We start from the raw sequence: 55,950 nt of genomic DNA, 5'->3' as shown, positions 1-55,950 counted from the left end.
CGCGTGTGGGCCGTCGACCGTTCGGCGGGCGCGCTGGCCGTGGCCGCGCGCAATGCCGCAAAGCTGCTCGACGCCGCGCGTCCGGGCGGCGCCCTCACGTTTATCGAAGCGAGCTGGTACGACGCGCTCGACGCCGCGCTGCGCTTTGACGTGATCGTCAGCAACCCGCCCTATATCGCGAACGGCGACCCGCATCTGGATCAGGGCGATCTGCGCTTCGAACCGCGCGGCGCGCTCACCGACGAAGCCGACGGCCTGAGCGCCCTGCGCACGATTATCGAAGGCGCCCCCGCCCGGCTGGTGGCGAACGGCGTGCTCTGGATGGAGCACGGCTACGATCAGGCGGCGGCGGTCCGCACGCTGCTCGACGCGCGCGGTTTCGCCGATGTCGCTTCAAAGCGGGATCTGGCGGAGATCGAGCGCATCAGCGGCGGACGTTTTAGCGGCTAGCACGCGCAGCGCGACCTCGCTCGCCCAGGCCATGCCAGGCCCGCACCGGCGAAATCCGCTATCATTTCGTTCTGCAATCCACGTATTCCGCATCAACCCTATTCAAGCAAGCCAAGGTCAGACATGGACACCCAACAGCGCATCAAGCAGATCGTCGACGAAAACGCCGTCGTCCTCTTCATGAAGGGCACCGCGCAGTTTCCGATGTGCGGTTTCTCCGGCCGTGCCGTGCAGATCCTGAAGGCGTGCGGCGTCGATCAGCTCAAGACCGTCAACGTGCTCGAAGACGACGGCATCCGTCAGGGCATCAAGGAATTCTCGAACTGGCCGACGATTCCCCAGCTCTACGTGAAGGGCGAATTCATCGGCGGTTCGGACATCATGATGGAGATGTACCAGAACGGCGAACTGCAACAGCTGTTCGCAGCAGCGTAAGCACGTCTTCCCGGCACGCCCCGCTTGTCGTTTGACGTGAACGCCACGCCGTCGCCGGTGCAACGCCGCCTGATCATCGCGATCACCGGCGCCACCGGCGCGATCTACGGCGTGCGGATGCTGGAGACGCTGCGCCGCGTGGGCGGCGTCGAAACGCATCTGCTGGTTTCTGCCGCTGGCTGGCTCAATATCCAGCACGAGCTGCAGCTCAGCAAGGAAGACCTCCACGCGCGCGCCGATGTCGTGCATTCGGTGCGCGACGTCGGCGCCACCATCGCCTCGGGCTCGTTCGCGACCGACGGCATGATCGTCGCGCCCTGCTCGATGAAGACGCTCGCGAGCGTCGCTCACGGCCTCTCCGACAACCTGATCGCCCGCGCCGCCGACGTCACGCTCAAGGAGCGCCGCCGGCTCGTGCTGATGGTGCGCGAAACGCCGTTCAACCTCGCGCATCTGCGCAATATGACGGCCGTCACCGAAATGGGCGGCGTAATTTTCCCGCCTTTGCCCGCGTTCTACAGCCAGCCGGCCTCGATCGACGAAATGGTCGATCACACGGTCGCGCGCGTGCTCGATCAATTCGCACTCGGCCCCGCACTGGCGCCTGCCTGGCCCGGTTTGCGCCATACCGCCGACTGACCTTTTCTGGTTTGTATCGCCACGCCGATTATCAACATCGGCGACACAATCAATTCGCTCGACGCACGTTTAATTCGCGAGAGTTGAGTCTTATATTGATCGTAATGCGAAACTTTTCAGCCACTCCACGTGGCTTACGATCATGACCACCCGTACCCCCACGCTTTTCCTGTCGCACGGCGCGCCCACGCTGCCGATCGATCCCGCCATGCCGCGCGAAGGCTTCACGGCGCTGGCCCAGCATCTGCCGCGTCCGAAGTCGATCCTGATGCTCTCCGCGCACTGGTACACGCAGCGCCCGGCCGTGAGCACGGCGACGCAGCCCGAAACCATCCACGACTTCTACGGCTTTCCGCGCGCGCTCTACGAGATCCAGTACCCCGCGCCCGGCGCGCCCGAAACCGCGCAGCGCGCGGCGGCGCTGCTGCGTGCCCAGGGCGTGGAAGTCGATGAGGAAGCGCACGGGCTCGACCACGGCGCCTGGGTGCCGATGCTGCTGATGTTCCCAGACGCCGACATCCCTGTCGCCCAGTTGTCGATCCAGCCGCGCAACGACGCCGCGTATCACTTCGCCGTGGGCCGCGCGCTGCGCGAACTGCGCGACGAAGGCGTGATGGTGATCGGTTCGGGTCAGATCACGCATAACCTGCGTCAGGCGGATTTTTCGGCGCGCCCCGAGGATGCCGATCCGCGCGTGGCCGAGTTCACCGAATGGTTCGAAGCGCGCCTTGCGGAACGCGACATCGACGCCCTGCTCGACTATCGGCGCCAGGCGCCGCACGCGGTCCTGATGCACCCGACCGACGAACATCTGCTGCCGGTGTTCGCCGCACTAGGCGCCGCCGACGACGATTACACGCTGGGCGTGCAATCGCTCGGCACCTACCAGCGCGCGCTGGCGATGACGAATTACGTGTTCGGATCGGCTATCGCCCAGTAAGCGCACAAACCAACGTCCAGACGCAAAAAAGCCCGCCTGAATCGCTTCAGGCGGGCTTTTTGTTGGCTCGATGCGCTAGCGTTGCTTAGTGCGCGCCGATGCCTTCGAGCACTTCGTCGTGTTCCTTGCGCTCTTCCAGATACGGCGTGCGGTAACCCGAATTCACGCCCCAGAAGTAGAAGCCCAGCGAGATGATCGCGACGACCAGCATGTCCCAGCCGTAGGGAATCAGGTCGTGACCGCCGAACTGCTTGCTGCCGATCAGCGAGAGCACGGCCATCGTCGGCAGGTAGGCGCACAGCCACCATGCAGCCTTCAGATCCTGGCCCCAGCCGCCGAAGCCTTGCTTGGCCTGGAAGTAGAAGTACACCGGCAGCGCGACAACCATCAGCAGAATGATTTCGCCCGTCAGCGGCCACTTGGCCCAGTACAGGATCATCGATGCGCAGACGAAGGCGAACGGCGCGATGACCTTCATGAACGGCACCGACAGCGGGCGCTCGATATCCGTCGCAGCGCGCTTGAGCGCCATCAGGCTGATCGGGCCGGTCAGGTACGAGATCACGGTCGCAACCGAAATCACCGCTGCCAGCGAGCTCCAGCCGCGGAAGAAGAACATGAAGATGAACGAGATGACCAGGTTGAACCACATCGCCTGGCGCGGCACGCCGTAGAACGGGTGCACGTTGCCGAACATCGCCGGCATCGTGTTGTTGCGCTCCATCGCGTAGATCATGCGCGAGGTCGTTGCCATGTAGGTCGTGCCGGTGCCGCTCGGGCTCACGAACGCGTCCACATACAGCAGGATCGCCAGCCAGTTCAGGTTCAGCGCGATCGCGAGTTCCGCGAACGGCGACTTGAAGTTGAACAGGTTCCAGCCCTTCGCCACTTCAGCCGGATCGACCGCGCCGATGTACGCCACCTGCAGCAACACGTAGATCACCAGTGCGCAGACGATCGAGCCGATCACCGCGAACGGAATGCTCTTCGACGGATTACGCGCTTCGCCCGCGAGGTTGATCGGGCTCTGGAAGCCGTTGAACGCGAACACGATGCCGCTGGTCGCGACTGCCGTGAACACCGCCGACCAGCCATAAGGCGCGAACGTGGTCGCCTCGCCGAAATTCTCGTGGTGGAAACCCGTCGTCATCAGGCCGATGATCGTCAGACCCGGGATGATGAACTTGAAAATCGTGATGGCGCTATTGGCACGCGCGAACAGCTTCACGCCCCAGTAGTTCAGCATGAAGTACACGATCACGAGCAGCGCCGACAGGAACAACCCGGAGTGGGTCAATGATCCATCGACGAACAGCGCGTGTGCCCACGGATAGGGCCAGGTGCTCATGTATTGGATGGAGGCTTCGGCTTCGATCGGAATCACCGAAACGATGGCGATCCAGTTCGCCCATGCGCTGATGAAACCCACCAGTGCGCCGTGCGAGTAACGGGCGTAGCGGACCATACCGCCCGATTCCGGGAACATCGCGCCGAGTTCGGCATAAGTGAGTGCAATGGCCAGAATGACCACGGCCCCGATCACCCACGCGCAGACCGCGGCGGGACCCGCGATCTTGGCGGCTTTCCATGCGCCGAACAGCCAGCCCGAGCCGATGATCGACCCGAGGCCGGTAAACATCAGCGCGAACGGGCCGATGTTCCGTTGAATAGAACTTTTCACGTCTTCTCCTGTATCAAGAGCAGTTCAACACCGCATGCCCCGTCTGTTGTGCGGGCGGGGTTCCAGCGGCAGTCGCACCTGCGCGCGATGTCGATTGCGCCCGTAGGCGCAACTCATGCGCGGCGCGTAGTTTAACGGTTGCACCGCCAAAAGGCGCCGAAAATCTTCTGCCACTACAAAAAAAACAGCAACTTAGCAAGCTTTGTAAGACTTTGTTTCGACCCCAGGGTAAAAATATATGGAGATTCCCTGGGTCCTAGTTGACCTGTTAATCAATAAGCCGTATAAAGTTCGGGCAGGATTTCAAGCGGCGAGTGTGAATAGGTCTTTCGTAGTTCGCCCATCAACGGTACTCCGGTTGGTCCCATACCCCTTCCTTGATTTTCGGCACCTCTTTGTTCATTCATTTTTAGGAAAGTAATATGGAAACCGGTACCGTCAAGTGGTTCAATGACGCTAAGGGCTTTGGCTTCATCACGCCGGACGGCGGTGGCGAAGATCTGTTCGCGCACTTCTCGGAAATCAAGATCGACGGCTTCAAGACGCTGCAAGAGAACCAAAAGGTTCAATTCGAAGTGCGTACGGGCCCGAAGGGCAAGCAAGCTGCTAACATCAAGCCGGTCTAAATACCGTCTTTGACTGTCAGGATTTACCTCTGGTCCTGACTGGCAAGCTTACAGAAAAACCCCACTCTTCTCTTTGAAAGTGGGGTTTTTTGTCGCCTGCGCATTTTGCGCCCCCCACTTTCTGCCTGACGTTCAGCCGTACAGGCGCTTCGCGTGAATGCCCAGACCCGTCGCCACGCTGGCGAGACGGTCGCCGAACACGGCTTGGGCATGCGGGAATGCTTCGGCGAGCGCCTGGGTCAGGAACAGCAGACCCGTCGAGCCGCCCGTGAAATACAGCGCGTTCACCGACGCAGGCGCCACACCGGCTGCCTGCACCGTGTCGCGCGCGGCCTGAACGATGCGGCGCGTCTCTTCGCGGCCGGCCTCGACCAGTTGCGCATCGTCGAAGGCAAGTCGCAGATCGGTTTCCACCTGCTCCAGATCGATCATCGTTTCGCCGCCCGCCGACACGCCGATCTTCGCCTCTTCCGCCCGCGCCGCCAGCGCGTGACCCAGACGCCAGTCGACCACGCGTAGCAGACGGTCGTGCTGCGCGGTATCCGTATACAGATGGCGCATGAGCTTGAGTTCGGTCGCGCGCTTGGGCGTGTAAACCGTGTTGATCAGATGCCAGGTGGCCAGATCGAAATAGACGCGGTTCGGCAGTTCGCGGCCCTCCGGGTCGAGCGCCTGATAGCCGAGTTCGCGCAAGATCGTCGCCAGTTCCACGCGGCGGTCGAAGTCCGTGCCGGCCACGTGCACGCCGTGGTGCGCGAGCACGTCGTCCTTGCGCTCCAGACGCGTCATGCGCTGCGGCCCGACGCGCACCAGCGAAAAGTCCGACGTACCGCCGCCGATGTCGGCCACCAGCACCAGCCCTTCTTCCGTCAGACGCGATTCATAGTCGAATGCCGCTGCAATCGGCTCGTACTGAAACTGGATTTCCTTGAAACCGACCGTGCGCGCCGCCGCTTCGAGCTGATCCTGAGCGAGCTTGTCGGCGCGCGGATCTTCGTCGACGAAAAACACCGGGCGGCCCAGCACCGCGCGCGTGATCGGCGCGCCGGCGCAACGCTCGGCGCTGCGCTTGAGGTGATCGAGGAAGATCGCGATGATTTCCGTGTAGCGCATCGCGCTACCGTCGCCGAGATCGGTGGTGCTTTCCGCCAGCGGCGAACCGAGAATGCTCTTCATCGAGCGCATCAGGCGCCCGTCGAAACCGTCGATATAAGCGGTGAGCGCAGCGCGGCCGAATTCACGCGTGTGCTCGTCGGTGTTGAAGAACACCGAAGTCGGCAACGTGGTGTGCGCGCCTTCCACGGGCGCGAGCCGCATGGCATCGCCGGAAGCGGCGCCTGGCAGCGCCACGGCCGAATTGGAAGTACCGAAGTCGATCGCGCAAAACGGGGTCATGGCAATGACGCACGGCACAAGGCGCGCGCGATGAGGAAGGCTGGGAGGACCGGCTTTGTATCACGAAAGCGCGGCGCGGGGCAACCGCAGGGCCCTGATGCGGCCCTGTAAGCACAAACGCGCGGATCATCCGCGCGTCCTGTTTTTACCGCTTTGGACCGGTCAGCCCTTGAACGGTTGCTTCCATGCGTTCGCGTAGGCAATCTCGCCGACGGCCGAACGCGTGCGCTCTGCCTTTTCGCGGTCGCGCAGCACCGGCTCGAGCTTTTCGATCTCGCCGTAGTGGCCGATCGAAATGATCGCGAGCGGTTCCACGTCGTTCGGCAGGGCGAACTCCTTGCGGAAGGCGTTCACGTCGAAGCCGCTCATCTGGTGCGCAGCCAGACCGAGCGCATGTGCCTGCAGCACCAGCGACATGGCCGCCGCGCCCGCATCGTACTGCGCCGTGCGGTTGGTCTCGCCCTTCGCGTTGAGCGTTTGCGCCGTCACCGCGATCAGGATGGGCGCGGGCGCGTTCCACTGCTGGTTGAACGGCACGAGCGTACCGAAGGCGCGCTTGAACGCGGCTTCGTCGGCCGTGCGATCGAACACGATGAAGCGCCACGGCTGCAGGTTGTAGCCCGACGGCGCCCAGCGCGCAGCCTCGATCACCGCATGCAGCGCCTCGCGCGAGACCGGCTCGTTCGAGTAGGCGCGCGGGCTCCAGCGGCCGGCGATCAATTCGTGGATGGGCACGGCTGTCGGTGCGGGTTTTTGCTTCGTCATGCCTTGTCTGTCCTTGAGGATAGCGGGCGCTCGCCCGGGGCCATCAGCATACCCGCGCTGCACAAAACGCGCTCAGGCATCGAATCCGATGTGGACGCCGCAACCTCGGCACAAAGCGTCTCATGCCGCCTGCACGCCCACTTCACGCGCGCGGCGATTGATGCGCAGCACCAGGAACGAAGCGATCAGGCACAACCCGCCCGAAATCATCGACGCCACCGTGTAGGTGCCCAGACTCGACCGCAGCAGCCCGGCGCCGAATGCCGCGAACGCCGCGCCCAGCTGGTGACCCGCCACCACCCAGCCGAAGATGATGGGCGCGCGCTCCTTGCCGAACACATCGGTGGCGAGGCGCACCGTCGGCGGCACGGTCGCGATCCAGTCGAGGCCGTAGAACACGGCGAAGATCGGCAGACCGAAAAAGTCGATGCCGAAGGCGTGCGGCAGATAGATCAGCGAAAGCCCGCGCAGCCCGTAGTACCAGAACAGCAGCACGCGGCTGTTGAAGCGGTCCGAGAGCCAGCCCGAAAGCGTCGTGCCGAACAGATCGAAAATGCCCATGGTCGCGAGCAGCGAAGCGCCCTGCACTTCCGTCATGCCGTAATCGCCGCACATGGCGATCAGGTGCGTGCCCACGTAACCGTTGGTGCTCGCACCGCAAATAAAGAAGCTGAAGAACAGCAGCCAGAAGTCGCGCGTGCGGCTGGCCGATGCCAGCGCACCGAACGCGAGCGTGAGCGGATTCTGCTGCGGCGCGGGCGGGACGATGGGCGCGTCGTGCGGCTCGCCGAACGGGCGCAGGTCGACGCTGGCCGGGCGCTCCGGCAACAGCAACGCCACCAGCGGCAGCACCACGGCGGCGGCGATCGCCACCACCAGCACGACCATCTGCCAGCCATGCTTTTCGGCGATGGCGGCGAGGAACGGCAGGAACACCAGCTGGCCCGTGGCCGAGCTTGCGGTGAGGATGCCCATCGCGAGACCACGGTGCGTGGTGAACCAGCGCGTGACGATGGTGGCCGAGAGCGACAGCGCCGCCACGCCCGTCGCACCGCCAACCATGACACCCCAGATCAGGATCATCTGCCACGGATGCGTCATCAGCGAAGACAGCGCCACGCCCGCCGCCATCGTGCCGAGCGCCACGAGCAGCGTGGGCCGCACGCCGAAGCGCTGCATCGCCGCCGCCGCGAACGGGCCCATCAGGCCGTAAAGCGCGATGTTGACCGAAATCGCCAGCGAAATCGTCGCCCGGCTCCAGCCGAACTGATGCTCGAGCGGCACCATCATCACGCTCGGCGTCGCGCGCGTGCCGGCCGCCGCCAGCAGCACGAGGAACACCACCGCCACGACGAGCCATCCATAGTGGAAACGCCCGCCGGCCATTCTCGCTGCCCAGTTCATCCCTGCTCCTGATTGGTGTCGGGCCGATCTCGTCCGCCATTCGCCACAGTACATCAGCCACGGATTGTTACCGATCGGTCACAAGTGTGTTGCGATAGTAGTGACCGCTCGGTAACATGTCAAGCGTAACCCTGATGACGAGATGCCCGCCATGGCCAAGCGCCCCGATTCCGCCACCACTGCTTCGAGCACGACCGCCCGCACACAGACGGCCGGCCCGCGCGCGCAGGAGCAACTGCTGCTTGCCGCGGACGAACTGTTCTATCAGGAGGGCGTGCGCGCCGTCGGCGTGGAAGCCGTGGTCGAGCGCGCGGGCGTGAACAAGATGAGCCTGTACCGGCAGTTTTCGTCGAAAGACGATCTGGTGGTGGCGTATCTGAAGCGCTGCGATGTGCGTTTCTTCGAGCGCTTCGAGGCGAGCGTCGCCAAACATCCCGGCGACGCCGCGAAGCAGTTGTTGCAGTGTTTCGTGGATCTGGCGCAGCGCGCATCGACGCCCGAGTATCGCGGCTGCCCGTTCGTGAACGTCGCCGCCGAGTTTCCCGACGTCGAGCATCCGGCGCGCCGCAGCGTCATCGACAATAAAACCCAGCTGATGGCGCGCCTGAACGAGATGGCGCGCGCAGCCCAGGCGGGCGACCCGGCATCGCTTGCGGACGAACTGGCGCTGTTGGTCGAAGGCGTCTATGCCGCGAGCCAGACCTACGGCCCCGGCTGCGGACCGATCCTCGCCGCGCCGCGCGTAGCGAAGCTGCTGATCGAGGCGGCGTGCGGCAGGACGATTGATCTCGCCGCGTAACCGCGCGAGCACCCGCGAGTAGAATCGCGGCCATGAACGATACCGCCGCTTCCCCCTCGCCCGATCACGGCGACATCATCGACGCCACGCGCCACTGGCTCACGCGCGCCGTCATCGGCCTGAATCTCTGCCCGTTTGCGAAAAGCGTCCACGTGAAGGGCCAGATCCGCTACGCGATCAGCGAGGCGACCGATCTGGAAGGTGTACTAACCGATCTCGAAACCGAACTGCGCACGCTCGCCGATACGGACCCTGCCGAAATCGACACGACGCTGCTGATCGTGCCGCACGCACTGGCCGACTTCCTCGAATACAACGACGCACTGCATTTCGCCGATCTGCTGCTTGGCCAGTTGCGTCTGGACGGCACGCTGCAGATCGCCAGCTTCCATCCGCAATATCAGTTCGAGGGCACGGGTCCCGACGATATCGAAAACTACACGAACCGCGCGCCGTACCCGATCCTGCATCTGCTGCGCGAAGACAGCATCGAGCGCGCCGTGGATGCCTTCCCGGACGCCGCCGACATCTACGAGCGCAATCAGGAAACGCTGCGCCGTCTGGGTCTGGACGGCTGGCGCGAATGGATGGCGAAGCGCGGCGAAGACTGACGCCAGCGCTACACGCGCATCACTATTCGCGTTTAAAGCGGGCTACGTTTAGCCCGCTTCTGCCGCGGCCTCGCCTTCATCGGAGAAGAAGCGTTCGCGCAACTCCGCCAGCCCGAAGGTATCGAGGATTTCGTTGAGCCGCTCGGTCGGCCGGCGACGCGGCAGGTTCTTGTACTGGGCGATGATCAGCTCGTTCTTCATCGAGTGCTCCCAGCCCACCAGCTCGGTCACGCTCACCTGGTAGCCGTGCGCTTCCAGTTGCAGGCAGCGCAGCACATTGGTGATCTGGCTGCCGAACTCGCGCGTATGCAGCGGATGGCGCCAGATTTCCGTGAGCGCCTGGCCGAGCGACTTGCCCTTGTTCCGCCGCAACACGCCCGCCACTTCCGCCTGACAGCACGGCACCACGACGATATGGCGCGCCTTCTTCCTGAGCGCGAAATGCAGCGCGTCGTCGGTGGCGGTATCGCAGGCGTGCAACGCCGTCACGATATCGACCGTCTCGGGCAGCGCCTTCGACGTGATCGAATCGGCGACCGAGAGATTCAAAAACGACATCCCCTCGAAGCCAAGTCGCTGCGCGAGTTCGCGAGACCGCTGAACGAGTTCATCGCGCGTCTCAATGCCGAAGATATGCGACTTGTCGCGCAGTTCCTTGAAAAAGAGATCGTAGAGAATAAAACCAAGGTAGGACTTGCCCGCACCATGATCGACAAGCGTCACGTCGCGGCCATCCTGCTTGACGTCTTTGAGCAGCGGCTCGATGAACTGGAACAGGTGATAGACCTGCTTCAGCTTGCGGCGGCTGTCCTGGTTCATCTTTCCGTCACGCGTGAGGATATGGAGCTCCTTGAGAAGCTCGATCGACTGGTTAGGACGGATTTCGTAAGTCTTACTGGACATCGGGGCGGCTTAAAAAGAAAAGGGTCTTTTGCCGGGAAACGTGCGGCAGGCGACGGAACGACGCAAATATATCTGTCATTTTACGGAAAAAGCAGGAAGAGGCCGCCAGCCCGAGCGAGCCATTCATCTGATAGTTGGAGCGTCCGGCACGCTGACCCACGTCCGGACGGCAGGGAGGGGTTGATTAAAAGAGACACGGCACGCCGTCGCCAGGCGGTACGACTGCGCGCGCCGATGTTCAGAAAGGACCGTTTTTGGGGCGCGACCGACCGGCAAAGTATCGGGAAAGCGCGCATGGGAGATCGCACCGGGTTGGCCGGGCGCGATAAATCAGGTACGACGCAGATTCCGCTTGCGCACGAGCGCACGGTGCTGCGCGACCTTGCATGGGGCATGCAATGAACACAATACCCGACGGTAACGCTGAGCAAAAATTCCAGGAAATGCTGGCCAGGCTCGTAGAGGTACCCGAGTGGACGGAAAAGCAACAACTGGAACTGGAAATGGCACGCGACATCTCGGTCGAGATGCTGCGGCTAGCCGAAGATATGCGCGATGGCGCTTCGGATCTGGAAGCCTGTCTGATCCTGCTGAAGTACGCCAAAGTGCTCGATTTCGTGATGTCCGCATTGGCCGCGCGGCGGGACATCAAGCCACAAACGCTGCGGGTGATTTTCAAGCTCGCCGGTTTGCGTGTGGACGAGGCTTATCCCGGTTGATGCGGGCTGAGCATCGATGAGTGACCGGCGGGCGCCACGCCCGCCGTTTAGAAGGACAAAGCGCACTCCCGATTCCGAGGTCGGTCCGTGCGCTTATACCGCTCACCTTTCTTCGCGCCGCCGTTCCACACGGCGGCGTTTGCGCTTTCCTCCGCCCAAGCGTTCACACATTCAGGCGCTGCGCACCTTCAGTCGCCACAGCGATGTGATTTCGGCCGCGCGTGCGCGATGAAGCGGATCGTTGGGATCGCTCGCCTTGGGATGGCGCGGACGGATATCCTCGCGCCCCGCCACGTCCAGACCCGCTTGCCCGATCATATCCAGCAGTTCGTCGCGCGTGCGCAGGCCCAGATGCTCCGCGAAATCGGACAGGATCAGCCAGCCTTCGCCGCCCGGCTCCAGATGATCCTTAAGCCCGCCGAGGAAACCGCGCAGCATGCGGCTATCGGGATCGAACACCGCATACTCGATGGGCGACGCGGGCCGCGCCGGCACCCACGGCGGATTGCAGACCACGAGCGGCGCACGGCCGGGCGGAAACAGATCGGCTTCCATCACCTCGACCTGCTTGCCCACGCCGAGCATGTCCAGGTTCTCGCGCGCGCATGCCAGCGCGCGCGTGTCCTGATCCGTGGCGACGATGTGCTTCACGCCGCGCTGCGCGAGCACGGCGGAGATCACGCCCGTACCCGTGCCGATGTCGAACGCTTTTTCGACCGCGGCAGCCGGCAACGGCACACGCGCAATCAGATCGAGATATTCGCCGCGCACCGGCGAAAACACGCCGTAGTAAGGATGCACGTGTGCCCCGCCGAGCGCGGGAATCGGCACGCCTTTCCTGCGCCACTCGTGCGCGCCGATCAGGCCGAGCACTTCGCGCAGCGATACAGCGGACGGCGCGCCGTCCGGCGCGCCCCACGCCTCTTCGCAGGCCAGCTTGACGTCGGGTGCGCGGCGCAGCGCGATCGAATAATCGCCTTCGAGCGGCAGCAGCACCATGCCGAGCGTGCGCGCACGTTGCGCCTGCGCCTGGCGATGCAGGTGAAACGCCTCGAGCGGCGTGGCGGGCGCCTTCGGCTCGCCCTTGCGCGGCTTGCGCTCGGCGCGGCGCGCCATCGCCTGCAGCAGTTGCCGCGCGTTCTGGTAGTCGCCGCGCCACAGCAGTGCAGTGCCCTCGCAGGCGAGACGGTAGGCGGCGTCGGCCGTCGTGCGATCGTCGGCGACGACCACGCGCTTCGGCGCGGGCACGCCCGCCTCCGAACGCCAGCGGACGGTGCGCGGGCCGTCCGTGTCGGGCCAGCTCAAGGTGGGAAAGTCGGTCATAAGGTCTGGATGCTTGATACGTAACGCTCGATGCTTAAAAGGCTCGCCGCGACGGCGCGCCTGCGATGCGGCGCCATCTTATAGCAGAGCACGGTCATGGCCGGCTGTTGCGGCCAGGTGCAGGCATGTGCGCATCATCGCGCAGCCTGGCGCGGACGTCGACTCAGCCGAATGGCATAAGCCGAACGGCCAGGCAGATTCGCCGCGCACTCGCCAGTAAAATGACCGCCAATCCGCGCAATGGCGCCATCAACAGAATATGTCAGAGACGAATCCGACGACGCGCCACGCACCCGCGCGCAAGCAAGGCATACGCAATGCATGCACGTCCCGCGCGGGGCTCGACGCGGATTTTTATGCGGCACTGCTGCATATCGTGGGCGTGCAGGAGCGGATTGAGCGCGGCGCGGCGATCGTCGTGCGGCACGCGCCGGGCGAGCGGCAGGCAAACGCGCTGATCGAACACGCGACCACGCACATCGAAGCGCGTGAGCGCACAGTCGATGATCCGGCAATCGACGCCGCGCTGCGGCTTTGCATCGAATGGATCGGCCGCCTCGTGTTGCTCAAGCTGCTCGAAGCGCGCCTGCTGACGCTGCACGCGCACGACCCGTCTTATGCCTTCCTGAACAGCAGCCGGATCGCTACGTTCGGTGAGCTTACGGCGTTGTGCCGCGAACTCTTCGGTGGCGAGCGAGGCGATGACGTTGCGCGTCACTCTCCTCACCTGCCGCGTTTCGCAACCACCCTGTTCGATTCCGCCGATCTCGCCGCATTCGACGCCGCGCTGGCGCCGCATCCCATCGGCGATCTGCTCGATTTTTTCGCTGCCTTCGAATTTCACGGCGAAACCGCCGCGCTCGGGCTGATTTTCGAGCGGCTCAACGGGTATCGAAACGGCGCCTGGTATACGCCCGAAAACGTGGCAAAACTGCTCACCGAAGAAGCACTCACACGTGCCGTATTGGGCCGCTTCAATCGCCATAAAAACTGGCACTGTACGTCGCTCGATCAGCTATCCGAACAAATTTCGGACCGCACCGAAGCGCGCGCGATCCTCAGCGGACTGCGCATTTGCGACCCGGCTGTCGGCACCGGGCATCTGCTGGTTTCCGCACTCGATTCGCTAATCGATATCCAGACGAAGCTCGGCCTGCGCGCGGAAAATGACGCCGCGCTCTATCGCGAAAAACGCGCCATCGTCGAGCAGAATCTGTTCGGTGTGGATATCGACGCGCACGCGCTCCAGCTCGCACGACTGCGCCTGACATTCGAACTGCTCGCCCATGCCACCTACGATGGCGAAGGCCAGTTTCCCGCACTGCCGGACCTCGCCGCCAATCTCAAACACGGCAACGCCGTACTCGCCAGTTTCGCCGACGAAACCCGCACGCCCGGCGACTTCGCCTGGCACCGCGCCTTCCCCTCGGCGTGCGATGCGCAGGGACGCTTCGCGGGCTTCGACGCGGTCATCGCGAACCCGCCGTATATCGACTCCGAACGCATGATCAACGCCGGCCAGAAGCCGCTGCGCGAAACGCTCGCGCAACGCTGGCCGGGCGCGCGCGGCAACTGGGATCTCTACATTCCGTTCATGGAACTGGGCGTCGCACTCATGGCGCCGCACGGCGCGATGGCATATCTCACCCCGGACAAATGGCTCGCGCGGCCCTTCGGCGAGGCGTTTCGCGCGCGCCATCTCGACAAAATCGAGCGCATCGTCGCGCTGGGCCGCGATGTGTTCGAGCGTGCGCTGGTCGATTCGATCGTGACGGTCTATCGCAAAGCCGGTAGCGAAACGATCGCAACGGCTCGCCTGGAAAACGCAACGCTTCAAATGCTCGCGACAGTGAACAAATGCGAAATCGAAGCGCCGTGGACGCTCGACGCCCTGCTCTGCGCGCACTACGCGTTTGTGCAGCGGCTCGCGCGCGCGCATCCGACGCTCGGCACGTTGCTCAGTTGCGAGAACGCCTGCGCGACCGGCGACGCGTATCGGCTTGCGCCTTTGCTGGTGGAATCCAGCGCAGACTTCGACGCCTCACAGCACTATCGCGTGGTGAACACGGGCACGCTAGGCCGCTACGTCTCGCGCTGGGCCAGCAAACCGATGACGTATCTGGGCCGCCGCTACGCGCAGCCGGTTGTCGCGCGCGCGGACTTCGAAGCGGCTTTCGCAAACGGCTATCGCAGCAAAGCCGCGGCGAAAAAGATCATCGTGAAAGGCCTCACGCTGTTGCACGCCACACTCGATCTGAACGGCGATACCGTGCCCGGCAAGACCACGCTAATCCTGCGTTCGGCCGACGAAGACCTGCTGAAATTTGCGGCCGCCGTGCTGAACTGCCCGCTCGCGGCCTTCGTCACACGCTCGCGTTTCGGAGCGTCGAGCTACAACGGCGGCGTGGCGTTCACGAAGGCGATGATCGATGCGCTGCCGGTGCCTCACGACGCCAACGTGCGCGCGAGCATCGCCAGGCAAGTCGATGAAGTGATGCGTTTGGCACAGATCGGCGAACACGTAAAAAGCGAAACGCTCGCCCGCCACATCGACCGCATGCTTTACGCAGCGTACGGACTGAACGCCGATGAAATCGCGTTGATCGAGCAGCCCGCAAACAGCCGCGCCTGAAACGAAGGCAAAAAGACAAACAGGCCAAAACGAAAAAAGGGTTACAGCTTTTAGCTGTAACCCTTTTCGCGATGTTTGGTGCCGGCTGCAGGACTCGAACCCGCCACCTGATGATTACAAATCAACTGCTCTACCAGATGAGCTAAGCCGGCGTAGCCCGTGATTCTACTTCATTTCACGATCTTGAGGTGACCCTTACCGCCCTTTGCTGCACCATCGTCGGCTTTTTCTGCTGCGGATGCGGCCTCATCGCTGCTGCTGGCCTCCTGCGGCGCCGCTTCGACTGCCGAAGCGGGCACATCTTCGTGCTCGTCCTGCGCGGACGGCAGCACGTCGTCGGCGTCGCCAGCGGGCGCTTCGACCGGGAACGCCATACCCTGGCCGTTCTCGCGCGCGTAGATCGCCAGCACATTCGACACCGGCACTTCGATCTTGTGCGACTTGCCCGAGAAGCGAGCGTGAAACTCGATCATCTCGTTGCCCATCTGCAGCTGGCTGGTCGCGTCGAAGCTGATGTTCAGCACGATCTCGCCGTCGCGCACGAACTGGCGCGGCACGCGCGTGCGGTTGTCGACCCGCACCGCGATATGCGGCGTGAAGCCGTTGTCCGTGCACCATTCGTACAGCGCACGCAGCAGATACGGCTTGGTGGAAATCTCTTGCATCAACAATCCTCAGAAGAGGCAGCGCGCGCCGGCAGTGAATCGCGCCGGCACCCGCGCCTCCTGTTGCAACAGTGACCGCTTAGCGGCGCATCACCTTTTCCGACGGCGTCAGCGCTTCGATATAGGCCGGACGGCTGAAGATGCGCTCGGCGTACTTCATCAGCGGCGCGGCGTTCTTCGACAGTTCGATGCCATAGTGATCCAGACGCCACAGCAGCGGCGCGATCGCGACGTCGAGCATCGAGAACTCTTCGCCCAGCATGTACTTGTTCTTCAGGAAGATCGGCGCGAGCTGCGTGAGGCGGTCGCGGATCGCCAGACGTGCCTTCTCGTGGTTCTTCTCGGCGGCCTTGCCCTTCTCGTTTTCGAGCGTGCTCACGTGCACGAACAGTTCCTTCTCGAAGTTGAGCAGGAACAGGCGCGCGCGGGCGCGCTGGACCGGGTCGGCCGGCATCAGTTGCGGATGCGGGAAGCGCTCGTCGATATACTCGTTGATGATGTTCGACTCGTACAGAATCAGGTCGCGCTCGACCAGAATCGGCACCTGACCATACGGATTCATCACTGCGATGTCTTCCGGTTTATTGAACAGGTCGACGTCGCGGATTTCGAAGTCCATGCCCTTTTCGAACAACACCAGCCGGCAGCGCTGGGAGAACGGGCAGGTAGTGCCGGAGTACAGAACCATCATGATTTACATTTCCTCAATAAACCCAAAAGGCCAGCGGGCGAAAACACCGCCCGACGGTCGCTAGACTGTCAGGCGGTGTGTCGTCATACCGGCCCCACGTCGGTCAGGACGTGCCTATTTGATATCTTTCCAGTACGCAGCGTTCAATCGCCACGCGAAAAAGCTCAGGACGCCGAGAAACAGAAGCACCCAGACGCCAAGCTGCTTGCGGGTGCGCTGCTCCGGTTCGGACATCCAGCCGAGGTACGCAACCAGGTCGGCCACGGCAGAATCATAATCTACCGGCGAAAGCTTCCCTGGCGTGACCTGTTGGTACCCCACAAACCGGCGGACCTTTTCCCCCGTTTCTTCATCCACCGTGTCTTCGAACTTCGCCGTGCGCACGCCCTGCAACTGCCAGAGCACGTGCGGCATGCTCACGTTCTCGAACACCATGTTGTTCCAGCCGGTCGGGCGCGTGTCGTCGCGATAGAAGCTGCGCAGATACGTGTACAGCCAGTCGCGCCCTTTTGCGCGCGCCTCCACGGAGAGGTCCGGCGGCGGCACGCCGAACCACGACTTGGCGTCGTCCGGGCGCATCGCGACCGACATCGTGTTGCCGACCTTGTCCGTCGTGAACAACAGATTATCTTCGATCTGCTTTTGCGGAATGCCGAGATCCTGCAACCGGCTATAGCGCATCAGATTCGCACTGTGGCAATTCAGGCAATAGTTTACAAACAATTGCGCGCCGTGTTGCAGCGAAGCAAGATTTTCGCCGTTATCGGGTGCGCGGTCGAGCGGAATGTTTTCCTGAGCCGCCACAGATCCGACCCCAAGCGACAGCGCGCAAGCCACCGTCAGGCCCATCCGGACGCTCGCCCGGGCGAGCGTCGAAAAGAACAATTTCATCATCATGTCTTCCTCGCTCGCAGATTAATGGGGCTTGAACCGCACGCGTTCGGGCGGCTGCTTGAAGGTGCCAAGCGGCGTCCAGAACGGCATGCCGAGGAAAAACGCGAAGTAGACGAGCGCGCAGAACTGGGCGATCAGCGTGGCCGCCGGCGAAGGCGGTTTAGTGCCGAGAAACGCCAGCGTCAGGAAGGCGAGCACGAAGATGCCGAGGAAAACCTTGTGGAACAGCGGCCGGTAGCGGATCGACTTCACCGGCGCGCGATCGAGCCACGGCAGGAAGAACAGCGAAATCACCGCTGTGCCCATCACCACCACGCCCCAGAACTTCGACTCGGTGAAGGCCATCGCCAGAATCACCAGCACCGCCAGCGCCGGCAGGCCCGCGCGCCACTTGCCGCGCGCCCGCACGATGGCGAACAGGCCGAGCAGCCCGATCACGATCATCAGCACGATCTTGAACGGATCGGTGGTCGCGCGCAGCATCGCGTAGAAGGCCGTGAAGTACCAGACCGGCGCGATTTCCGGCGGCGTCTGCAACGGATTGGCGGGCACGAAGTTATTCGCTTCAAGGAAGTAGCCGCCCATTTCCGGCGCGAAGAACACGATCGCCGCGAAGATCATCAGGAAGATGCACACGCCCATGAAGTCGTGCACCGAGTAATAGGGATGGAACGGAATGCCGTCGAGCGGAATACCGTTCGCGTCCTTTTTCTCCTTGATCTCGATGCCGTCCGGGTTGTTCGACCCCACTTCGTGCAGTGCGACGATATGCGCCACCACCAGCCCGACCAGCACGAGCGGAATCGCGATCACGTGGAACGCGAAGAAGCGGTTGAGCGTGACATCGGAGACCACGTAGTCGCCGCGAATCCACAGCGACAGATCCGGGCCGATGAAGGGAATCGCCGAAAAGAGATTCACGATCACCTGCGCGCCCCAGAACGACATCTGCCCCCACGGCAGCAGATAGCCGAAGAAGGCCTCGGCCATCAGGCACAGGAAGATCGCGCAGCCGAAGATCCACACCAGTTCGCGCGGCTTGCGGTACGAGCCGTAAAGCAGCCCGCGGAACATGTGCAGATACACGACCACGAAGAACATCGACGCGCCCGTGGAGTGCATGTAGCGGATCAGCCAGCCCCACGGCACCTCGCGCATGATGTACTCGACCGATGCGAACGCGAGCGTCGAATCGGGCTTGTAGTTCATGGTGAGGAAAATGCCGGTGACGATCTGGTTCACCAGCACCAGCAGCGCGAGCGAGCCGAAGAAGTACCAGAAGTTGAAGTTCTTCGGCGCGTAGTACTCGGAGACGTGGGCTTTCCACGTCGCGGTCATCGGAAAGCGTTTGTCGATCCAGCCCTGCAGACCGGATGCTTCGGACGCCTCCACCACTTCCTTGTCGGTTCCCGTCGCCATCACGCTTCTCCTTTTTCGTCCTTGCCGATCACGATCGTCGTCGCCGACGCGAACATGTAGCGCGGGATGTCGAGGTTCTGCGGCGCGGGCTTGTTCTTGAACACGCGGCCGGAAAGATCGTAGGTGGAGCCGTGGCACGGGCACAGGAAGCCGCCTGGCCAGTCGTCGGGCAGGTTGGGCTGCGGGCCTTCCTGGAAACGCGCCGTCGGCGTACAGCCCAGATGGGTGCACACGGCGACGGCCACGAGGATGTTCTTGTGCTCGGGACGCGAGCGGAATTCGTTCTGGCAGTACTCGGGCATCGGCATGGAAAACGGATGCTCGGAATTCGGGTCCGCCAGTTCGGGATCGGCCTTCTTGACGTCGGCCATCATGCGGTCGGTGCGGTTGAGAATCCACACGGGCTTGCCGCGCCAGGCCACGGTCATCATCGAGCCGGGTTCGAGCCCGGTGATGTCGACTTCGACGGGCGCGCCAGCGGCGCGGGCTTTTTCGGATGGTGCAAACGAGCCTACGAACGGTACGACTGTGGCAACGCCTCCTATGCCACTTGCTACGGACGTCGCAATCAGCCAGGTACGGCGGCTGCCATCGACGCGGTCATTATCTTTGTCTCGCATCACATCGCCCCACTTCTGAGTTGGATTTTTCCGTCACGCCGTTGCTTACCCGCGGTGCTGCCGAACGCTAGTGTGCTCGAATGGAGTTGCCATTTACAAGGGGCGGTTACCAGAAAGCGCCCGAAGTCCTTGATATCTCGGGGTTTTCCCCGAAGAAACGGGGCCATTTTCTTTTGCTTTTGTAAATGCCCGGCGAATACATAAACGCAATGCGCTTCGCCACGAAGGACCGGGCGAAGCGATTTTTATGCGCGATGAATCTAAAACCCGCATCGGACCCGATGCTCAGACCGGGTTATGAATATCGATGAACAGATGCTCGATGTCGAAGGCTTCGGAGAGATGCGTGCCCACGGCCTGCACGCCGAAGCGCTCGGTCGCATGATGACCGGCCGCGAGGAACGCCACGCCGCTTTCGGCGGCCGTGTGGGTGGTCTGCTCGGAGATCTCGCCGGTGAGGAAGACATCGGCGCCCGCGTCGATGGCGGAATCGAACAGGCTTTGCGCAGCGCCCGTGCACCACGCCACGCGGCGAATCTGCCAGTCCGGGTCGCCCAGCACGAGCGGCGTGCGGCCGAGCGTCTGTTCGACCTCGGCGGTAAAGTGCGCGAGCGTGATCGGCATGGGCAGCGTGGCCATCCAGCCAAGGTTCTGCTCGCCAAAGCGTTGTTCGCCATTCCAGCCGAATTTCGCGCCCAACTGCGCGTTATTGCCCAGTTCCGGGTGGCAATCCAGCGGCAGGTGATACGCAAACAGGTTAAGGTCGTTGGCGAGCAACGTCTTCAGGCGCTGATATTTGCGGCCCGTGATCTGCGGCGCTTCGTTCTTCCAGAAATAACCGTGGTGAACGAGGACGGCGTCCGCGCCCCATTCCAGTGCGGCTTCGAGAAAAGCCAGCGAAGCGGTCACACCGGTGGCGATCTTCTCCACGCGCCGCCGGCCTTCCACCTGCAGGCCATTGGGGCAGTAGTCCTTGAACCGCGCGGTTTCCAGAAGATTGTTCAGATACAATTCCAGTTCGATCCGATCCATATAATCCTCTAATCTTCAGATGCTTAGACGCTTTTGGCTGTTCTTCGCCCAGGCGGTGACGGTCCTGCTGGCGTTGATGTTCATCATCGCGACGCTCAAGCCGCAATGGCTTCAGCACCAGGGGCAATTCGGCAAGCAGCTCGCCGAGCCGATCGTCGCGCTACGCGAGGTAGCGCCGGGCATCGGCGGCGGTTCCGCCCAGGGCTCCTACGCGGATGCCGCCCAGAAGGCGATGCCCGCGGTCGTCAACGTGTTCTCGAGCAAGGATGGCTCGCTGCCGCCCGATCCGCGCCAGAACGACCCGCTATTCCGCTACTTCTTCGGCGATCGCAACAAGAACAACAAGCAGCAGGAACAGCCTGCGGCGAATCTCGGCTCGGGCGTCATTGTGAGTCCGGACGGTTACATTCTAACGAACCAGCACGTGATCGACGGCGCGGATCAGATCGAAATCGCCCTGTCCGATGGCCGCACCACCAATGCGAAGGTGATCGGCATCGACCCGGAAACCGACCTCGCGGTGCTCAAGATCAACCTGCCGAACCTGCCGACCATCACGCTCGGCCGCATGGATCAGACCCGCGTGGGCGACGTCGTGCTCGCCATCGGCAATCCGTTCGGCGTGGGCCAGACGGTGACGATGGGCATCATCAGCGCGCTCGGGCGCAATCACCTCGGCATCAATACCTTCGAGAACTTCATCCAGACCGATGCGCCGATCAACCCCGGCAACTCGGGCGGCGCGCTCGTCGACGTGAACGGCAACCTGCTCGGCATCAATACCGCCATCTACTCGCGCTCGGGCGGCTCGCTGGGTATCGGCTTCGCGATTCCGGTGTCCACGGCGCGCAGCGTGCTGGAAAGCATCATCACGACGGGTTCGGTCACGCGCGGCTGGATCGGCGTCGAACCGCAGGATCTCACGCCCGAAATCGCCGAATCGTTCGGCATCAACCAGAAGTCGGGCGCGATCGTCGCGGGCGTGCTGCAAGGCGGCCCGGCGGACAAGGCCGGCATCAAGCCGGGCGACATCCTGCTGTCCGTCAACGGCGAGGAAATCACCGACACCACGCGCCTCCTGAACGTGATCGCGCAGATCAAACCGGGCACCGACGCCAAGGTCCACCTCGTACGCAAGAACAAGGACATGGACCTCGACGTGACGATCGGCAAGCGCCCGCCGCCGCCCAAACAGCCCGCCAACGAAGACGGCGAAGGCGAAGACGACGGCGGTTGAGACCGCCGCCCTCATCGGCAAACGCAATAAGACAAAAGCCCGCGAACAGCGCTGTTCGCGGGCTTTTTTCCTTGTCGATCCGGGCGTGCCGGTCAGCTGGTCGCTTCGCTCTCGTCCGGCGCTTTCTCGCCGGTGCCGATAAAGATCCGCGCAGCGATGATGCCCAGTTCGTACAGCACGATCAGCGGCAGCGCGAGGATCAGTTGCGAGAACACGTCAGGCGGCGTCACGACGGCCGCGATGATAAACGCGCCGACGATCACATACGGCCGCACTTCCTTGAGCTTCTTGACCGTCACGAGGCCCATGCGCACGAGAATCACAACGACGATCGGCACCTCGAAAGTCACGCCGAACGCGATGAACATCGTCAGCACGAAGCTCAGGTAATTGTCGATATCGGTGGTCATTTCCGCGCCCAGCGGCGCGTTGTAGTGCGCCATCACGCGGAAGATGGTCGGAAACACCACGAAGTACGCGAAGGCCATGCCGCACAGGAACAGCGTGTAGCTGCTCGCCACCAGCGGCGCGACCAGCTTCTTCTCGTGCTGATAGAGACCGGGCGCCACGAACGCCCAGATCTGGTAGAGCACGACCGGCAGCGCGATCACGAAGGCGACGAGCATCGTCACTTTCATCGGCACGAAGAACGAGCCGGTGACGTCGGTGACGATCATCTTGCCGTCCTTCGGCAAGTTGTTCATGAGCGGGCGCGCCAGCAGCTTGAAGATATCCGGCGCCCAGTAGACGAGACCGACGAACACCACGATCACGGCAATGCCCGCGCGCATGATGCGGTCGCGCAATTCGACGAGGTGCGAGATGAAGGTCTCTTCAGTGCCCTCGTCCTGTTTTTGTTGGGGGTCGCTCACACCGGCCCTCGGGGGTTGGAGATGGACAAGTTCAAACTCGAATGGGGCATTGGCACGTCAGAAGAAACGCACCGGACGGCGCAGGCTGGCCGGCGTGTGCTGCGCGACGCGCGCGGCGCCCGACTGCACGCGCGTGCGCCGCAGCGTCGCGCGCTTGTACCAGACCGGCGCCGCGCTTTGCTTGACGCGCCAGTTCTTGCGTTTGGCGGTGACGGCGCCGGCGTTGCCGGAGCGCCATGCGCTAGCGCTGGAACCATCGGCGATGCTGGCGCTATTGAATGCCGCGCCTTCGAGCGAAGCCACGGAAGCATCGGCGGGATCGGCGCCGCCCGCGATGCTGGGCGAAACGCTGGTGCCCTGATTCCAGGCGTCGTTCAGATCGGTTTCGTGCTTGCGCAGATTCTCGTGAACGTTTTTCTCGACGTTCTGCGCAGCCTGTTCGAACTCGCCCTTCATGCGGCGCAGTTCGTCCAGTTCGATCTCACGCGTGACTTCCGCCTTGACGTCGTTGATGTAGCGCTGCGCGCGGCCGAACAGGGCGCCCGCCGTGCGTGCGACGCGCGGCAGCCGCTCCGGTCCGAGAACGACCAGCGCGACGACGCCGATCAGCGCCATCTTGGTTAGACCCAGATCGAGCATGAATGGAGCTTTCCGTCAGCCTTGGAGCGAAACAAACAGGAACACGCGGGAATCACGCGAGAACAAGCGGGAAACGACAAAACCGCGATTAACGGAAGTCGTTCGAACGCGGCGTCTTGTCCTTGGCGTCGACGTCGACCGTGTCGCCAGTCTTGGGCAATTCGCGCTTTTGCGCATCCGCGCCCGACTCTTCGCCGTCGCGCATGCCTTCCTTGAAGCCCTTCACCGCACCGCCCAGATCGCTGCCGATATTGCGCAGTTTCTTCGTCCCGAAGACAAGCGCCACGATCAACAACACGATCAGCCAGTGCCAGATGCTCAACGAACCCATGATCAAAACTCTCCTTAACCCCGACGCCATGCGTCATGCACAGCGAGAAAACGTTGGCGCACGAACGCGCTTCACGTCTGGAATGTTGCCTTTAAGGTATTTCGGCTGCGTGGCATTCTGCCCTCTTTCAGCCGCCTTTTCAGAATCGCCTGTGAGCGTGCCGGGCGTTCAGCCCATGCGCTGCCACGGACGCGGCCCCGCCAGCAGATGCGCGTGCAGGTGATACACCTCCTGACCGCCGCCCGGACCCGTATTCACTACGGTGCGAAAACCGGTATCGCCGCCGGTGTACGACACGCCCAGATCCCTGGCGAGCCGCGCCACCAGCACGAACATTCTACCAAGCAGCGGAGCCTCGTTTTCACCGCAATCGGCGAGGGTCGAGATATGTTCGCGCGGGATCACCAGCACGTGGGTCTGCGCGGCGGGCCGGATGTCGCGAAACGCGACGAACTCGTCGTCTTCATAGACGCGCGTGCTCGGGATCAGGCCGTCGGCGATCTTGCAAAAAAGACAGGTGCTGCGGTCGTGACTCATGAGGCTCCCAGGCGGGCGCCCGGCGCGGGATCAAAACCACGCGCGCGGATCGGCCAGCGGCTTGTTGTCGTGCAGATACAGCCAGCCTTTGATGATACGGTACAACGTCCAGATTGCGACAGCCCACAGAATTGGAATGCCGATCACCACGACGAACAGCGCAATGCCGATCAGGTGTCCCGCCAGCCCGTACCAGAAAGTGCGGATCTGCCAGGTGAAATGCCGCTCGTACGGCGTGCCGGCGGCTTCGTCGCGCTTGAGGTAGTTGATGATGATCGCCACCAGCACGGTCACGCCGCCCGTTAGCCAGTAAAACGCGTACAGGCCGTAAAGCACGTGCGTGAGGGTGCGCAGGCTGCGCAGACGATCCGCATCGAGCGAATCGCGCAAGGCGGGAGGCGGATAACCGCCGGACGTGGACATGCGTGGTGTCTCCTGTCGACAGACGCCCGTCCGGAGTGGACGGGCCTCGATGCTTTCGACAAGCCTACTCGAAACCGGTTGCCTGCGCGGCGATCCCGCAACGAAGCGATCACGCAGCAACGACGCAGCAACGACAAAGCAGCGCCAGATTACTCGCCGCTTTCCTCGCGCTCGCGGCTCTTGCGCAGTGCCTTCTCTTCCAGTCCCGACAGGCCTTCGCGGCGTTCCAGCTCGGCCAGCACGTCGGCGGGGCTCAGGTCGAAGTGCGACAGCGTGACGAGGCAATGGAACCACAGATCGGCCATTTCGCCGACCAGCGCCTTCGGCGCGCCGCCCTGGCGCACGTCCTTCGCGGCCAGCACGACTTCGGTGGCTTCTTCGCCGACCTTCTTGAGCACCGCGTCGTCGCCCTTGTGGAACAGGCGCGCCACGTAGGAGGAATCCGGGTCGCCGCCCTTGCGGCTGTCGATCACGGCTGCGAGGCGCAGCAGCGTGTCGTTAGTGTTCAGTTGCGTCATTTGTAGATGTGTTCGGGGTCTTTCAGCACGGGATCGACGGCGACCCAGCGGCCTTCGTCGACGGTGCCTTCGAATTGCTGGAAAAAGCACGAGTGGCGGCCCGTATGGCACGCGATGCCGGACACCTGCTCGATCTTGAGCAGCACGACGTCTTCGTCGCAATCCAGACGGATCTCGCTCACGTGCTGCACGTGGCCCGATTCCTCGCCCTTGAACCACAGGCGCTGGCGCGAGCGCGAGAAGTACACCGCGCGGCGCGTTTCGACCGTTTTGGCGAGCGCTTCGCGGTTCATCCACGCGAACATCAGCACGTCGCCGGTCGTGGCTTCCTGGGCGATCACCGGCACGAGGCCGTTGGCGTCCCAGTTGACCTTGTCGAGCCAGCCCGCGTTTTCACTGGAAGTGTTGGTCATCGCCTTACATCCTCACCGAAATGCCCTGATCGGCCATGAAGCGCTTCGCTTCGCCGACGGTGTGCTGGCCGTAGTGGAAGATGCTCGCCGCCAGCACCGCATCGGCGTGGCCCTTGACGACGCCATCGGCCAGATCCTGCAGCCCGCCCACGCCGCCCGAGGCGATCACGGGCACCGGCACTGCGTCCGAGACGGCGCGCGTGAGGTCGAGGTCGAAGCCGCTCTTGGTGCCGTCGCGGTCCATGCTGGTCAGCAGGATTTCGCCCGCGCCGAATTCGGCCATCTTGCGCGCCCACTCGACGGCGTCGAGGCCCGTGGCCTTGCGCCCGCCGTGCGTGAACACTTCCCAGCGCGCCGGTTCGCCGGGCGCCGAGGTACGCTTGGCGTCGATCGCCACGACGATGCACTGCGAGCCGTACTTGTCCGCCGCATCGCGCACGAGTTGCGGGTTTGCCACCGCCGACGAGTTCATGCCGATCTTGTCCGCGCCCGCGTTGAGCAGGCGGCGCACATCGGTGACGGCGCGCACGCCGCCGCCGACCGTCAGCGGAATGAAGACCTGCGAGGCCACCGCTTCGATGATCGGCAGGATCAGATCGCGCCCGTCGGAGGTCGCGGTGATGTCGAGGAAGGTGAGTTCGTCCGCGCCCTGCTCGTCATAGCGGCGCGCGATTTCGACGGGGTCGCCCGCGTCGCGCAGCTCGACGAAATTGACGCCCTTGACGACCCGTCCGGCGGTCACGTCGAGACAGGGGATGATGCGTTTGGGTAGAGCCATGATCTTGCCGATGATGCCGGTCGGTGATTGTCTATCGGTGCGGTCTGCCAGACACGGCAGCGAGCTGCTTGTCGCGAAATTCGCGCGTAGCGTCCACCATGCGCGGCCGCCAGAAAGCAAAAGGCCTCCAGTGACGGAGGCCATGTGCGCGACGCTTACGCGTCGTCGGATTCGCGCAGGCTGTCCGCGCGCGTTTGCGCCGCCGCGAAATCGAGGTCGCCCGAGTAGATCGCACGGCCGCAGATCACGCCTTCGACGCCTTCGTCTTCAACTTCGCACAGCGCGTCGATATCGGCGAGGTTCGACAGGCCGCCGCTCGCGATCACCGGAATCTTCACCGCGCGCGCGAGGCGCACCGTCGCTTCGATGTTGATGCCTTGCAGCATGCCGTCGCGGCCGATGTCGGTGTAGATGATCGATTCGGCGCCGTAGTCCTCGAACTTGCGCGCGAGATCCACGACTTCGTGGCCGGTGAGCTTGCTCCAGCCGTCGGTGGCAACCTTGCCGTCCTTCGCGTCCAGGCCGACGATGATGTGGCCCCCGAACGCCGTGCACGCTTCCTGGAGGAAGCCCGGGTTCTTCACCGCAGCCGTGCCGATGATGACGTAAGAGAGACCGTCGTCGAGGTAACGCTCGATCGTGTCGAGGTCACGGATACCGCCGCCCAGCTGGACGGGAATCTTGTCGCCGACTTCGCGAATGATTTCGCGGATCGCGTCTTCGTTCTTCGGCTTGCCCGCGAAGGCGCCATTCAGGTCGACGAGGTGCAGACGGCGTGCGCCGCGCTCGACCCAATGTCGGGCCATGGCCGCCGGTTCCTCGGAGAAAATAGTCGCCTGGTCCATATCGCCTTGTTTCAGGCGTACACAGTGACCGTCTTTGAGATCGATGGCCGGAATCAGCAGCATAGCTAACGGGTGATATCTGGAAGGGGTTGGAATCAGCAGGCATCGGCGGAAAAAAGACCCGATCCGACGCCGTTTCGCTAGTTTAGTACAACTCTTTCGACGGCCTTGCCGATACCAGTCGGCGCGGCCGCCAGGGACTTACGGGTTCCAGTGGACGAAGTTGCGATACACGCGCAGACCGGCTGCGGCGCTCTTCTCCGGGTGGAATTGGGTGGCGAAGATGTTATCCCGCGCCACCGCCGAGGTAAAGGCAGCGCCGTACGGCGTTTCGCCAACGGTGTGCGCCGCATCGGCGGGCACCACGTAGTAGCTGTGCACGAAGTAGAAGTAGCTGTCGTCCGGCACGCCGTCCCAGAGCGCATGCGCGCGCGACTGGCGCACACGGTTCCAGCCCATCTGCGGCACCTTGAAGCGCGAGCCGTCGTCCTGCAACTGGCCTTGCAGCTCGAAACGCACCACTTTGCCCGGCAGCAGGCCGAGACCCGGCGTATCGCCTTCGGCGCTCCAGTCGAACAGCATCTGCTCGCCCACGCATACGCCCATCAGCGGCTTGCTGCGCGAGGCTTCGATCACGGCGTCCTGCAGGCCCGATTCCGCGAGGCTGCGCATGCAGTCGGGCATCGCGCCCTGCCCCGGCAGCACCACGCGGTCAGCCGCGCGGATCGCTTCCGGGCGCTCGACGATCTGCACGTCGGCTTCGGGAGCCGCCTGTTTCAGCGCCTGGGCGACCGAACGCAGGTTGCCCATCCCATAATCCACAATCGCAATTGAAGTAGTCATCTCGATTCAGGACCGTCCGTCCTGCTATCTGGCAATCTGTCCGAGGCCCGTCATGACGGCGTTGCGCAAGGCGCATGCGCGCACCTGGCGGTACGCATCGCACATCGCGAACTGGCCGCGCCGTTGACTGAGCGTCTGGCTGATTAAAGGCTGCCCTTCGTCGACGGAATCTTGCCCGCCTGACGCTCGTCGAACTCGGCGGCCTGGCGCAGCGCGCGGCCGAAGGCCTTGAATACGGTTTCCAGCTGATGGTGAGCGTTCAGGCCGCGCAGATTGTCGATATGCAGCGTCACGCCGGCGTGATTGACGAAGCCGCGGAAGAATTCGATCGACAGATCGACGTCGAAGCTGCCAATGCGCGCACGCGTGAACGGCACGTGGAACTCCAGACCCGGACGGCCCGAGAAGTCCACCACCACGCGCGAGAGCGCCTCGTCGAGCGGCACATAGGCATGGCCGTAGCGGCGGATGCCCTTTTTATCGCCGATGGCCTGCGCCACCGCCTGGCCGAGCGTGATGCCGACGTCTTCCACCGTATGGTGGTCGTCGATATGCGTGTCGCCATGCGCCTCGACTTCGAGATCGATCAGACCGTGTCGTGCGATCTGATCGAGCATGTGGTCGAGAAACGGCACGCCGGTCTTGAGCTTTTGCTCACCGGTGCCGTCCAGATTGATTTTCACGCTGATCTGCGTTTCGCTGGTGTTGCGAACGACTTGCGCGACGCGCATGGCAAATTCCTTCAAACAGCCCGTAACAGGAGGGATTAGAGAGGCGCTCGCTCAGGACTCGTGGGGACGGTTCACTTGAGGACAAGCTTCAGGGCGGCGAGCAGCTGCGCGTTTTCGCCGGGAGTCCCGACGGTCAGGCGCACACAATTCGCCAGCAATGGATGCATTTTACTCACGTTTTTGACCAGAACCCGCGCCGTGAGTAGCGTATCGAACACAGCGGGCGCATCCGGCACGCGCACGAGCAGGAAATTGCCGGCGCTTTCGAACACTTCGGCGCCCGGCAGTTTCGCCACTTCGGCGGCCAGATCGGCACGTCCGGCGCGCAGTTCGGCGGCCTGCGCATCGAGCGCGTCGAGGTGATCGAGCAGGAAACCGGCGGCGGCCTGGGTCAGCACGTTGATGTTGTACGGCGGCCGCACCTTGTCGATTTCGTTGAGCCACGCCGCGCGGCCCGCGAGATAGCCCAGGCGGATGCCCGCGAGGCCGAGCTTGGACATCGTGCGCATGACGACCACGTTGTCGAACTCGCCGGCGCGCGCCATCCAGCTTCGCTCGGCAAACGGCTGGTAAGCCTCGTCGATCACCACGAGACCGTTCGCGGCCGCTGCGGCGGCGATCACGCGTTCGATATCGGCGTCGGCGAACAGCGTGCCGGTCGGGTTGTTCGGATACGCGAGCCAGATCACGGCCGGCCGATGCTCGCCGATCGCCGTCACCATGGCGTCCGCGTCGAGCGTGAAATCGGCGTTCAGCGGCACGCCGACGAACTCCACCTGGGCGAATTTCGCCGACATCGCGTACATCACGAAGCCCGGCACCGGCGCGAGCACCTTGGCGCCCGGCTTTGCGCACGCCATCGTGACCATGCTGATGATTTCATCCGAACCGTTGCCGAGCAGCACATCGCACTCTGCCGGCACGTGCATCGCGGCCTTGAGCTTCGCCATCAACGCTTCGGGACGCGGCGCCGGATAGCGGTTGAGCGCCACGCCGGCGAGATGCTCGCCCAGGCGCGCAGCCAGATCGGCGGGCAGCGAAAACGGGTTCTCCATCGCGTCGAGCTTCACGAAGCCGGTCGCGTCAGGCACCGGGTAGCTCGTCATTGCGAGCACGTCGGAGCGGATGATGTCTTGAGGTGTCGTCATGTCAGGTTGGCTCGCGCGTGCAATGGCGGCGAGCCGGATCGGGCGGCTCAAGTGCTGCGTGGGCCGTCCTGGTTATTGTTGGCCATGGAATGAACTAGCTCTGGCCTTGCTCTGGTCTCAGGCGCGTGGGTGCTGCTGTGCTTCGTCGCTACTCAAACGCTACTCAAACGCAACTGCGGTCTTCCTGGCATCGTCTGCACGTCGTCAGGCGCGCCGCCCGGTTTTGCCGCGCGGCGCACGACACATCAGTTCTTCATGCGGTATTCCGCGCTGCGCGCGTGTGCCTGCAGACCTTCGCCATAAGCGAGTTCCGCGGCGATCTCGCCAAGCGTCTGCGCGCCTTCCGCGCTGACTTCGATCAGGCTCGAACGCTTGATGAAATCATAGACGCCCAACGGCGACGAGAAACGTGCGGTACGCGACGTAGGCAGCACGTGATTCGGCCCCGCACAGTAGTCGCCCAGGCTTTCGCTGGTGTAGCGGCCGAGGAAGATCGCGCCCGCGTGGCGGATTTCGGCGCCCCACTTCTGCGGCTCCAGCGCCGAGATTTCCAGGTGTTCCGGCGCGATGTCGTTGGCGATCGCGCAGGCTTCGGCCATATCGCGCACCTTCACCAGCGCGCCGCGATTGGTCAGCGACGTGGCGATCACTTCGGAGCGCGGCATGGTCGGCAGCAATTCGTCGATGGCGGCTTCCACGCGCTTGATGAAGCTTTCGTCCGGGCACAGCAGGATCGATTGCGCGAGTTCGTCGTGCTCGGCCTGCGAGAACAGATCCATCGCGACCCAGCGCGGATCGGTCGTGCCGTCGCAAATCACGAGAATTTCCGAAGGACCGGCGATCATGTCGATGCCGACCGTGCCGAACACGCGGCGCTTGGCCGATGCCACATACGCGTTGCCCGGGCCGCAGATCTTGTCGACCGGCGGAATGGTTTCGGTGCCGTAAGCGAGCGCGGCCACGGCCTGCGCGCCGCCGATCGTGAACACGCGATCGACGCCGGCGATCAGCGCGGCGGCCAGCACCAGCGGGTTCTTCACGCCGTCGGGCGTCGGCACGACCATGATGATTTCGCGCACGCCCGCGACGCGCGCGGGAATCGCGTTCATCAGCACCGACGACGGATACGCCGCCTTGCCGCCCGGCACATACAGGCCGACGCGGTCGAGCGGCGTGACCTTCTGGCCGAGCACCGTGCCGTCCGATTCCGTGTACTGCCAGCTATGCGAGCCGCACTCGATACGCTGCTTTTCGTGATAGCCGCGCACGCGCGCCGCTGCCGCTTCGAGCGCGGCGCGCTGCTTCGGCTGCAGGCTTTCGAGGGCCGCTTCGAGTTCGCTGACCGGCAATTCGAGCGCCGCGACGCTCTTCGCGTCCAGGCGGTCGAAGCGCTGCGTGTACTCGAGCACGGCGGCGTCGCCGCGCGACTTCACATCGGCCAGAATCTGCGCCACCGAGCGCTCGATCGCCTCATCTTCGCTCGCCTCGAACGCGAGCACCGCGTGCAGCGCCTTCTTGAAGCCTGCCGCGCTGGAGTCGAGTTTGCGAATCGTGATAGCCATGCTGATATCCATCCGTGTCAGTAATGCGCGGGTGACGCGCAGCGCCTTTTGAGATACGCGAGGCGCGGTTTGGCGTGCGGGACGCGAGCGCTGCACGCTCGCGCCGGAACACGCCTTAAACAGCCAGTCAGGCGGCCTGTTCGCCGCGCGACGCGCGTTCGAACGCGTCGAGGAACGGCCGCAGTGCGGCGCGCTTCAGTTTGAGCGCAGCCTGATTCACGACGAGACGCGACGAGATCTCCATGATCTCTTCGACTTCGACCAGATCGTTCGCGCGCAGCGTGCCGCCCGTGCTGACCAGGTCGACGATCGCGTCGGCGAGACCGACCAGCGGCGCGAGTTCCATCGAACCGTACAGCTTGATCAGGTCGACGTGCACGCCCTTGGCCGCGAAATGCTGACGCGCGGCTTCGGTGTACTTGGTCGCCACGCGCAGACGCGCGCCCTGGCGCACGGCGTTCGCGTAGTCGAAGCCGTTCTTCACGGCCACCGACAGACGGCAGCGCGCGATGTCCAGATCGATCGGCTGATAGAGACCGCCGCCGCCGTGCTCGTTGAGCACGTCCTTGCCCGCCACGCCGAAGTCGGCCGCGCCGTATTCCACGTAGGTGGGCACGTCGGTCGCGCGCACGATGATGACGCGCAGGTTCGGGTCCGTAGTCGGCAGGATCAGCTTGCGCGAGGTTTCCGGATCTTCGGTCACATGCACGCCCGCCGCGGCGAGCAGCGGCATCGTTTCTTCGAAGATGCGGCCCTTCGAGAGCGCGAGCGTCAGCGGCGCGCCGGCAGCGGCGGCCGGCGTGGGTTGCGTCTGAACCGTGCTCATGCCTCGTTCCCCTTGATGCGCTTCACGTTCGCGCCGAGCTTCGTCAGCTTGGCTTCCATGCGGTCGTAGCCGCGGTCGAGGTGATAGATGCGGTCGATCAGCGTTTCGCCTTCGGCGCACATGGCGGCGATCACGAGGCTGGCCGATGCGCGCAGATCGGTGGCCATCACCTTCGCGCCCGAGAGCTTTTCCACGCCGGCGATCAGTGCGGTCTTGCCGTCGGTCGTGATGTGCGCGCCCAGACGGTTCAGTTCCTGCACGTGCATGAAGCGGTTTTCGAAGATGTTTTCGACCACTTGCGAGGTGCCGTCCGCGATCGTGTTGAGCGCCATGAACTGCGCCTGCATGTCGGTCGGGAACGCCGGGTATTCGGAGGTGCGCAGATTCACGGCGCGAGCGCGCTCGTGCATCGTCACACGCATCCAGTCGTCGCCTTCCTCGATCGTCACGCCCGCTTCGCGCAGCTTGTCCGTGACCGCGTCGAGCGTGCTCGGGCGCACGTTGCGCAGGATCACGTCGCCGCCCGTCGCCGCCACCGCGCACAGGAACGTGCCCGCTTCGATACGGTCGGGAATGACGGTGTGCTGGGCGCCGTGCAGCTTCTCGACGCCTTGAATGACCAGACGATCCGTACCGATGCCTTCGATCTTCGCGCCCATCGCCACCAGCAGGTGCGCGAGGTCGCCCACTTCCGGCTCGCGCGCGGCGTTTTCGATGATGGTTTCGCCATCGGCCAGCACGGCGGCCATCAGCAGGTTTTCCGTGCCGGTGACCGTGATCATGTCGGTGACGATGCGCGCGCCCTTCAGGCGCTTCGCGCGGGCTTCGATGAAACCGTGCTCGATCGAGATCTCGGCGCCCATCGCCTGCAGGCCCTTGATGTGCTGATCGACCGGACGCGCGCCGATCGCGCAGCCGCCCGGCAGCGACACGCGGGCTTCGCCGAAGCGCGCCACCAGCGGACCGAGCACGAGAATCGACGCGCGCATGGTCTTGACCAGTTCATACGGCGCGACGAGGTTGTTCACGTTCGAGGCGTCGAGCAGCACGCGCGCGCCATCCTGTTCGGTACGCACGCCCATCTGGTTGAGCAGCTTGAGCGTGGTGCGCACGTCCTGGAGGTCGGGCACGTTGTCGAGCTGGACGGGTTCGGCGCTCAGCAGAGCGGCGCACAAAATCGGCAGCGCGGCATTCTTCGCGCCGGAAACGATGACTTCCCCCGCGAGCTTCTGCCCGCCGACGATGACGAGTTTGTCCATGCCTGAAGTTTCCTGATCGTTGCGGCCGGCTTGCGGCGCTGCGTCGTGTTGAACGGCGCCGCTGGCTGCGGCGCCTTTATCCTGGGTGATTCGCACTGAGATTCCAGATTATGCGTTCTGCCATTCGGCGGGCGTGAGCGTCTTCATGCTGAGCGCGTGAATTTCCTGGCGCATACGGTCGCCGAGCGCCGCATAGACGAGCTGATGGCGCTGGATCAGACGCTTGCCGTCGAACGCCGACGAGACGATCGTCGCGAAGAAGTGCTGACCATCGCCCTCGACTTCGAGATGCTCGCACGCGAGACCTGCCGAGATGTACTGCTTGACCTGTTCCGGAGTCGGCAACGTAGCTGACATGGGTAGTGCTCCTGCCTGATATTGCGCTTAGTGGCGCAGCTTGTAGCCGCTTGCGAGCAGACGCATCGCAAGCGTCGCCAGCACCACGAAAAAGACGAAAACGATCGCCAGACTTTGCAGCGGGTCGATATCGGAAAGCCCGAAGAACCCGTAGCGGAAGCCGTCGATCATGTAGAAGAACGGGTTAAGCCGCGACACCTCGCGCCAGACCGGCGGCAGCGTATGCGTCGAATAGAACACGCCCGAAAGGAACGTGAGCGGCATGATAAGAAAGTTCTGAAACGCCGCGAGCTGGTCGAATTTTTCGGCCCAGATCCCGGCGATCAGGCCGAGCGTGCCGAGAATCGCCGAGCCGAGCACCGCAAAAGCGATGATGTAAAGCGGCGCGGCGAAGCTCATCGGAATGAACCAGATCGTCACGACGAACACGCCCGCGCCAACGGCGAGGCCGCGCACGATCGAGGCGAGCACGTAAGCCCCAAACATCTCCCAGGCGGCGAGCGGCGGCAATAGAACGAATACGAGATTGCCCGTGATCTTCGACTGGATCAGCGAAGACGACGAATTGGCGAAGGCGTTCTGCAGCACGCTCATCATCACGAGGCCGGGGATCAGGAAGCTCGTGTATTCCACGCCCGGATAGACCTCGACGTGGCCGCGCAGCGCGTGGCCGAAGATCGTCAGATAGAGCAGCGCGGTAATCACCGGCGCCAGCACGGTCTGGAAGGCGACCTTCCAGAAACGCAGCACTTCTTTGTAAAACAGCGTACGGAAACCGCTCATGCGAGCCCCTCGATCACTTCCGGACCGTTCATCACCTGCACGAAGACGTCTTCGAGATCGGCCTTGCGCACTTCCATTTCTTCGAGCTTGCAGCCATTCGCGCGGCACAGGCCGAGAATGCGCTCGACTTCGTCATAGCTCGTCAGACGCAGCAGATGCTGGTTGCCGTTGCCGTTCGGCAAATTCGACATATCGACGGCGAGCGAGCGCAGTTCGGTGGGCAGCGCGCCTTCCGAAAAGCGCAGATACAGCTGCGTGCCCGCGAAGCGTTGCAGCAGCGTGCTGGTGCGTTCGAGCGCGACCACCTCGCCGCGACGCAGCATGGCGATGCGGTCGCACAGCTCTTCCGCTTCTTCCAGATAGTGCGTCGTGAGCACGATGGTGTGCCCTTCGCGGTTCAGGCGCGCGATGAACTTCCAGAGCGTCTGGCGCAATTCGACGTCCACGCCGGCAGTGGGTTCGTCGAGCACGATCACGGGCGGCCGATGCACCAGCGCCTGCGCGACCAGCACGCGACGCTTCATGCCGCCCGAGAGCGCACGCATGTTGACGTCGGCTTTCTCGGTGAGATCGAGATTGGCCATGACTTCGTCGATCCACGCGTCGTTATTGCGCAGACCGAAGTAGCCGGACTGGATGCGCAGCGTCTCGCGCACCGTGAAGAACGGATCGAAAACGAGTTCCTGGGGCACCACGCCGAGATTGCGGCGCGCATTGCGGTAGTCGCTGACGACATCGTGACCGCGCACGGCGATCGTGCCCTCGTCGGCTCGCGCGAGGCCGGCAAGCGCGCTGATGAGCGTCGTTTTGCCCGCGCCGTTCGGGCCGAGCAGCCCGAAGAACTCGCCCTCTTCGACCGTGAAGCTGACGCCTTTGAGCGCCTGAAGCTCTTTGTAGCGCTTCTTGACGTTACGGATTTCTATGGCTGGCATGACTCAGACGCCGCCCGTCTTGAACGGTGCGGCCGGTAAGTGCATCAATGCTGCGGGGAGACCGCGGGGAAACCTTATTTGGGGACGGTTTTAAGCGCCATCATCGCTCCCGGAACCGGGGGCAACGCCCAAAAAACGTTTGATTATAGGCCAAGTCGGAAAGCCCGACCCGACCTCGGTCTGAACAGGGAGATGGGAAATGCGCCGGTTTGCGCGCGCCTGATGCCGATTAAAGCGGATCACGCGCGAGACCGGCGCGCGTCAATGTCGCTCGTGCAGGAGCGTATCGACGCCATAGGCGCGCGCGAGAGCCGCGAGCGCGGTGGGCAGATTGAGAACGCTGAGCGTGGCGCCGCGTTCACGCGCGGCGCGTTGCCACGCGATCAGTACGGCAAGCGCCGACGAATCGAATTGCTTGAGCGGCGCGCAATCGACGGCGGTCACGCCCGCCTTGATCTGCGCGAGACCCGCCGAGAGCGCGGCATTCGCGCTCTCGTGGGTCAGCGTGGCGCCGATGGCGAAGCCCTCGTTCACGAAGCGGCCTTGCCGGCGGCGAGTTGCTGGTTACGCTGCGTCAGGAACGAGATCAGGCCTTGCACACCGCCCTGCTGGATCTTTTCCTGGAACTGCTGCTGGTAAGCCTGGATCAGCCATGCGCCGAGCACGTTGATGTCATACACGCGCCAGCCTTGCGGCGTCTTGTAGAGACGGTAGTCGAGCTCGATCGGCTGGCCGTTGTTCAGCACCGTCGAACGGACCACGACATCGGTATCGTCCGGGTTGGCGCGGAACGGCTTGTATTCGATCTGCTGGTCGCGAACCTGAGCCAGCGCGCCCGAGTACGTGCGGATCAGCAGCATCTTGAACTGCTCGATGACCTGTTGCTGCTGGTCCGGCGTGGCGGCGCGCCAGTTGCGGCCCATCGCCAGTTGCGTCGTGCGGCGGAAGTCGGTGTACGGCAGGATCTTCTCGTTCACGAGTTGCGTGATCTTCGAGATGTCGCCCGACTGGATCGACTTGTCGCCCTTGATCTGATCCATGACCTGCTGCGTGATCGTCTTGATCATCGCGTCAGGGTTGCTGGTGTCCACCGTCTGCGCGGATGCCGAACCGGCAAACGCAAAAAACATGGCAAAAATCGGAAACAGAAAGAATTTTTTCATATCGAGTCCTGCAAGATGGGGAGATACGCCCCGTTGGACGCCAAAGATAGCACGCGAGTTCTATCGCACCGAGTCAATAAGTGCCAGGAAACTGCGACAAGCGTATCGATCTGTTACGTCAGACGTGGGACGCCGGCGCGCACGGCCGCCTGGGCCGCGCCGCGCCGGGCTTCTGATTAATGCAGGCGCAGCAGACCCGGATAGCCGATGCGCGCCGGCGGGATCATCTGATCGCCGGGAACGCTGGTCGCCGAAGCGCCTGCCGGCACCGCCGCAGCCGATGCGCCGTTCGGGCTGGCCGGCGACATGCTGGCCGCCGTAGGCGTTGCAGCACGCGCAGTGCCCGAAGCGGGCACCGCAGCCGTCGCGCCCGAAGCCGGAGCAGCCGCGCCAGCCGCAGGCGCAGCACCGTCATCCGGCTCGCCGTAGTTCGGCGGCGGCGCGCCGTCACCGTAATCGGGCAGGCTCGACTGCGACGCGTGGCCATCCGAAAGCTGATAGCGGCGGCGCTGCAGATAGGTGTTGCGCACGAACGAATACTTGTCGATGGCCGCGCCTTCGAGCAGGTCGCTCGCACCCAGCAGGTTCGCACGCGTGCTGACGACGTTCAGGCCGTAGAGGCCCCACGAAAGCGCCGCCGGATCGACATAGCTGACCGGATTGATGAAGTAGTTGCCGACAAGACCCACACCGTCACGCACCGTGCTCGGCCCGAACAGCGGCAGCACGAGATACGGGCCGGCCGGCACGCCGTAGTGACCGAGCGTCAGGCCGAAGTCCTGATTGTGCTTGGGCAGCTTGGCGAGCGTCGCCACGTCGAACAGACCGCCCACGCCGAAGACCGTGTTGATCACGATCCGCATGATGTCTTCGACACCATCGGTGATCTTCAGCTGCAGGAAGTTATTGGCCGCGTTGTAGACATCGCCGATATTGGCGAAGAAGTTCGTCACGCTGTCACGCACCGGCTGCGGCGTGACCTTCACGTAACCCTTCGCGACCGGCTTGAGCGCGTACTGGTCCACCTTGTCGTTGAAGGTGTAGACCGTGCGGTTGAAGCCTTCCCACGGATCGTCCTTCGACGGCGTCTGCACCGTCGAGCATGCCGTCAGCGCGAGCGCCGCGACGCCGATCGTGATGGCGCGCATGCGTGTGGTGATCATCTTTATTCTCCTTATTGGGCCGCCGCGCCGGAGCCTGCCTGCGCTGGCGCCGGGGCGGGAGCGGCATTCTCGCCGCCCGCTGCCCCACCGGCCGCCCCGTTCGCGGCCCCGCTGCCTGCGCTGCTACCCGCGCTGCTGCCAGATTTCGCGGCGCCCGAATCGGCCGCCTTGCTGTACAGGAACTGACTGATCAGATTCTCGAGCACGATCGCCGACTGCGTCATCGCAATCGTGTCGCCGTTCTTGAGCATGTCGGTGTCGCCGCCCGGCTCCAGCCCGATGTACTGCTCGCCGAGCAGACCCGACGTCAGGATCTTCGCCGACGTGTCCTTCGGGAACGGGTACTGCTGGTCCAGGTTGAGCGTCACGAGCGCCTGATAGGTGTTGGTATCGAAGCCGATCGACGCCACGCGGCCCACCGTCACGCCCGCGCTCTTGACGGGCGCGCGCGGCTTGAGACCGCCGATGTTGTCGAATTTGAGCTTCACGGTGTAGGTCTGCTGGAACGAGAGCGAGCTCATATTGCCGGCCTTCAGCGCGAGAAACAGCAGCGCAACGAAGCCCAGCACCACGAACAGGCCGACCCAGAAGTCGAGAGCAGTCTTTTTCATCGTCATCCCAATGAGAATCCGTTGCGGCGGCGCCCCAAGGCGCCTGCCGCGTGGCCCTGACGCGCCGCCTGAAGAGGACCGGCGCGCCGCGGGCCGAAGCCTTTAGCTGAACATCAGCGCGGTAAGCAGGAAGTCGAGGCCGAGCACCGCAAGCGATGCGTACACGACGGTCTTGGTGGTTGCGCGCGACACGCCTTCGGGCGTGGGCTTCGCTTCGTAACCCTGGTACAGCGCGGTGAACGTCACGGCAAAGCCGAACACGATGCTCTTGATCACGCCGTTGCCCACGTCGGTCCAGACATCGACGCCGCCCTGCATCTGCGACCAGAACGCGCCGGAATCCACGCCGATCAGCAGCACGCCCACCACATAGCCGCCCAGAATGCCGACCGCGCTGAAGATGGCCGCCAGAATGGGCATGGCGACCACGCCCGCCCACATGCGCGGCGCCACCACGATGCGCACGGGGTCGACCGCCATCATTTCCATGGCCGTCAGTTGCTCGCCCGCCTTCATCAAGCCGATTTCAGCGGTAAGCGACGTGCCCGCGCGGCCCGCGAACAGCAGCGCCGTGACCACCGGACCGAGTTCGCGCACCAGCGACAGCGCCACCAGCAGACCGAGCGCCTGCTCCGAACCATAACGGTTGAGCGTGTAATAACCCTGCAGACCCAGCACGAAGCCGACAAACAGCCCCGACACCGCAATGATCAGCAGCGAATAATTACCGACGAAGTGGATCTGCTTCGTGACAAGACGCGGACGGCGCAGCAGCGGGAAAAATTCCAGCACGAGGCGCACGAAGAAACGCGTGGCGTGGCCCGCGCGCGTAATCGAGTCGAGCACGCCGCGCCCGACCGAACTGATAGCGCCGATCATGAGCGGCCTCCGCCAATGCCGAAGTCCGCATCGAGCGGCACATTCGTCGGGTAATGAAAGCGGAACGGACCGTCCGGCGCGCCGTCGATGAACTGGCGCACGATCGGATCGGTCGAGGCGCGCAGCTCAGCCGGTGTGCCTTGCGCCTGCACTTTGCCGTTCGCGACGAAATACACGTAATCGGCGATGGCGAACGACTCCGGCACGTCATGCGTGACAAGGATGGACGTCGCGCCCAGCGCGTCGTTCAGCGTGCGGATGAGGTTCGCGGTAATGCCGAGGGAAATCGGGTCGAGCCCGGCGAAAGGCTCGTCGTACATCATGAGTTGCGGATCGAGCGCGATCGCGCGCGCAAGCGCCACGCGGCGCGCCATGCCGCCCGAAATCTCCGACGGCGCGAGATCGCGCGCGCCGCGCAGACCCACGGCGTTGAGCTTCATGAGCACGAGGTCGCAGATCAGTTCTTCGGGGAGATCGGTGTGTTCGCGCAGGGCGAAGGCCACGTTGTCGAACACCGACATATCCGTGAACAGCGCGCCGAACTGGAACAGCATGCCCATTTTGCGGCGCAGCGCGTAGAGGCCTTCGCGCGTCTGCGCGCCGACGTCCTGGCCCTGAAATAGCACCTGGCCGCGCTGCGCGCGCACCAGTCCGCCGATCAGGCGCAGCACCGTAGTCTTGCCGCCGCCCGAGCCGCCCATGACCGCGACCACCTGACCGCGGCCAAAGCGCATGTTCAGTCCGGACAGGACGAGCCGGTCGCTATAGCCGAAGTCGACGTCGCGCAGCTCCAGAAGGGTCTCAGAGGATGAGGGCACGTAAGCTGACAAGTCCATTTACACGAAGGCGGGATTATAGGGCCATCGTGAAATTGATGCCGCGATGCGCCCATGACCGTTTCTTGACGCAGCAGCGCCGTAGGACGCCTGCTGCCGCTCATTCCCCGCCGCTTCGCGCCCCGATTCTGTCGAGGAACGAAGCGCGGCGAGGCCGGGGCATTATTGCGTAAACGCTTTGCGCAGCGCAGCAACGGCGGCAGCCGGTTCGGCCGCCTCGGTGACGGCGCGCACGACCGCCGCACTGCCCGCGCCGGTGGCGAGCACTTCCGGCAGGACGGCACCGTCGATGCCGCCGATCGCGACCATCGGCACCACGCCTTCGAGCAGTTGCACGTAGCGCTTGAGGCGCTTCATGCCTTGCGGGGCCGTGGGCATTTCCTTGGTCGTGGTGGCGAACACCGCGCCGCACGCGATGTAGCTCGGGCGGAAGTGCAGCGCCGTGAGCATTTCGAAGTAACCGTGCGTGGACAGGCCGAGGCGAATGCCCGATGCCGCCAGCGCGTGCAGATCGGCTTCGCGCAGATCTTCCTGGCCGAGGTGGACGCCGTAAGCGCCCGCCGCCATCGCCGCCTGCCAGTGATCGTTGATGAACAGTTGCGCATCGTGCTTGCGACCAGCCGCGACGCAGCGCTCGATCTCGTGCGTGAGTTCCGCCGAGGCCGTCTTCTTGCTGCGCAACTGCACGGTCTTCACGCCGAAGTCGAGCACGCGCTCGACCCAGTCGGCGCTCGGCAGCACGGGGTACAGGCCGAGCTTTTGCGGGCAGGTCGCGAACGGGCGCGCAGGCGCGTCCGGCAGGCCCAGCACGCGCGGGAAGCGCGCGATATCGACGGGCCAGGCGTCGTCTTTCTGTTCATCGCCGTCACGCCAGGCGAGCGCCAGCACGAGCGCGTCGTGCGGATCGAAACCGCAGTCGAGGAAAGCCGCCAGCGCGGCAATCCAGTCTTCGGCCAGCGAGCCTTGCAGCGCGTAGCGCTCGCCGCCCAGATGCAGCGTCACGAGCGCGGCGGCAGGATCGTCGCCTTTCGCCTCGATCACGCCCGCGCCTTCGGTCATCCAGCGCGCGATGTTTTCCAGATGCGGCGCGGCATCGGTCACGACGATCAGATCGCCGCCGTTGGGCGCGTCCGGCGGCGTGAGGCACAGGCGCCACGGCGCGTGCGTCGCCGGCCAGTCGCCCAGCTTCGCGCGGATGCCTTCGGCGGTTTCGGCGAGTTCATCGGCCGGCGGCCAGAACAGTTCGCGGTCTTTCAGTTTCAACGTATTGGTCATTACTTGCCTCCATCCTGGTGCCAGAACGGCATGCCGACGACCGGCGTGCTCGCCACCGCGGCTTCGCGTTCGGCCATCGGCCCGGCGAGATACGCCGTGCGGCCCGCTTCCACGCCCAGCGCGAAGGCGCGCGCCATCGCTTCCGGGTGCGTCGCCTGCGCCACGGCCGTATTGAGCAGCACGCCGTCGAAGCCCCACTCCATTACCTGCGCCGCGTGCGACGGCAGGCCCAGACCCGCATCGACGATCAGCGGCACGTCGGGCAGACGCTCGCGCAGCACGCGCAGGCCGTAGGGATTGATCACGCCCTTGCCGGTGCCGATGGGCGCGCCCCACGGCATCAGCGCTTCGCAACCGGCGTCGAGCAGGCGGCGGCCGATCACGAGGTCTTCGGTGCAATACGGCAGCACCTTGAAGCCGTCTTTCACGAGACGTGCGGCCGCTTCGATCAGGCCGACCGGATCGGGCTGCAGCGTGTAGTCATCGCCGATCAGTTCGAGCTTGATCCAGTCGGTGTCGAAGACTTCGCGCGCCATGTGGGCCGTGGTCACGGCTTCGTTGACGGTCAGGCAGCCGGCCGTGTTCGGCAGCAGCGGCACGCCATGGCGCTTGAGCAGATCGAAGAAGCCGGCTTCGGCCGTGCCGTCGTTCATCTGGCGGCGCAGCGCGACGGTGATCATGCCGGGGCGCGCGGCTTGCATCGAATCCGACAGCGATTGCAGCGACGGATAGCGCGAGGTGCCGAGCAGCACGCGGCTCTGGAAGGTTTCGCCGTAGAGCGTGAGCGCGTCGGCGGTGTGTTGGGTGGTCATGGCGTGTATTCCTTGGCGTGTGGCGTGGGCGGATCGTCTGGCGCGAGCCGTGCGATCAGCCGCCGGCCACCGGGCTCACGACGTCGAGGCGGTCGCCCGCCGACAGCGTGCGCGCGCCATGCTGGCCGCGCGCGACGAAATCGCCATTCACGGCGACCGCGAACGGCGGCTGCGCGCCAAATGCGGCAAGCGCATCGGCGACGGTCGCGCCCTCGGGCAGCGTGAGCGGCTTCTGGTTGATCTGGATGTCCATGGCGAATCTTTCACTAGCCGTGTAACGGCGTCTGACTACGGTTGAATCGTGCGAGGCAGCAAGCAGCGCGCCCCGATGTATGTGTTCGCGGCGCTCAGGCGTGCGCGGGCGCGGCTTTGCTGTGCTGGGACTGCGCGATGTGCAGCATCGAGGCCCAGCGCGATCCGGCGCGCAGCGCTTCGAAGGCGTCGGCATCGGCGACATGGCCCGCCAGCATGGCTTCGGCCACGCGCACGGCTTCGTCGGCGACAGCGGGCGCGATCATGAAACCGTGGCGATACAGGCCGTTCACGCGCAGCGTCGCGGCACCGTCCCAGAACAACGCGGGGCGATGGTCGGGCAACGTCGGGCGGCACTGCGAGTTGAGTTCGAGGATGCGCGCCTCGCCGAACGCCGGATGCACGGCGAACGCCGCGCTCAGCAGTTCGAGCGCCGAACGCACGCTGACCGGCGAGCGGTCCTCGCCTTCGATTTCGGTCGCGCCGATCACATAGAGATCGTTCTGCTTGGGCGCGATATAGAGCGGATAGCGCGGATGCAGCAGGCGCACCGGCCGCGTCAGGCCGATGCCCGGCGCGTGCACGCGCGCCACTTCCCCGCGAATGCCGCGCAGCGCGGGCAGCGCGGGCTTGGCGCCCAGACCGCGGCAATCGATCGTCACGCGCGCGGGCGGCAGGTTGGCGTCATCGACGCTCGTGTTCCAGTGCGTCTGCACGCCGCGTTGCGCGAGGCCCGCAGCGAGTGCGGCCAGCGCCTGGCGGTTATCGAGCTGGCCTTCGCCGTCGAGCAGCCAGCCGCGCGCGAAACGCCCGGCGAGCGCCGGTTCGGCGGCGTCGAGTTGCGCGCCTTGCAGCGTCGTGAAGTGGGCATCGGCGAGTTCGCGCGGCGCGTTGGCGCGCACGCGGCGCTCGAACAGCGGCGCTTCGGTGCGATCGGCGTGATGCCAGACCACGAGCGTGCCGTTGCGCTGGAAGAAGACGGGTTCGGGCAGTTCGGCCAGGATTTGCGGCCAGGTGTCGAGCGAGGCGACGCCCAGTTCTGTGATCAGCAATTCGGCGACGGCCGCTTCCGCGAGCGGCGCCAGCATGGCGGCCGCGACCCACGCGGCGGCTTCCCCGCCTTCGGGTCCGCCGCGCTCGTAGAGCGCCACGCGATGGCCTGCGCCCGCAAGACGCCAGGCGACCAGACGCCCGCTCAGCCCGCCGCCGAGAACGGCGAAATCGGGCATAGCCGGTGCGGACGCGCGTGCGCCGGAAACCAGGGAGCGATCGGAATGTAAGTTAGAAGCGGCGGTCATCGTATCCTTTCCGTACGGCAAGAAGCATGCGTACCCAAGGACGAAACCGGCTGGCAAAGCCGGCCGTGCAACCGCGATGGAGCGCGATGAGGTGTATCGAACGCGCTGCGCCGCGAAGATTGCCCGGCGGGAATCTGGACGCCCGAATAAATCGTTTTCAACCGACGAATAACGTGGCCGCTGCATGGGCCTGCGTGGATCGGCTGAAAAATAGCGCCAGCAAGACTTTCCGGAAACTTCCCGCGCCGGTATTACCCGGATCGGGTGCGAAGGGTCTCTCTCAGCCTCACTGTGGCATGCCCGGCATACCGGTGAAGCACCCCTGTTTCGTCAACGGCCATTAGACCACAAAAGCCGCGCGCGCCGCAAACCGCCGGGGCAGGCGCACAATCACCGCTCTGGCACAATGCGCTGAGCCGGCGCGAGTGCCGGATCGCATTGCGCAGCAAGGCCTCAAGGGTCGAGATTGCTGCACGGTTAAGACTCGTTTAAGCGCTGCGGGACAGAATCCCAGCGCTGTTGAGCAACACGCGCACGGCAGCATGCCACCGCATCACACCAGCGATGGCGGGCATCGTCGATTCCGGCCGCGGGCCGGTACAACATCAGGACGCACATGACCAACTCCACTCCCCGCGCCACGCCGGATCAGAACGAGCATCACAAGATCACGGCCTGGAGCCTGATCAAGCCCTACTGGGTCTCCGAGGAACGCTGGATCGCATGGAGCCTGCTCGTCGCGATCATCGTGATGAATCTGCTCGTCGTGTGGATCAACGTGCGGCTCAATAGCTGGAACGCGGACTTCTACAACGCGCTGCAGAACAAGGACGTCAAGCAGTTCCCGCATCTGCTGATGATCTTCACCGTGCTCGCGTTCGGCTTCATCATCCTCGCGGTGTACGGGCGCTATCTGCGCCAGATGCTCGGCTTCCGCTGGCGCCAGTGGCTCACCACGCGCTTTCTGAACGAGTGGCTCGGCCAGGGCGCGTTCTACCGCATCGAGCGCGACCGTCTCGCCGATAACCCCGACCAGCGGATCAGCGACGACCTGCAGTCGTTCGCCACCACCACGCTGTCGCTCACGCTCGATCTGCTTTCGACGGTCGTCACGCTGGTGTCGTTCATCACGATCCTGTGGTCGCTCGCCGGCGCACTGACTTTCTCGCTGGGCGCCACGCCCATCACGATTCCCGGCTACATGGTCTGGGCCGCCGCGCTCTACGCCGTGTTCGGTTCGCTCGTGATCCAGAAGGTCGGCCATCCGCTCGTGTCGATCAACTATCAGCAACAGAAGGTGGAAGCGGACTTCCGCTTCGGCCTGATCCGCCTGCGCGAAAACGCCGAGCAGATCGCGCTGTACGACGGCATGAACACCGAGCGCGGCAACGCCCAGGGCCTGTTCTCGCACATCCGCGAGAACTGGTGGCGCGTGATGAAGTACACCAAGCGCCTCACCTTCGTGCTGAGCTTCTACGGCCAGATCGCCATCATTTTCCCGCTCGTGGTGGCCGCGCCGCGCTACTTCGCGGGCGCCTTCACCTTCGGCGTGCTGATGCAGATTTCGCAGGCCTTCGGCACCGTGAGCGATTCGTTCTCGTGGTTCATCAACAGTTACGCGACCCTCGTCGAGTGGCGCGCTACCGTGAACCGTCTGCGCGAATTCGTGCGCGTGGTGCATTCGCCGCGTCTGAAAGAAACCGTCTCGCCGGCCACGGAACACGGCGGCATCAACCTGCATTTCGTCGATGCGAGCCAGCTCAGCACGGAACATCTGAAGCTTGCGCTGCCCAACGGCAAGCCGCTTTCGGAAGTGCGCGACATCGCCATCAAGCCGGGTTCGCGCTGGCTCGTGCGCGGTCCGTCGGGCGCGGGCAAGAGCACGCTGATGCGCGCGCTCGCGGGTCTCTGGCCGTTCGGCGAAGGCTCGATCGACGCGCCGGTGGATGCGCGCATGATGTTCATCCCGCAGCAAAGCTATCTACCGATCGGCTCGCTCAAGGCGGCGCTCACCTACCCCTCGCCCGCCGACGATTACAGCGACGAAGACTGCCGCGAAGCGCTGCGCGCCTGCCGCCTGGAAGAATACGCAGAGCGTCTGGGCGAGTCCGCGCACTGGTCGCGCGTGCTCTCGCCGGGCGAACAGCAACGCCTCGCCGGCGCGCGCGTGCTGCTGCACAAGCCCGACTATCTGTTCCTCGACGAAGCGACCAGCGCGCTCGATCCCGATAACGAAGGGCGTCTGTACAAGCTCTTCGTCGAGCGTCTGCCGAAGGCGGCGATCGTGAGCGTCGCGCATCGCGAATCGCTTTCGGCGTATCACCACGAAACGCTCGAAATCGAGCGCTCGCCGGAAGAGCGCGTCGCCGCGTGATCGATACGTAAGTGGAGCGCCCGGCGCTCCTGCGAAAACCCCGTTTGCGCTCAACCCCACGCGGTTGAGCGCAAGCAGCGAGCGACACGCGTTCGCTCGCGATCCAGCTTCCCTCCCCGGCCCGCACGCGGCCACGGCGTTCGCCGACACCCCGCTTTCAACGCCCCTCGCCTCGACGGCGCATCGCACCGTAAAATAGCCGTCATTCTGACGGACGTCGCATCGCGCGCTGTCAGACAAAGATCGGCCACCCACCGCCCCACCGGTCGTGGCCCGCACAACAAACGAGGGGGAGACGAAGCGCGATGCGCTCATTCCAATGGTTCAGTAGACTGAACAACCACGAGCGCCGCCTGCTCGACGCCGGTTCCGGCGGCGATGCCGTGGCCGCGTTCGACGCCAGAAAGCAAGCGGCACAGTGGCCGGCGCGGGTTATCTGCTCGTGATCGTTGCCGCACTGTGCCTGCCCGAAACTAAAGGCAAGGTGCTGGAGCCCGCCAGCGACAAAAACCGCCTGCCTGCGCCCGCTAAACCTTCTGCCGATTCCACTGCACAATGAGTCTGAACGTGCTGCAATATCGTCTGTCCCCAATGCAACCACGGCTCCGACCGCTACGTCCGGCATGAAAACGATCGTCCTCGGCGCCGGTGTTATCGGTGTCGCCACTGCTTATTATTTGAGCGAACGAGGCTGCGACGTCACGGTCATCGAGCGCGAGCCTGGTGTCGCGCTCGGCACGAGCTTCGGCAACGCGGGCGTGATCGCGCCGGGCTACGTTACGCCGTGGGCGGCGCCGGGCATGCCGGGCAAGCTCATCCAATATCTGCTCAAGCCCACTTCGCCGCTGATCTTCCGGCCTGCGCTCGACACCGCGCAGTGGCGCTGGATCGCGCGCTGGCTGCGCGAATGCGACCTTGCGCGTTTTCGCGTCAACAAGCAGCGCATGCAGCGCATCGCGTACTACAGCCGAGAATGTCTGCACGCGTTTCGCGCGCAGCATGCGTTCGAGTACGGACGCAGCCAGGGCTATCTGCAACTCTTTCGCAGCGACTACGACGTCGAACTCGCGCAACCGGCGCTGGCCGTGCTGCGCGACGCGGGCATCGCCTGGCGCGAACTGGATGCCGCGGCCTGCGCGCAGGTCGAACCGGGCCTCGCGTGGTCGCGCACGAAACCCGTCGCCGGCATCTATCTGCCCGACGACGAAGCCGGCGACTGCGCCCGTTTCACACGCGAGTTGCGCGCCGTGTGCGAGAGCAAGGGCGTGAAGTTCGTCTTCGATACCGAAGTGCTCGCGCTCGAAGCCGCGGGCGGCAAGATCACGGGCGTGCGCGTGCGGCCCGTGCCGGGACGCGAGGCGCGCAATCGCCGCGAGCAGCGCCGCGCGCCCGCCGAAGTGCTGCGCCCGGCCGATCTCAGCGAACCGGCGGCCAATGCCGCGCCGCAGACGCTCGCCGCAGACTCCGTGGTGGTCGCGCTGGGCGTGGAAAGCGCCGCGCTGGTCGCACCGCTGGGCGTGCGCGTGCCGCTGTATCCGGTGAAGGGCTATTCGGCCACGCTGCCGGTCGTCGACGAACAAAAAGCGCCGCGCGCCGCGCTCATGGACGAGTCGCTCAAGACCGCGATCACGCGCTTCGGGCCATATCTGCGCGTGGCGGGCACGGCGGAACTCGGCAACCATCGCACGACGCTGCGCGAGCAGGCCTTGCAGACGCTGATGAAAGTGCTCGACGACTGGTTCCCGCATGCGGCGACGCCTTCGTCGGCGCAATTCTGGGTCGGACGCCGCCCGATGGTGCCGGACGGCGCGCCGCTGCTGGGCACGTCGGGCGTCGACGGTTTATGGCTCAACGTCGGCCACGGCTCGACGGGCTGGGCGATGTCGATGGGCTCGGGCCGCGTGATCGCCGATCTCGTCACGCAGCGCGCGCCGGAAATCGATCTGGATGGGCTGACTTTGGCGCGATATCGACGGCAATGAGCGACGTCAATGAGCGGCGCCAATAAGCGGCGGCAATCAGCCAAGCTTTAGAGCGCCACGCTCGCCAGCGCCTCATACTTCGCGCCCTGCTTCGCGAGCGTGCTCGAATACAGCACGAGCGACGTGAACCTCAGCGGCGGCAAGCTGTCGCCCGACATAACCGGCGGCGCGCCGCGCGCATCGCGGGTGAAGCGCGCGATCGTCACATGCGGACGAAACGCGCGCGCATCGAGCGGCAAACCCACTTCGCCCATCGACGAACGCACTCCCCAGTCGAGCGCCGTGAACGCATCGGACATCGCGAGCACCGCCACCATCAGGCGCGGCTGCGCGCGGCCTGGCCAGCATTCGATCTGCGTGACGGATGCCGCCGGAAACGGCGAGGCCAGCGACGCCGCCTGCTGCGCGAGCCGCCCGGCCAGCGCCTCGCCCTGCGCGAACGACATCGCGCCAATGAACGTCACGGTCAGATGCAATTGCGCAGTCGGCACGCGTCGCGCGTTGGGCGGCACGTCGAGCGCGGCGAGTGCGTCGCGCGTTGGCGCATCGGGCGCGAGCGCGATGAAACAGCGCTTCCACTGATCGCTTTGCTGCACGTTTTCGCGGGCTCCGGACATGATCGCGAGCCTTGAATCGTCAGGCAATCGGGTCATGGTACGCCGCTCGCCCGACGCAGCGACGTAAAAAGCCCGACGTAAAAAAGCCGGGTCATCCTTGCGGATGCCCGGCTTCTCAAGCAAGTGTCTCCTGCCGTCTCCCATGCGTTCCGCCGCAACCGGCGGGACGCACAAGAAAACTTAGCGCGGCAGTTCGGTGCTGCCCATCAGGAACGCGTCGACGGAGCGCGCGCATTGACGGCCTTCACGGATCGCCCACACGACGAGCGACTGGCCACGGCGCATGTCGCCTGCCGTGAACACCTTGTCCACCGACGTGTAGTACGCCTTGTCGCCTTCGGTCGCGGCGCGCACGTTGCCGCGCGCATCCTTGTCGACGCCGAACGCTTCCAGCACCGGCGAAACCGGCTGCGTGAAGCCCATCGCCAGCAGCACCAGATCGGCCTTCATTTCGAATTCCGAATCCGGCACTTCGACCATCTTGCCGTCCTTCCACTCGACGCGCGCGGCGATCAGCTTCTCGACCTTGCCGTTCTTGCCTTCGAGGCGCTTGGTCGCGACTGCCCAGTCACGCGAGCAGCCTTCTTCGTGCGACGACGAGGTGCGCAGCTTGACCGGCCAGTACGGCCACACGAGCGGCTTGTTCTCTTCTTCCGGCGGTTGCGGCAGCAGTTCGAACTGCGTGACGTTCTTCGCGCCGTGACGGTTCGAGGTGCCGACGCAGTCGGAACCCGTATCGCCGCCGCCGATCACGACCACGTGCTTGCCCTTGGCCAGCAGCTGGTTCGGCAGCTTGTCGCCGGCGTTGACCTTGTTCTGCTGCGGCAGGAAGTCCATGGCGTAGTACACGCCTTCGAGTTCGCGGCCCGGCACCGGCAGGTCGCGCGGCGTTTCCGAACCGCCCGCGATCACCACGGCGTCGAACTGTTCCTTCAGCTCGTCCGGCGAAATGGTTTCCTTGGCCGTGTTGCCGATGTACGCCGGCAGTTCACCCTTGCCGATGAACACGTTGGTGCGGAACGTCACGCCTTCGGCTTCCATCTGGCGCATGCGGCGGTCGATCAGCCACTTTTCCAGCTTGAAGTCGGGGATGCCGTAACGCAGCAGGCCGCCGATGCGATCGTTCTTTTCGAACACGGTCACGTCATGACCGGCGCGCGCGAGTTGCTGCGCCGTGGCCAGACCCGCAGGACCCGAACCGACGACGGCAACCTTCTTGCCCGTCTTGTGCTTCGCGACTTGCGGCGCGACCCAGCCTTCGGCCCAGGCCTTGTCGATGATCGCGTGCTCGATCGACTTGATGCCGACCGGATCGTTGTTGATGCCGAGCGTACACGCCGCTTCGCAGGGCGCCGGGCAGATACGGCCCGTGAACTCGGGGAAGTTGTTGGTCGAGTGCAGGACTTCGATCGCGTTCTTCCAGTCCTGGCGGAACACGAGGTCGTTGAAGTCCGGAATGATGTTGTTGACCGGGCAGCCGTTGTTGCAGAACGGGATGCCGCAGTCCATGCAGCGTGCGCCCTGGACCTTCGCGTCGGCGTCGGAGAGCGCCGCGACGAATTCCTTGTAGTGCTTCACGCGCGTGAGCGGTGCTTCGTACGCCTCATGCTGGCGCTCGAACTCGAGAAAACCGGTTGCCTTACCCATGTGGCTCTCGTCTATCTAATCTATTCAGTGAGGGGGACCGCGCCCGCCGCTGCATCACTAAAGTGCGCAGCGGGCGCTTCGTCTTGGAGTCGTCTCGACGCTTAAGCGGCCAGTACTTCCTGGTTCGCCTTCTTCGCGCCGATTTCGCCCAGTGCGCGCTTGTATTCCGTCGGGAACACCTTCACGAACTGGCGGCGTGCCGCATCCCAGTTTTCCAGCAGCGCCTTCGCACGCGGCGAGCCGGTGAACTGGAAGTGACGCTCGACGAGTCCCTTGAGCAGCGCTTCGTCGGTCTGGCCTGCGTGCCACAGCGTGCGGTCGACCGTGCGTTCCTGTTCGGCCTGTTGCAGCACCGGATCGAGCGTGACCATCGACTTGTTGCACTTGCCGGCGAAGGTGCCTTCCGGGTCGTACACGTAGGCGATACCGCCCGACATGCCCGCCGCGAAGTTACGGCCCGTTTCGCCGAGCACCACCACCGTGCCGCCCGTCATGTATTCGCAGCCGTGGTCGCCCGTGCCTTCGACGATCGCCGTCGCGCCCGAGTTACGCACCGCGAAACGCTCGCCCGCCACGCCGCGCAGGAAGGCTTCGCCTTCGAGTGCGCCGTACATCACCGTGTTGCCGCAGATGATGTTCTCTTCGGACTTGCCGCGGAAGTCGTTGGTCGGACGGATGATGATGCGGCCACCCGACAGGCCCTTGCCCACGTAGTCGTTACCGTCGCCCACGAGGTCCAGCGTGATGCCGCGTGCGAGGAACGCGCCGAAGCTCTGACCCGCCGTGCCCTTGAGCTGGATGTGGATCGAATCTTCCGGCAGACCGTCGTGGCCGTACTTCTTCGCGACCATGCCCGAGAGCATCGCGCCGACCGTACGGTTGACGTTGCGCACCGGCTGGATGAACGAGACGTGCTCGCCCTTGTCGATCGCGGCCTTCGCCTTCTCGATCAGCGTGTGATCGAGCGCGCGGTCCAGACCGTGGTCCTGCGTGTCGACGTGCTTGCGTGCCACGTCTTCGCCAACCAGCGGCTGGTAGAACACGCGCGAGAAGTCCAGACCCTTGGCCTTCCAGTGTTCCACGCCACGGCGCGTGTCGAGCAGATCCGCGCGGCCGACCAGATCGTCGAACTTGCGGATACCCAGTTGCGCCATGATTTCGCGCACTTCTTCAGCGATGAAGAAGAAGAAGTTGACGACGTGCTCGGGCTGGCCCGAGAACTTCGCGCGCAGCACCGGATCTTGCGTCGCAACGCCGACCGGGCAGGTGTTCAGATGGCACTTGCGCATCATGATGCAGCCCTGCACGACGAGCGGCGCCGTCGCAAAGCCGAATTCGTCCGCGCCGAGCAGCGCACCGATCACCACGTCGCGGCCGGTCTTCATCTGACCGTCGGCCTGCACGCGGATACGGCCGCGCAGCTGGTTCAGCACCAGGGTCTGCTGCGTTTCCGCCAGACCCAGTTCCCACGGCGTGCCTGCGTGCTTGAGCGACGAGAGCGGCGATGCGCCCGTGCCGCCGTCGTGACCGGCGATCACGACGTGGTCGGCCTTGGCCTTCGCCACGCCGGCTGCCACCGTGCCCACGCCCACTTCCGACACCAGCTTCACCGAGATCGACGAAACCGGGTTCACGTTCTTCAGATCGTGAATCAGCTGTGCCAGATCTTCGATCGAGTAGATGTCGTGGTGCGGCGGCGGCGAAATGAGGCCCACGCCCGGCACCGAGTAACGCAGCTTGCCGATGTACTCCGAAACCTTGTGGCCCGGCAGCTGACCGCCTTCGCCCGGCTTCGCGCCCTGCGCCATCTTGATCTGGATCTGGTCAGCCGACGACAGATACTCCGCCGACACGCCGAAACGGCCCGACGCGACCTGCTTGATCTTCGAACGCAGCGAGTCGCCGTCCTTCAGCGGGATGTCCTTGATGACTTCCTCACCGATGATCGAACGCATCGTGTCGCCGTTCTTGATCGGAATGCCGCGCAGCTCGTTGCGATAACGCTTCTCGTCTTCGCCGCCTTCACCCGTGTTCGACTTGCCGCCGATACGGTTCATCGCGACAGCCAGCGTGGCGTGCGCTTCCGTGCTGATCGAGCCGAGCGACATCGCGCCAGTCGCAAAGCGCTTGACGATTTCCTTGGCCGGTTCGACGTCGTCGATCGAGATCGCGCTCGACGGGTTGATGCGGAACTCGAACAGACCGCGGAAGGTCATGTGACGCTTCGTCTGATCGTTGATCAGGTGCGCGTATTCCTTGTACGTCTGGTACGAGTTGCTGCGTGCCGAGTGCTGGAGCTTGGCGATCGCGTCCGGCGTCCACATGTGGTCTTCGCCGCGCACGCGGAACGCGTACTCGCCGCCTGCGTCGAGCATGTTGGCGAGAACCGGGTTGTCGCCGAATGCGTCGTGGTGCAGACGGATCGCTTCTTCCGCCACTTCGAACAGGCCGATACCGCCGACCTTCGACGCCGTGCCCTTGAAGTACTTGGCGATGAGGTCGTCAGCCAGACCGACGGCTTCGAAAATCTGCGCGCCCGTGTACGACATGTACGTGGAGATGCCCATCTTCGACATCACCTTGAGCAGGCCCTTGCCCACTGCCTTGGTGAAGTTGTAGACAGCCTTGTCCGCCGACAGGTCGCCCTTCAGGCCCTGCGCCATCTGCGCGAGCGATTCCATCGCGAGGTACGGGTGCACGGCTTCTGCGCCGAAGCCCGCGAGCAGCGCGAAGTGGTGCGTTTCACGCGCCGAACCCGTTTCCACGACCAGACCCGTGCTCGTGCGCAGACCGTGCTGGACGAGGTGCGAGTGGATCGCCGAGGTGGCGAGCAGCGCCGGAATCGCCACATTGTCGCGGTCGGCCTTGCGGTCCGACACGATCAGGATGTTGTAGCCCGACTTCACCGCATCGACGGCTTCCGCGCACAGCGACGCCAGACGCGCTTCGATACCTTCCTTGCCCCAGGCCACCGGATAGCAGATGTTCAGCTCGTAGCTGCTGAACTTGCCGCCCGTGTACTGCTCGATCGCGCGGATCTTCGCGATGTCCTTGAAGTCGAGCACCGGCTGCGACACTTCGAGACGCATCGGCGGGTTGATGTTGTTGGTGTCGAGCAGGTTCGGCTTCGGGCCGATGAACGACACGAGCGACATCACCATGTTTTCGCGGATCGGGTCGATCGGCGGGTTGGTGACTTGCGCGAACAGCTGCTTGAAGTAGTTGTAGAGCGTCTTGTTCTTGTTGGACATGACCGCCAGCGGCGAGTCGTTGCCCATCGAACCGACGGCCTCTTCACCCGACATCGCCATCGGCGCCATCAGGAACTTCAGGTCTTCCTGCGTGTAGCCGAACGCCTGCTGACGGTCGAGCAGCACAGCGGCTTCAGCGCGCGCGGTCGCGACGTCTTCCGCCTTCGGCTCGATCTCGTCGAGCTTGATGCGCACGGCGTCGATCCAGCTCTTGTACGGCTTGGCGTTGGCGAGGTTGTCCTTCAGTTCCTTGTCGTCGATGATGCGACCGTGTTCCATGTCGATCAGGAACATCTTGCCCGGCTGCAGACGCCACTTCTTGACGATCTTGGATTCGGGGATCGGCAGCGTGCCGGCTTCCGACGCCATGATGACCAGGTCGTCGTCCGTGACGATGTAGCGCGCCGGACGCAGACCGTTACGGTCGAGCGTCGCGCCGATCTGGCGGCCGTCGGTGAAGGCGATCGCTGCGGGGCCGTCCCACGGCTCCATCATCGCTGCGTGGTATTCGTAGAACGCCTTGCGGTTCTCGTCCATCAGCGTGTGCTGTTCCCAGGCTTCCGGGATCATCATCATCATCGCGTGGACGAGCGGGTAGCCTGCCATCACCAGCAGTTCGAGACAGTTGTCGAACGATGCCGTGTCCGACTGGCCCGGGTAGATCAGCGGCCAGAGCTTGGGCAGGTCGTCGCCCAGCACGTGCGAGGCGATCGCGCCGGTACGGGCGTTCAGCCAGTTCACGTTGCCCTTCACGGTGTTGATTTCACCGTTGTGGGCGATCATGCGGTACGGGTGAGCCAGTTCCCACGCCGGGAACGTGTTCGTGGAGAAGCGCTGGTGCACGAGCGCCAGCGCCGAAACCACGCGCTCGTCCTGCAGGTCGCGGTAGTACACGCCAACCTGACCTGCGAGCAGCAGACCCTTGTAGACAATCGTGCGCGCCGAGCACGACGGCACGAAGTATTCCTTGCCGTGCTTGAGCTTGAGCGCCTGAATGCGGTGGCTTGCGGTCTTGCGGATGATGTACAGCTTGCGCTCGAGCGCGTCCGTCACCATCACGTCCTTGCCGCGGCCGATGAAGATCTGGCGGATCAGCGGCTCGCTGGCCTTGACCGTGGGCGAGATCGGCATCGTGTGGTCGACCGGCACATCGCGCCAGCCCAGCACGACCTGGCCTTCTGCACGCACCGTGCGCTCGAGTTCCTGCTCGCAGGCGAGACGCGAAGCGTGTTCCTTCGGCAGGAAGACCATGCCGACGCCGTACTCGCCGAACGGCGGCAGCGTCACGCCCTGACGAGCCATTTCTTCGCGATAGAACGCGTCCGGAATCTGGATCAGGATGCCCGCGCCGTCGCCCATCAGCGGATCGGCGCCGACGGCGCCCCGGTGGTCGAGGTTTTCGAGAATCTTCAGGCCTTGCTGAATGATTTCGTGGCTCTTCTTGCCCTTGATGTGGGCGACGAAGCCGACGCCACAAGCGTCGTGTTCGTTTTGCGGGTCATACAGACCTTGCGCGGCGGGCACCGCGGCGCGCTGCAGGTGATCGTTCATGGGGACACCGTCCAAGAGGGGCCGGGGGATGGCCGTTGATTCCGTACTTTGTTTTCCCGCCGCTTGCGTGACCGCTGTACGGCGTTGCGCGGGCGATGCTGGCTTCCCGCGTTGTGCGTCCAGGAGAGCCGAAAGGCGAATATACGCGACGAATCAAGGGCATGCAAATAAATGTGCATGTTTAGACCCCAATTATCGTCATGGTGCATTGCGGTGCTTTTTTATTGGGGCCGCATCAAAATCGGGCAAATAAAAACGGCACCCGAAGATGCCGTTTTATCTCGTAAGTATCTGATTAGTCACGCAGTCAGTGCGTACCGGTGCCGGGTTTGTGCTCGTGATGGCCCGATGTCGATCCCGAACCGCCGCTCGACCCCGAACCCGGCGAACCCGCAGAATGGCCGCTCGAACCACCCGTATTTGCCCCTGGCGTTGCGCTGGAAGAACGCACCGCACGCGCCGCGCGCTGCCGCGCCGCACTCGACAAGATGGCCGCCGCCTATCGTGAAGCCAAGGTCGACGTCGCCATCATTCTGGGCAAGGACCAGAAGGAAATCTTCAC

The 55,950-nt window shown here is 64.2% G+C and carries 56 protein-coding genes, 1 tRNA gene, 1 pseudogene and 1 riboswitch; of the genes and pseudogenes, 13 read left to right on the top strand and 45 right to left on the bottom strand.

Annotation, left to right across the window (positions count from 1 at the left end; all coding sequences use genetic code 11):
* The 4 genes and pseudogenes from G3N59_RS33775 to G3N59_RS33760 all read left to right on the top strand — a co-directional run.
* Positions 1-450: pseudogene (locus tag G3N59_RS33775) on the top strand (protein-(glutamine-N5) methyltransferase, release factor-specific); the annotation flags it as partial.
* A gap of 123 nt (positions 451-573) precedes the next feature.
* Positions 574-885 carry a Grx4 family monothiol glutaredoxin gene (gene grxD, locus G3N59_RS33770; protein WP_205987175.1) on the top strand — a complete coding sequence of 104 codons (312 nt, stop codon included), beginning with the start codon at positions 574-576 and terminating at the stop codon, positions 883-885.
* Between the two features lie 24 nt (positions 886-909).
* Positions 910-1,524 (top strand): UbiX family flavin prenyltransferase, encoded by a 615-nt coding sequence (locus G3N59_RS33765; RefSeq protein ID WP_277397964.1) that lies wholly within the window; start codon positions 910-912, stop codon positions 1,522-1,524.
* Between the two features lie 142 nt (positions 1,525-1,666).
* Complete coding sequence (locus G3N59_RS33760) at positions 1,667-2,464, top strand: class III extradiol ring-cleavage dioxygenase (protein ID WP_205987174.1); 798 nt, start codon at positions 1,667-1,669, stop codon at positions 2,462-2,464.
* A gap of 85 nt (positions 2,465-2,549) precedes the next feature.
* On the opposite strand, the gene G3N59_RS33755 is transcribed toward G3N59_RS33760, so the two are convergent.
* The gene (locus tag G3N59_RS33755; protein ID WP_205987173.1) at positions 2,550-4,145 is read right to left on the bottom strand and encodes an APC family permease; all 1,596 of its coding nucleotides are present in this window, start codon (positions 4,143-4,145) and stop codon (positions 2,550-2,552) included.
* Positions 4,146-4,567: 422 nt separating this feature from the next.
* On the opposite strand from G3N59_RS33755, the gene G3N59_RS33750 reads away from it, so the two are divergent.
* A complete protein-coding gene (locus tag G3N59_RS33750) occupies positions 4,568-4,771 on the top strand; it encodes a cold-shock protein (RefSeq protein ID WP_027819263.1) in 204 nt (67 codons plus the stop codon).
* 132 nt (positions 4,772-4,903) lie between these two features.
* Here G3N59_RS33750 and G3N59_RS33745 read toward each other — a convergent pair whose 3' ends face one another.
* From G3N59_RS33745 to G3N59_RS33735, 3 genes are all read right to left on the bottom strand, one after another.
* Positions 4,904-6,166: an Hsp70 family protein gene (locus G3N59_RS33745; protein WP_205987172.1), complete on the bottom strand. Its 1,263-nt coding sequence runs from the start codon at positions 6,164-6,166 to the stop codon at positions 4,904-4,906.
* Between the two features lie 162 nt (positions 6,167-6,328).
* Positions 6,329-6,931, bottom strand: coding sequence for a nitroreductase family protein (locus G3N59_RS33740; protein ID WP_205987171.1), 603 nt, complete (start codon positions 6,929-6,931; stop codon positions 6,329-6,331).
* 120 nt (positions 6,932-7,051) lie between these two features.
* On the bottom strand, positions 7,052-8,335 hold the full coding sequence (locus G3N59_RS33735) for an MFS transporter (protein WP_205987170.1): 1,284 nt from the start codon (positions 8,333-8,335) through the stop codon (positions 7,052-7,054).
* Positions 8,336-8,486: 151 nt separating this feature from the next.
* Between G3N59_RS33735 and G3N59_RS33730 the strand changes: the two genes are divergently transcribed.
* A complete protein-coding gene (locus tag G3N59_RS33730) occupies positions 8,487-9,134 on the top strand; it encodes a TetR/AcrR family transcriptional regulator (RefSeq protein ID WP_241024719.1) in 648 nt (215 codons plus the stop codon).
* Positions 9,135-9,166: 32 nt separating this feature from the next.
* Positions 9,167-9,745, top strand: a complete 579-nt coding sequence (locus tag G3N59_RS33725) for a DUF1415 domain-containing protein (RefSeq protein WP_205987168.1) — start codon at positions 9,167-9,169, stop codon at positions 9,743-9,745.
* A gap of 48 nt (positions 9,746-9,793) precedes the next feature.
* Here the strand turns inward: G3N59_RS33725 and G3N59_RS33720 are convergent, their stop codons facing one another.
* Positions 9,794-10,648, bottom strand: a complete 855-nt coding sequence (locus G3N59_RS33720) for an SAM-dependent methyltransferase (RefSeq protein WP_205987167.1) — start codon at positions 10,646-10,648, stop codon at positions 9,794-9,796.
* A gap of 398 nt (positions 10,649-11,046) precedes the next feature.
* Here G3N59_RS33720 and G3N59_RS33715 point away from each other — a divergent pair, with 398 nt between their 5' ends.
* Positions 11,047-11,367, top strand: a complete 321-nt coding sequence (locus tag G3N59_RS33715) for a DNA-binding protein (RefSeq protein ID WP_205987166.1) — start codon at positions 11,047-11,049, stop codon at positions 11,365-11,367.
* A 171-nt stretch (positions 11,368-11,538) separates the two neighbouring features.
* Here the strand turns inward: G3N59_RS33715 and G3N59_RS33710 are convergent, their stop codons facing one another.
* The gene (locus G3N59_RS33710; protein WP_205987165.1) at positions 11,539-12,690 is read right to left on the bottom strand and encodes a class I SAM-dependent methyltransferase; all 1,152 of its coding nucleotides are present in this window, start codon (positions 12,688-12,690) and stop codon (positions 11,539-11,541) included.
* 259 nt (positions 12,691-12,949) lie between these two features.
* On the opposite strand from G3N59_RS33710, the gene G3N59_RS33705 reads away from it, so the two are divergent.
* A complete protein-coding gene (locus G3N59_RS33705; RefSeq protein ID WP_205987164.1) occupies positions 12,950-15,322 on the top strand; it encodes a DNA methyltransferase in 2,373 nt (790 codons plus the stop codon).
* Positions 15,323-15,398: 76 nt separating this feature from the next.
* Here the strand turns inward: G3N59_RS33705 and G3N59_RS33700 are convergent.
* The 7 genes from G3N59_RS33700 to G3N59_RS33670 all read right to left on the bottom strand — a co-directional run bounded on the left by G3N59_RS33700 (position 15,399) and on the right by G3N59_RS33670 (position 20,643).
* Positions 15,399-15,474: transfer RNA gene (locus tag G3N59_RS33700), tRNA-Thr, on the bottom strand.
* A gap of 18 nt (positions 15,475-15,492) precedes the next feature.
* Positions 15,493-15,987 (bottom strand): ClpXP protease specificity-enhancing factor, encoded by a 495-nt coding sequence (locus tag G3N59_RS33695; protein WP_205987163.1) that lies wholly within the window; start codon positions 15,985-15,987, stop codon positions 15,493-15,495.
* A gap of 79 nt (positions 15,988-16,066) precedes the next feature.
* Positions 16,067-16,678, bottom strand: a complete 612-nt coding sequence (locus G3N59_RS33690) for a glutathione S-transferase N-terminal domain-containing protein (RefSeq protein WP_027797364.1) — start codon at positions 16,676-16,678, stop codon at positions 16,067-16,069.
* 114 nt (positions 16,679-16,792) lie between these two features.
* Positions 16,793-17,569 carry a cytochrome c1 gene (locus G3N59_RS33685; protein ID WP_205987176.1) on the bottom strand — a complete coding sequence of 259 codons (777 nt, stop codon included), beginning with the start codon at positions 17,567-17,569 and terminating at the stop codon, positions 16,793-16,795.
* Positions 17,570-17,593: 24 nt separating this feature from the next.
* Complete coding sequence (locus G3N59_RS33680; RefSeq protein WP_205987162.1) at positions 17,594-18,991, bottom strand: cytochrome bc complex cytochrome b subunit; 1,398 nt, start codon at positions 18,989-18,991, stop codon at positions 17,594-17,596.
* Positions 18,991-19,611 carry a ubiquinol-cytochrome c reductase iron-sulfur subunit gene (gene petA, locus G3N59_RS33675; protein WP_205987161.1) on the bottom strand — a complete coding sequence of 207 codons (621 nt, stop codon included), beginning with the start codon at positions 19,609-19,611 and terminating at the stop codon, positions 18,991-18,993. Before petA ends, G3N59_RS33680 begins: the two co-directional genes overlap by 1 nt.
* Before the next feature lie 285 nt (positions 19,612-19,896).
* On the bottom strand, positions 19,897-20,643 hold the full coding sequence (locus G3N59_RS33670) for a Nif3-like dinuclear metal center hexameric protein (RefSeq protein ID WP_205987160.1): 747 nt from the start codon (positions 20,641-20,643) through the stop codon (positions 19,897-19,899).
* A 19-nt stretch (positions 20,644-20,662) separates the two neighbouring features.
* On the opposite strand from G3N59_RS33670, the gene G3N59_RS33665 reads away from it, so the two are divergent.
* Positions 20,663-21,880, top strand: a complete 1,218-nt coding sequence (locus G3N59_RS33665; protein WP_205987159.1) for a Do family serine endopeptidase — start codon at positions 20,663-20,665, stop codon at positions 21,878-21,880.
* Positions 21,881-21,972: 92 nt separating this feature from the next.
* Here G3N59_RS33665 and tatC read toward each other — a convergent pair whose 3' ends face one another.
* The 28 genes from tatC to G3N59_RS33525 form a co-directional block, all read right to left on the bottom strand.
* Entirely contained in the window at positions 21,973-22,752 is a 780-nt protein-coding gene (tatC, locus tag G3N59_RS33660) for a twin-arginine translocase subunit TatC (protein ID WP_205987158.1), read from the bottom strand.
* Positions 22,753-22,809: 57 nt separating this feature from the next.
* Complete coding sequence (gene tatB / locus G3N59_RS33655) at positions 22,810-23,391, bottom strand: Sec-independent protein translocase protein TatB (protein WP_205987157.1); 582 nt, start codon at positions 23,389-23,391, stop codon at positions 22,810-22,812.
* A gap of 88 nt (positions 23,392-23,479) precedes the next feature.
* Positions 23,480-23,722, bottom strand: coding sequence for a Sec-independent protein translocase subunit TatA (gene tatA, locus G3N59_RS33650; protein WP_205987156.1), 243 nt, complete (start codon positions 23,720-23,722; stop codon positions 23,480-23,482).
* Between the two features lie 168 nt (positions 23,723-23,890).
* Positions 23,891-24,259 carry a histidine triad nucleotide-binding protein gene (locus G3N59_RS33645; protein ID WP_205987155.1) on the bottom strand — a complete coding sequence of 123 codons (369 nt, stop codon included), beginning with the start codon at positions 24,257-24,259 and terminating at the stop codon, positions 23,891-23,893.
* Positions 24,260-24,289: 30 nt separating this feature from the next.
* A complete protein-coding gene (locus G3N59_RS33640) occupies positions 24,290-24,682 on the bottom strand; it encodes a hypothetical protein (RefSeq protein WP_205987154.1) in 393 nt (130 codons plus the stop codon).
* 149 nt (positions 24,683-24,831) lie between these two features.
* Positions 24,832-25,200 (bottom strand): phosphoribosyl-ATP diphosphatase, encoded by a 369-nt coding sequence (locus G3N59_RS33635; RefSeq protein WP_027819284.1) that lies wholly within the window; start codon positions 25,198-25,200, stop codon positions 24,832-24,834.
* Entirely contained in the window at positions 25,197-25,613 is a 417-nt protein-coding gene (hisI, locus tag G3N59_RS33630; RefSeq protein ID WP_205987153.1) for a phosphoribosyl-AMP cyclohydrolase, read from the bottom strand. Before hisI ends, G3N59_RS33635 begins: the two co-directional genes overlap by 4 nt.
* Positions 25,614-25,617: 4 nt before the next feature.
* Positions 25,618-26,391 (bottom strand): imidazole glycerol phosphate synthase subunit HisF, encoded by a 774-nt coding sequence (gene hisF, locus G3N59_RS33625; protein ID WP_205987152.1) that lies wholly within the window; start codon positions 26,389-26,391, stop codon positions 25,618-25,620.
* Between the two features lie 155 nt (positions 26,392-26,546).
* Positions 26,547-27,299 carry a 1-(5-phosphoribosyl)-5-[(5-phosphoribosylamino)methylideneamino]imidazole-4-carboxamide isomerase gene (gene hisA, locus G3N59_RS33620; protein ID WP_205987151.1) on the bottom strand — a complete coding sequence of 251 codons (753 nt, stop codon included), beginning with the start codon at positions 27,297-27,299 and terminating at the stop codon, positions 26,547-26,549.
* A 138-nt stretch (positions 27,300-27,437) separates the two neighbouring features.
* Positions 27,438-28,079 carry an imidazole glycerol phosphate synthase subunit HisH gene (gene hisH, locus G3N59_RS33615; protein WP_205987150.1) on the bottom strand — a complete coding sequence of 214 codons (642 nt, stop codon included), beginning with the start codon at positions 28,077-28,079 and terminating at the stop codon, positions 27,438-27,440.
* 143 nt (positions 28,080-28,222) lie between these two features.
* On the bottom strand, positions 28,223-28,810 hold the full coding sequence (hisB, locus tag G3N59_RS33610) for an imidazoleglycerol-phosphate dehydratase HisB (protein WP_027819289.1): 588 nt from the start codon (positions 28,808-28,810) through the stop codon (positions 28,223-28,225).
* A 71-nt stretch (positions 28,811-28,881) separates the two neighbouring features.
* Positions 28,882-29,958: a histidinol-phosphate transaminase gene (hisC, locus tag G3N59_RS33605; RefSeq protein ID WP_205987149.1), complete on the bottom strand. Its 1,077-nt coding sequence runs from the start codon at positions 29,956-29,958 to the stop codon at positions 28,882-28,884.
* A gap of 245 nt (positions 29,959-30,203) precedes the next feature.
* On the bottom strand, positions 30,204-31,520 hold the full coding sequence (hisD, locus tag G3N59_RS33600) for a histidinol dehydrogenase (protein ID WP_205987148.1): 1,317 nt from the start codon (positions 31,518-31,520) through the stop codon (positions 30,204-30,206).
* Between the two features lie 127 nt (positions 31,521-31,647).
* On the bottom strand, positions 31,648-32,346 hold the full coding sequence (hisG, locus tag G3N59_RS33595; RefSeq protein ID WP_205987147.1) for an ATP phosphoribosyltransferase: 699 nt from the start codon (positions 32,344-32,346) through the stop codon (positions 31,648-31,650).
* A complete protein-coding gene (gene murA / locus G3N59_RS33590; protein ID WP_205987146.1) occupies positions 32,343-33,605 on the bottom strand; it encodes a UDP-N-acetylglucosamine 1-carboxyvinyltransferase in 1,263 nt (420 codons plus the stop codon). Before murA ends, hisG begins: the two co-directional genes overlap by 4 nt.
* 108 nt (positions 33,606-33,713) lie before the next feature.
* Positions 33,714-33,962, bottom strand: a complete 249-nt coding sequence (locus G3N59_RS33585; protein WP_042298005.1) for a BolA family protein — start codon at positions 33,960-33,962, stop codon at positions 33,714-33,716.
* A gap of 27 nt (positions 33,963-33,989) precedes the next feature.
* Positions 33,990-34,745, bottom strand: coding sequence for an ABC transporter permease (locus G3N59_RS33580; protein ID WP_205987145.1), 756 nt, complete (start codon positions 34,743-34,745; stop codon positions 33,990-33,992).
* Positions 34,742-35,677: an ABC transporter ATP-binding protein gene (locus tag G3N59_RS33575; RefSeq protein WP_205987144.1), complete on the bottom strand. Its 936-nt coding sequence runs from the start codon at positions 35,675-35,677 to the stop codon at positions 34,742-34,744. The genes G3N59_RS33580 and G3N59_RS33575 overlap by 4 nt, the downstream gene beginning before the upstream one ends.
* A 261-nt stretch (positions 35,678-35,938) precedes the next feature.
* Positions 35,939-36,211, bottom strand: a complete 273-nt coding sequence (locus G3N59_RS33570) for an STAS domain-containing protein (protein ID WP_205987143.1) — start codon at positions 36,209-36,211, stop codon at positions 35,939-35,941.
* Positions 36,208-36,840 (bottom strand): ABC transporter substrate-binding protein, encoded by a 633-nt coding sequence (locus G3N59_RS33565; RefSeq protein ID WP_205987142.1) that lies wholly within the window; start codon positions 36,838-36,840, stop codon positions 36,208-36,210. The genes G3N59_RS33570 and G3N59_RS33565 overlap by 4 nt, the downstream gene beginning before the upstream one ends.
* Before the next feature lie 176 nt (positions 36,841-37,016).
* On the bottom strand, positions 37,017-38,003 hold the full coding sequence (locus tag G3N59_RS33560) for a VacJ family lipoprotein (RefSeq protein ID WP_205987141.1): 987 nt from the start codon (positions 38,001-38,003) through the stop codon (positions 37,017-37,019).
* A gap of 11 nt (positions 38,004-38,014) precedes the next feature.
* Positions 38,015-38,620, bottom strand: a complete 606-nt coding sequence (gene mlaD / locus G3N59_RS33555; protein WP_205987140.1) for an outer membrane lipid asymmetry maintenance protein MlaD — start codon at positions 38,618-38,620, stop codon at positions 38,015-38,017.
* A 96-nt stretch (positions 38,621-38,716) separates the two neighbouring features.
* Positions 38,717-39,493 (bottom strand): lipid asymmetry maintenance ABC transporter permease subunit MlaE, encoded by a 777-nt coding sequence (gene mlaE / locus G3N59_RS33550; protein ID WP_205987139.1) that lies wholly within the window; start codon positions 39,491-39,493, stop codon positions 38,717-38,719.
* The gene (locus G3N59_RS33545) at positions 39,490-40,329 is read right to left on the bottom strand and encodes an ABC transporter ATP-binding protein (protein ID WP_205987138.1); all 840 of its coding nucleotides are present in this window, start codon (positions 40,327-40,329) and stop codon (positions 39,490-39,492) included. Before G3N59_RS33545 ends, mlaE begins: the two co-directional genes overlap by 4 nt.
* 162 nt (positions 40,330-40,491) lie before the next feature.
* The gene (gene thiE, locus G3N59_RS33540; RefSeq protein WP_205987137.1) at positions 40,492-41,604 is read right to left on the bottom strand and encodes a thiamine phosphate synthase; all 1,113 of its coding nucleotides are present in this window, start codon (positions 41,602-41,604) and stop codon (positions 40,492-40,494) included.
* A complete protein-coding gene (locus tag G3N59_RS33535) occupies positions 41,604-42,416 on the bottom strand; it encodes a thiazole synthase (RefSeq protein ID WP_205987136.1) in 813 nt (270 codons plus the stop codon). Before G3N59_RS33535 ends, thiE begins: the two co-directional genes overlap by 1 nt.
* A gap of 55 nt (positions 42,417-42,471) precedes the next feature.
* Positions 42,472-42,669, bottom strand: coding sequence for a sulfur carrier protein ThiS (thiS, locus tag G3N59_RS33530; protein WP_205987135.1), 198 nt, complete (start codon positions 42,667-42,669; stop codon positions 42,472-42,474).
* Positions 42,670-42,763: 94 nt separating this feature from the next.
* Positions 42,764-43,897: an FAD-dependent oxidoreductase gene (locus G3N59_RS33525; RefSeq protein WP_205987134.1), complete on the bottom strand. Its 1,134-nt coding sequence runs from the start codon at positions 43,895-43,897 to the stop codon at positions 42,764-42,766.
* A gap of 289 nt (positions 43,898-44,186) precedes the next feature.
* Positions 44,187-44,300, bottom strand: a riboswitch (TPP riboswitch).
* A 282-nt stretch (positions 44,301-44,582) separates the two neighbouring features.
* On the opposite strand from G3N59_RS33525, the gene G3N59_RS33520 reads away from it, so the two are divergent.
* The 3 genes from G3N59_RS33520 to G3N59_RS33510 all read left to right on the top strand — a co-directional run bounded on the left by G3N59_RS33520 (position 44,583) and on the right by G3N59_RS33510 (position 48,322).
* Positions 44,583-46,340, top strand: a complete 1,758-nt coding sequence (locus G3N59_RS33520; protein ID WP_205987133.1) for an ABC transporter ATP-binding protein/permease — start codon at positions 44,583-44,585, stop codon at positions 46,338-46,340.
* Positions 46,341-46,645: 305 nt separating this feature from the next.
* Positions 46,646-46,786, top strand: coding sequence for a hypothetical protein (locus G3N59_RS33515; protein ID WP_205987132.1), 141 nt, complete (start codon positions 46,646-46,648; stop codon positions 46,784-46,786).
* 129 nt (positions 46,787-46,915) lie between these two features.
* On the top strand, positions 46,916-48,322 hold the full coding sequence (locus G3N59_RS33510; protein ID WP_346777977.1) for a D-amino acid dehydrogenase: 1,407 nt from the start codon (positions 46,916-46,918) through the stop codon (positions 48,320-48,322).
* A 47-nt stretch (positions 48,323-48,369) separates the two neighbouring features.
* Here G3N59_RS33510 and thpR read toward each other — a convergent pair whose 3' ends face one another.
* The 4 genes from thpR to G3N59_RS33490 form a co-directional block, all read right to left on the bottom strand.
* Complete coding sequence (gene thpR / locus G3N59_RS33505; protein WP_241024717.1) at positions 48,370-48,939, bottom strand: RNA 2',3'-cyclic phosphodiesterase; 570 nt, start codon at positions 48,937-48,939, stop codon at positions 48,370-48,372.
* 180 nt (positions 48,940-49,119) lie between these two features.
* Positions 49,120-50,586, bottom strand: a complete 1,467-nt coding sequence (locus G3N59_RS33500) for a glutamate synthase subunit beta (RefSeq protein WP_205987129.1) — start codon at positions 50,584-50,586, stop codon at positions 49,120-49,122.
* Between the two features lie 101 nt (positions 50,587-50,687).
* Positions 50,688-55,388, bottom strand: a complete 4,701-nt coding sequence (locus tag G3N59_RS33495) for a glutamate synthase-related protein (RefSeq protein WP_205987128.1) — start codon at positions 55,386-55,388, stop codon at positions 50,688-50,690.
* A 299-nt stretch (positions 55,389-55,687) separates the two neighbouring features.
* Positions 55,688-55,950: hypothetical protein (locus G3N59_RS33490; protein ID WP_205987127.1), on the bottom strand; the 263-nt coding region annotated here is incomplete at its 5' end.

Source organism: Paraburkholderia sp. Ac-20340 (assembly GCF_017104965.1).
GTDB lineage: Bacteria > Pseudomonadota > Gammaproteobacteria > Burkholderiales > Burkholderiaceae > Paraburkholderia.
The sequence above is the reverse complement of the archived record's forward strand: the minus strand, read 5'-3'. Positions and strand labels throughout refer to the sequence as shown.

Bases quoted from the DNA above. Each gene is read 5' to 3' on its own strand.
- grxD (WP_205987175.1), top strand. From the start codon at position 574: ATGGACACCCAACAGCGCATCAAGCAGATCGTCGACGAAAACGCCGTC.
- G3N59_RS33760 (WP_205987174.1), top strand. From the start codon at position 1,667: ATGACCACCCGTACCCCCACGCTTTTCCTGTCGCACGGCGCGCCCACG.
- G3N59_RS33750 (WP_027819263.1), top strand. From the start codon at position 4,568: ATGGAAACCGGTACCGTCAAGTGGTTCAATGACGCTAAGGGCTTTGGC.
- G3N59_RS33745 (WP_205987172.1), bottom strand. From the start codon at position 6,166: ATGACCCCGTTTTGCGCGATCGACTTCGGTACTTCCAATTCGGCCGTG.
- G3N59_RS33740 (WP_205987171.1), bottom strand. From the start codon at position 6,931: ATGACGAAGCAAAAACCCGCACCGACAGCCGTGCCCATCCACGAATTG.
- G3N59_RS33735 (WP_205987170.1), bottom strand. From the start codon at position 8,335: ATGAACTGGGCAGCGAGAATGGCCGGCGGGCGTTTCCACTATGGATGG.
- G3N59_RS33730 (WP_241024719.1), top strand. From the start codon at position 8,487: ATGGCCAAGCGCCCCGATTCCGCCACCACTGCTTCGAGCACGACCGCC.
- G3N59_RS33725 (WP_205987168.1), top strand. From the start codon at position 9,167: ATGAACGATACCGCCGCTTCCCCCTCGCCCGATCACGGCGACATCATC.
- G3N59_RS33720 (WP_205987167.1), bottom strand. From the start codon at position 10,648: ATGTCCAGTAAGACTTACGAAATCCGTCCTAACCAGTCGATCGAGCTT.
- G3N59_RS33715 (WP_205987166.1), top strand. From the start codon at position 11,047: ATGAACACAATACCCGACGGTAACGCTGAGCAAAAATTCCAGGAAATG.
- G3N59_RS33710 (WP_205987165.1), bottom strand. From the start codon at position 12,690: ATGACCGACTTTCCCACCTTGAGCTGGCCCGACACGGACGGCCCGCGC.
- G3N59_RS33705 (WP_205987164.1), top strand. From the start codon at position 12,950: ATGTCAGAGACGAATCCGACGACGCGCCACGCACCCGCGCGCAAGCAA.
- G3N59_RS33695 (WP_205987163.1), bottom strand. From the start codon at position 15,987: ATGCAAGAGATTTCCACCAAGCCGTATCTGCTGCGTGCGCTGTACGAA.
- G3N59_RS33690 (WP_027797364.1), bottom strand. From the start codon at position 16,678: ATGATGGTTCTGTACTCCGGCACTACCTGCCCGTTCTCCCAGCGCTGC.
- G3N59_RS33685 (WP_205987176.1), bottom strand. From the start codon at position 17,569: ATGAAATTGTTCTTTTCGACGCTCGCCCGGGCGAGCGTCCGGATGGGC.
- G3N59_RS33680 (WP_205987162.1), bottom strand. From the start codon at position 18,991: ATGGCGACGGGAACCGACAAGGAAGTGGTGGAGGCGTCCGAAGCATCC.
- petA (WP_205987161.1), bottom strand. From the start codon at position 19,611: ATGCGAGACAAAGATAATGACCGCGTCGATGGCAGCCGCCGTACCTGG.
- G3N59_RS33670 (WP_205987160.1), bottom strand. From the start codon at position 20,643: ATGGATCGGATCGAACTGGAATTGTATCTGAACAATCTTCTGGAAACC.
- G3N59_RS33665 (WP_205987159.1), top strand. From the start codon at position 20,663: ATGCTTAGACGCTTTTGGCTGTTCTTCGCCCAGGCGGTGACGGTCCTG.
- tatB (WP_205987157.1), bottom strand. From the start codon at position 23,391: ATGCTCGATCTGGGTCTAACCAAGATGGCGCTGATCGGCGTCGTCGCG.
- tatA (WP_205987156.1), bottom strand. From the start codon at position 23,722: ATGGGTTCGTTGAGCATCTGGCACTGGCTGATCGTGTTGTTGATCGTG.
- G3N59_RS33645 (WP_205987155.1), bottom strand. From the start codon at position 24,259: ATGAGTCACGACCGCAGCACCTGTCTTTTTTGCAAGATCGCCGACGGC.
- G3N59_RS33640 (WP_205987154.1), bottom strand. From the start codon at position 24,682: ATGTCCACGTCCGGCGGTTATCCGCCTCCCGCCTTGCGCGATTCGCTC.
- G3N59_RS33635 (WP_027819284.1), bottom strand. From the start codon at position 25,200: ATGACGCAACTGAACACTAACGACACGCTGCTGCGCCTCGCAGCCGTG.
- hisI (WP_205987153.1), bottom strand. From the start codon at position 25,613: ATGACCAACACTTCCAGTGAAAACGCGGGCTGGCTCGACAAGGTCAAC.
- hisF (WP_205987152.1), bottom strand. From the start codon at position 26,391: ATGGCTCTACCCAAACGCATCATCCCCTGTCTCGACGTGACCGCCGGA.
- hisA (WP_205987151.1), bottom strand. From the start codon at position 27,299: ATGCTGCTGATTCCGGCCATCGATCTCAAAGACGGTCACTGTGTACGC.
- hisH (WP_205987150.1), bottom strand. From the start codon at position 28,079: ATGACTACTTCAATTGCGATTGTGGATTATGGGATGGGCAACCTGCGT.
- hisB (WP_027819289.1), bottom strand. From the start codon at position 28,810: ATGCGCGTCGCGCAAGTCGTTCGCAACACCAGCGAAACGCAGATCAGC.
- hisC (WP_205987149.1), bottom strand. From the start codon at position 29,958: ATGACGACACCTCAAGACATCATCCGCTCCGACGTGCTCGCAATGACG.
- hisD (WP_205987148.1), bottom strand. From the start codon at position 31,520: ATGGCTATCACGATTCGCAAACTCGACTCCAGCGCGGCAGGCTTCAAG.
- hisG (WP_205987147.1), bottom strand. From the start codon at position 32,346: ATGAGCACGGTTCAGACGCAACCCACGCCGGCCGCCGCTGCCGGCGCG.
- murA (WP_205987146.1), bottom strand. From the start codon at position 33,605: ATGGACAAACTCGTCATCGTCGGCGGGCAGAAGCTCGCGGGGGAAGTC.
- G3N59_RS33585 (WP_042298005.1), bottom strand. From the start codon at position 33,962: ATGTCAGCTACGTTGCCGACTCCGGAACAGGTCAAGCAGTACATCTCG.
- G3N59_RS33580 (WP_205987145.1), bottom strand. From the start codon at position 34,745: ATGAGCGGTTTCCGTACGCTGTTTTACAAAGAAGTGCTGCGTTTCTGG.
- G3N59_RS33575 (WP_205987144.1), bottom strand. From the start codon at position 35,677: ATGCCAGCCATAGAAATCCGTAACGTCAAGAAGCGCTACAAAGAGCTT.
- G3N59_RS33565 (WP_205987142.1), bottom strand. From the start codon at position 36,840: ATGAAAAAATTCTTTCTGTTTCCGATTTTTGCCATGTTTTTTGCGTTT.
- G3N59_RS33560 (WP_205987141.1), bottom strand. From the start codon at position 38,003: ATGATCACCACACGCATGCGCGCCATCACGATCGGCGTCGCGGCGCTC.
- mlaD (WP_205987140.1), bottom strand. From the start codon at position 38,620: ATGACGATGAAAAAGACTGCTCTCGACTTCTGGGTCGGCCTGTTCGTG.
- mlaE (WP_205987139.1), bottom strand. From the start codon at position 39,493: ATGATCGGCGCTATCAGTTCGGTCGGGCGCGGCGTGCTCGACTCGATT.
- G3N59_RS33545 (WP_205987138.1), bottom strand. From the start codon at position 40,329: ATGGACTTGTCAGCTTACGTGCCCTCATCCTCTGAGACCCTTCTGGAG.
- thiE (WP_205987137.1), bottom strand. From the start codon at position 41,604: ATGACCAATACGTTGAAACTGAAAGACCGCGAACTGTTCTGGCCGCCG.
- G3N59_RS33535 (WP_205987136.1), bottom strand. From the start codon at position 42,416: ATGACCACCCAACACACCGCCGACGCGCTCACGCTCTACGGCGAAACC.
- thiS (WP_205987135.1), bottom strand. From the start codon at position 42,669: ATGGACATCCAGATCAACCAGAAGCCGCTCACGCTGCCCGAGGGCGCG.
- G3N59_RS33525 (WP_205987134.1), bottom strand. From the start codon at position 43,897: ATGCCCGATTTCGCCGTTCTCGGCGGCGGGCTGAGCGGGCGTCTGGTC.
- G3N59_RS33520 (WP_205987133.1), top strand. From the start codon at position 44,583: ATGACCAACTCCACTCCCCGCGCCACGCCGGATCAGAACGAGCATCAC.
- G3N59_RS33515 (WP_205987132.1), top strand. From the start codon at position 46,646: ATGCGCTCATTCCAATGGTTCAGTAGACTGAACAACCACGAGCGCCGC.
- thpR (WP_241024717.1), bottom strand. From the start codon at position 48,939: ATGTCCGGAGCCCGCGAAAACGTGCAGCAAAGCGATCAGTGGAAGCGC.
- G3N59_RS33500 (WP_205987129.1), bottom strand. From the start codon at position 50,586: ATGGGTAAGGCAACCGGTTTTCTCGAGTTCGAGCGCCAGCATGAGGCG.
- G3N59_RS33495 (WP_205987128.1), bottom strand. From the start codon at position 55,388: ATGAACGATCACCTGCAGCGCGCCGCGGTGCCCGCCGCGCAAGGTCTG.